The organism is Burkholderiales bacterium, assembly GCA_015075645.1.
Taxonomy (GTDB): domain Bacteria; phylum Pseudomonadota; class Gammaproteobacteria; order Burkholderiales; family Casimicrobiaceae; genus VBCG01.
Map to the genome: position 1 here is coordinate 114330 of JABTUF010000001.1, position 57671 is coordinate 172000.

The window sequence follows — 57671 nt, forward strand, 5'->3', positions numbered from 1 at the left end:
TCTGCGCGGGGCTCTTCCTCGCGTGCATGTTCTGTCACGGCGAACTCGTGCGGCTCAAGCCCGCTGCCCGCTGGCTCACCCGCTTCTACCTGACGGTCTCGTTCGGCGGCGCGCTCGGGGCGGTCGTCGTGGGGATCATCGCGCCGCTCGTCGTGCCCGCGTACTTCGAGCTCGGCGCGGCGCTCGTGCTGTGCGCGGCGTTGCTGCTGTGGCAGGTGCGCCGCGATCACAAGGTGTTCGGAGCGCTGGCGATAGCGTCGCTCGTCGTCACCGTCGGCTGCGCGGTGTGGTACGTCCGCGAGTTCTACGACCAGACGGTCGTCGCGACCCGCAACTTCTACGGCGTGCTGCGCGTCTGGGAAACCGGCAGCGACGACAGTCGCAAGCGCACGCTGATCCACGGCACGATCATGCACGGCACCCAGTACTTCGACCCGCTCCTGCGCCGGCAGCCGACGACCTACTACACCGCGACTTCCGGCGTCGGCCGGGCGATCGAGTCGCTGCATCCGCGACTCGAACCGGTGCGCGTCGGCGTGATCGGGCTCGGCACGGGCACGATCGCGGCGTGGGGGGCGAAGGGCGACGTCTACCGCTTCTACGAGATCAATCCCTCGGTGGTCGAGATCGCGAAGCGCGACTTCAGCTACCTGGGGGACAGCGAGGCCAGGGTCGAAACGGCGCTCGGCGACGCACGCCTGGTGCTCGAGCGTGAGCCGCCACAGCGCTTCGACGTCCTCGCGATCGACGCGTTCTCGAGCGACGCGATCCCGGTGCACCTGATCACCTCCGAAGCGCTCGAGATCTACCTGCGGCACCTGACGCCCTCCGGCATCCTCGCGTTCCACGTGACCAACCGTTTCCTCGACCTCGTGCCGGTCGTCGAGGCGCTCGCGCACGCGCACGGGCTCGCCGCCGTGCTCGTCGCGGACGAAGGCAGCGGCACGGGCGCGAGCACCAGCGACTGGGTGCTGCTTTCGTGCGATCCCGCGGCGCTCGACAAGCCCTTGATCGCGGACGCGACGACCGCGATCGCGCCGCGCCGGGATTGGCGAGTGTGGACCGACGACTTCAACAACCTGGTGCAGGTGCTGAAGTAGCCGCGATCGCAGCGCGCAGCCGGCGGCCCGGCGATTCCGCCGTCGCGCGGCGATACAATCGGCGCATGCGGCACGGCGAACCCTTCGACCCGGCGACCATGGCCGACCCTGCCGCGTACCAGGCGCTGCGGCACCCGCCCGGCGCGCACCACGTCGTGGCGCTCGACCAGCGCGCGTTGCCGCACGCGATCGTCCCGGTGCGCCTCGGCGACGCCGAGGCCGCCGCGGTGGCCATCCGCGACATGTGGATCCGCGGCGCGCCGCTGATCGGCGCGGTCGGCGCCTACGGGCTCGCGATGGCGCTCGACCGCGACGCCACCGACGGCGCGCTCGACCGCGCCCACGCCATGCTCGACGCGACGCGACCCACGGCGGTCAATCTCCGCTGGGCGCTCGACCGGGTCCACCGTCGCGTCGCGCCGCTCGCACGCGACGAGCGCGCCGACGCCGCGTGGGCGGAAGCCGACGCGATTGCGGTCGAGGACGTCGCGATCAACCGGGCGATCGGCGAGCACGGCCTGCGGTTGATCGAGCGCCTCGGCGCGCCGGGCGACGGGCCGGTCAACGTGATGACCCACTGCAACGCCGGGGCGCTCGCCACCTGCGGCTGGGGCACCGCGACCGCGCCGGTGTTCCTCGCGCACGCGCGCGGTGTGGCGGTTCACGTGTGGGTGAGCGAGACGCGCCCGCGCCTGCAGGGCGCCAACCTGACCGCGTGGGAGTTCGCGCAGCGGGGCATCCCGCACACGCTCGTCGTCGACGGCGCCTGCGCGTCGCTGATGCGGCTCCGCGAGGTCGACGTGGTGTTCGTCGGCGCGGACCGCGTCGCGCGCAACGGCGACGTCTGCAACAAGATCGGCACCTACGACAAGGCGATCGCCGCGAAGGAGAACGGCGTGCCGTTCTACGTCGCGCTGCCGTCACCGACCTTCGACGCGTCGCTTCCCGACGGCGATGCGATACCGATCGAAGCGCGCTCGCCCGACGAGGTCCTCCGCGTGCCCGGCCGCGACGAGCGCGAAGGGGACGTGCGCGCGGGCATCGCGCCGGCGGGCACGCGCGCGCACAATCCGGCGTTCGACGTGACCCCGGCGCGCTACGTGACCGGACTCGTCACCGAGCGTGGCGTGGCGGCGGCGTCCGAGGCCGGCCTGTCCGCGCTCTTCCCCGAGCGAATCGCATGAGGGCGCGACCAGGTGCCGACCGCGCGCTGCGCGCGCGCGTGATCGCGGCGGCGCTCGGCATGAACGCATCGGGCATCAACCGCGCCAAGGCGGGCAACGTCAGCGTTCGCCACCGCGCGCGCGGCTTCGACGGCTTCCTGATCACGCCGACCGGCGTGCCGTACGACGTGCTCGCTCCCGCCGACATCGTCGCGGTCGGACTGGACGGACGCGCGCGAGGGCGTCTCGCGCCGTCGTCCGAATGGCCGTTCCACCGCGACATCTATCGCTCGCGCGAAGACGCGGGCGCCATCGTGCACGCCCACTCGCCGTTCTGCACGACGCTCGCGTGCCTGCGGCGCGGCATTCCCCCGTTCCACTACATGGTGGCGGTGGCGGGCGGCCGCGACATCCGCTGCGCCTCCTACGCGACGTTCGGGACCCAGGCGCTCGCCGACGCGGCGGTGCGCGCGCTCGACGGGCGCCGCGCGTGCCTGCTCGCGAACCACGGGATGATCGCGTTCGCCTCCGACCCCGAGCGCGCGCTGCGACTCGCGATCGAGGTGGAGTCGCTCGCCGAGATGTACTGGCGCGCGCTTCAGGTCGGCGAGCCCACGCTCCTCGACGACGACGAGATGGCTCGCGTCATCGAGCTGTTCGCGAGCTACGGCCAACCCGCGCCGCGAGCGCGGGCACCCACCCGGGGTCGCCGGTCCACTAAGGTTTGACGGTCTCGGACTCCACCACGAGGTCGAGCACGTAGACGTACGACGAGGCGTCGGCCGGCACCGGAGCGCGCACGAACCGCTTCACGCGCAGCACGTTGCGCACTCCCTCCTGGTGCGTGTAGCCCTCGATCGTGCCGTGGAACGCGCGCCAGGGTCCGGGGGATCCGGCCGGCAGCCCCTGCGCGTCGAACGCACGGTCGCGCACCTGCAGGCAGGTCGCGTCGCGGATCAGCGGATGGTTGCAGGGGACACGGCGCGGCGCGACTTCGAGGAACGCGATCGTCGGTGCGCCGTAGCGCGCTTCGGGCGTGAGTTCGCCAACGAAGACGAGTTGGTCGTTCGCGGGCGTCGCCAGGCGCAGGCGCGGCGGTTCGGCTGTCGTGAGCGCCGCGCCCATCGGCTCGGCCAGGAGCTTTCCGAGCGCCGCGTCCGCGTGCATGAGCGGGCCGTCGCAGGCGCGCATCGTCGCCGCCATCCGGCCGAACGCGAGCTTGCCCACGGACGGAATCAGGAAACCGCCGCGCATCGAGTTGCAGCCGCCGTCGATCACGACCTGGTTGCCCGAGAACGCGAAGACGAAGGCGCGCGCGCCCGACGGCGACACCGCGCCGATGCGCGCACCTCGTGTGTCGGTCGCGGACTCGAGTCGCCATCGGTAGCGCTCCAGCGTCCGCTCGGCACCCGAGGCGATCGGCGCCCACCCGTCGGGCGCGGGGGTCTGCACCGGCGCGGTCGTGCATGCGGCCACACCGAGCGCCGCGACGATGGCGATCGACGCGACGCGACGAGTCGCGTTGCGGAGCCGCCCGGTGGAATGGGCCGTCGCGACGCCGGGAGTCCGGCCGCGCGGCGCACCCGCTCCCGGAGATCGAGCCATGAAATTCGTGTACCTCGCGCTGATCGTCGTTTTCACCGTCGTCGTCCTGTCGTTCAAGATCCAGAATCTGGAGATGGTAACGGTCACGCTGTTCTCTGCGTCGATGACGCTTCCGGTGTCGACGCTCGTCGTCGGAGTCTACGTGCTGGGCATGCTCACCGGCGGGATGCTCTGGTCGCTCCTCAAGAGCTGGGTGCGGGGCGCTCGGGGCAGCGAGTGACTGTCCCGGCGATGGCCGGCGTGGATGTGCCGCGGCGACGCAACAGGATTCGGTGGCTTCGGGGCGAAGTTGCGCGGCGGCAACCGCGCGTCGCGGCGATTGTGGCATCGTAGCGGGATCGGCGGGCACCACAGGGGTGCTGCAGAACAGGGGAATTGCTATGTACTTGAAGCATTTCAGCTCGCGCCTCGCGCTCGCGGCCGTCGTTGCCGGCGCGTCGATCGGCACTGCGCTTGCGCAACCCCGTTCGATCGCGGACTGCCATCGCATCGCGTCGAGTGCCGAGCGGCTCGCGTGCTACGACTCGGCCACTGGGCGCGCGGCGCCGGCCACCCCCGCGGCTCCGACGCAGGGCACCGATTTCGTCCCCCAGGACGCGATGGCGCGCGCGGTCGCGCTGGAAGCGCCCTCCGCGAAGTTGTCGATCCTCGACACGGCCTGGGGATTCGATCCGTCGGCGCCGAAGTACGACGTCCGTTTCTATCGCTCGAACTACTTCCTGGTCGGGCGCTACACCGACAAGGCCAACGTCGCGCCGTACGTTCCGCTCTTCGAAGCGGCCGGCGAGCCGGTCCACCTCGACAAGACCGAGGCGAAGTTCCAGCTGAGCTTCAAGGCCCGCTTCTGGGCGAGCGAGGATCGTCGCTGGGGACTCTGGGCGGCGTACACGCAGCAGAACCAGTGGCAGGTCTACAACGACGAGATTTCGCGTCCGTTCCGCGAGACGAACTACGAGCCGGAGATCTTCGCCGCGTGGCACCCCGGCATGGACCTCGGCGCGGGATTCAAGTGGAACCTTCTCACCGGGGGCTTCAATCACCAGTCGAACGGGCGCACCGACGTTCTTTCGAGGAGCTGGAACCGCCTGTTCCTCGAAGGCGCCGTCGAGCGCGAGAACCTCGTCCTGTCGGCGCGCGTCTGGTACCGCATTCCGGAGAGCGATGAGGACGACGACAACCCGGACATCACCGACTACCTCGGCCACGGCCAGATCGGGGCGCTGTATCGCTGGAAGGGAAATTCGTTCTCGGGCGCGCTCCGCGGCAACGTGAAGACCGGCAAGGGCGCCTTCCAGGCCGGCTGGTATTCACCGCCGTTCCTCGGCCCGTTCCGCGCGTACGTGCAGGTGTTCAGCGGCTACGGCGAGAGCATGATCGACTACAACTGGAAACAGACGACGATCGGCGCGGGTGTCGCGCTGTCCGACGGGCTCTGACGCGTTCCGCCGGAGTCCCGCAGCGACCAGCGGGGTTGGTGCGGGTTCACGAAAGGAGGAGCGAGGCATGAATGCAAGAAGGGTTCTGGGGATCGCGTTCTTCGCGGCGGGCACCGTGCTCGCCCCGCTGTCGTTGCATGCGCAGGCGCCGGAGATTCCGCTGGTGACCGGCGAACACTGGGTCGCATCGACGGAAGCCGTCAAGAAGGCATATCTGGTTGGATTGGCGAACCTGGTCCAGGTGGAAACCGCCTTCTACGCGTCCAACCCGCCTTCCGATGCGCAGAACTTCGTGCCGCGCCTCGCGCGGGGACTCAAGGGCCAGTCGCTCGACTCCGTCCGGCAGGCGCTCGACAAGTGGTATGGCGCCAACCCCAATCGCCTGAACCGTCCGGTGGTCGAGACGATCTGGTTCGAGTTGGCCGTACCCGGCCTCAGGAAGTGACGAGGAGACTGACGATGAAGATCGGTGGAGTTGCAATGGTCGTCGTGCTGGCCGCGGCGACCGCGGGCTGCACGAACATGTCGGCGCAGCAGCAGGGAACCATGAGCGGTGCGGCGATCGGCGCAGCCGCGGGTGCGGGGATTGCGGCGATCGCCGGCGGCAGCGGATGGACCGGCGCCGCCATCGGTGCCGTGGCAGGCGGCGTGGCCGGCAACATCCACGGCAGTCGGCAATAGTCAGGAGACAGAGGACAGAAGTCAGAGGTCAGAGGCGGCAGCGTCTTCGGTGGCGGCGCGTCGAGCGCCGTTGCGAGGTTCTCGTGGGGGTCGCCCCTGGTGGGTGTCGCGATCTGCTGTGGGTCAGGCTTCAGCCTGACGTCTTTCGCTTCGATTCGGCGAACCCCGTCAGCCTGAAGGCTGACCCACACGATCAACGGAGGCCCAAAGCAGAACGCCCCGGTCGTCGACCGGGGCGCTGTGCTTTGTGGGTGCCTGACAATGACCTACTTTCGCGCGCGCAATGCGCACTATCATCGGCGTGCTGCCGTTTCACGGTCCTGTTCGGGATGGGAAGGAGTGGGACCGGCAGGCTGTGGTCGTCAGGCGTAGGGGGCGGTTGTCAGTTGTCAGTTGTCAGTAACTGCGCGCCGCAGCCGATGCGATCGGCGTGGCGGTGACGCGCCTTGACTGACAACTGTCAACTGCCAACTGTCAACTGGAAGGCAAGGATTGGGTCGAGCTGCATCGATCCAGGCTGTCAACTGACAACTGACTCCTGAACACGAGCGCAAGGTTATGGGATCAAGCCGCACGGGCGATTAGTACCGGTCAGCTCAACGCGTTGCCGCGCTTCCACCTCCGGCCTATCAACGTGGTGGTCTGCCACGACCCTTCAGGGGGGTCTAGCCCCCGGGAGATCTCATCTTCAGGCGTGTTTCCCGCTTAGATGCTTTCAGCGGTTATCACTTCCGCACATAGCTACCCGGCGATGCGACTGGCGTCACAACCGGTACACCAGCGGTGCGTCCACTCCGGTCCTCTCGTACTAGGAGCAGCTCCCGTCAAATCTCCAGCGCCCACGGCAGATAGGGACCAAACTGTCTCACGACGTTTTGAACCCAGCTCACGTACCACTTTAAATGGCGAACAGCCATACCCTTGGGACCGGCTACAGCCCCAGGATGTGATGAGCCGACATCGAGGTGCCAAACACCGCCGTCGATATGAACTCTTGGGCGGTATCAGCCTGTTATCCCCGGCGTACCTTTTGTCCGTTGAGCGATGGCCCTTCCATTCAGAACCACCGGATCACTAGGTCCTGCTTTCGCACCTGCTCGACTTGTCAGTCTCGCAGTCAAGCTCGCTTGTGCCCTTACACATTGAAGCGCGATGTCCGACCGCGCTAAGCGAACCTTCGAGCTCCTCCGTTACGCTTTGGGAGGAGACCGCCCCAGTCAAACTGCCTGCCATGCACGGTCCCCGAGCCGGATAACGGCCCAAGGTTAGAACCGCAATGACGTCAGGCTGGTATTTCAACGTTGGCTCCATGAGAGCTGGCGCCCCCACTTCAAAGCCTCCCAGCTATCCTACACAAACCTCATCACAGTCCAATGCAAAGCTACAGTAAAGGTGCACGGGGTCTTTCCGTCTTGCCGCGGGGAGATTGCATCTTCACAAACACTTCAACTTCGCTGAGTCTCAGGAGGAGACAGTGTGGCCATCGTTACGCCATTCGTGCAGGTCGGAACTTACCCGACAAGGAATTTCGCTACCTTAGGACCGTTATAGTTACGGCCGCCGTTTACCGGGGCTTCGATCAAGAGCTTGCACCCCATCACTTAACCTTCCGGCACCGGGCAGGCGTCACACCCTATACGTCGACTCTCGTCTTTGCAGAGTGCTGTGTTTTTGTTAAACAGTCGCAGCCACCGATTCTCTGCGGCCCCCTTCGGCTCCCCCTGTACGGGTTCACCTACCGAGGGCACACCTTATCCCGAAGTTACGGTGTCAATTTGCCGAGTTCCTTCTCCTGAGTTCTCTCAAGCGCCTGAGCATATTCAGCTCGCCCACCTGTGTCGGTTTGCGGTACGGTCGTCGTGGAACTGAAGCTTAGAGGCTTTTCCCGGGAGCCTGGTATCACCCGCTTCGGACCGGCAAGCCGGCCCTCGACGTCGCGCCTCGACTAAGCCCGACGGATTTGCCGATCGGGCACGCCTACACGCTTGAACCGGGACGTCCAACACCCGGCCTGGTTAACCTTCTCCGTCCCCCCATCGCATTCCACGTCGGTGCGGGAATATTGACCCGCTTCCCATCAGCTACGACTCTCGTCCTCACCTTAGGGGCCGACTCACCCTGCGCCGATGAACGTGGCGCAGGAAACCTTGGGCTTACGGCGAGCAGGCCTTTCACCTGCTTTATCGCTACTCATGTCAGCATTCGCACTTCCGATACCTCCAGCAGCCGTCTCCAGCCGCCTTCACAGGCCTACGGAACGCTCTCCTACCGTCCAGGAGCCAGTTGACAGTTGGCAGTTGCCAGTAGAAGCGCCTACTCCCGTCGCACGCTTCTAATCAGCCCCTGCAGCATCTTCGCGATCTCTTCGTACTCGTCGCGCCATGCTTGCCAACTCGACTCGGAGATGTACCCCAAGTCCAGACAGTAACGTAGCCACACCCGCATCTCGTCGGCCGACCCGACCGCCATCGACAGGAACCTCTGCAGTTCCGCCTTCGAGCGAGTGGATTTGCCGAACCCTTCGGCGATGTTGGCGCAGATGCCCTTGCTGCTGCGCCGGACCTGATCGGCCAGCGCGTACTGCTCCAAGGACGGAAACGTCAAGCTCGCACGGTGGATGTCGAGCGACACCCGGTACGCACGCTTGAATACCTCCAACTCCTCGAAGCGCATCAGCGCCATTGGCTGTTACTGTCAACTGTCAACTGACAACTGACTCCTGAACCCCTAGCTTCGGTGCACGATTTGAGCCCCGTTACATCTTCCGCGCAGGACGACTCGACCAGTGAGCTATTACGCTTTCTTTGAATGATGGCTGCTTCTAAGCCAACATCCTGGCTGTCTGTGCCTTCCCACCTCGTTTCCCACTTAACCGTGTCTTGGGGACCTTAGCTGAGGGTCTGGGTTGTTTCCCTCTCGACGATGAACGTTAGCACCCACCGTCTGTCTCCCGTGCTCGCACTCTTCGGTATTCGGAGTTTGCAATGGCGTGGTAGAGCGCGATGCTCCCCACTACCATGACAGTGCTCTACCCCCGAAGGTGATACACGAGGCGCTACCTCAATAGCTTTCGGAGAGAACCAGCTATCTCCGGATTTGTTTAGCCTTTCGCCCCTAGCCACAGCTCATCCCCTACCTTTTCAACGGTAGTGGGTTCGGCCCTCCACGAGGTGTTACCCCCGCTTCAGCCTGGCCATGGCTAGATCATCCGGTTTCGGGTCTACGCCCTGCTACTCAAGCGCCCTGTTCGGACTCGCTTTCGCTGCGCCTTCCCTATGCGGTTAAGCTCGCAACAGAACGTAAGTCGCTGACCCATTATACAAAAGGTACGCCGTCACTCCGTGCTTCAACGGCTCTGCCGTTGAAGCAGTTGTCAGTTGTCAGCTGTCAGTTGTCAGTAAAGGCATGTCGAGTCGATGCGCAGCGCATCGGCACGACGTGAAGTTACTGACAACTGACAACTGTCAACTGACAACTGCGGAGTGCGTCAACCGCAAAGCGGTTGAAGCACGGAGCTCCGACTGTTTGTATGCATGCGGTTTCAGGATCTGTTTCACTCCCCTTCCGGGGTTCTTTTCGCCTTTCCCTCACGGTACTGGTTCACTATCGGTCGATCACGAGTATTTAGCCTTGGAGGATGGTCCCCCCGTCTTCAGACAGGATTTCACGTGTCCCGCCCTACTTGTCGTCACCTTAGTTCCACCGACATCCCTTCGTGTACGGGGCTATCACCCACTGCGGCCGCCCTTTCCAGAGCGTTCCACTGAGTCGTCGGCTAAAAATGACTGGCTGTTCCGCGTTCGCTCGCCACTACTGGCGGAATCTCGGTTGATTTCTCTTCCTCCGGCTACTGAGATGTTTCAGTTCACCGGGTTCGCTCTGCCCTGCCTATGTATTCAGCAGGGAGTGACCCTTGCGGGCCGGGTTTCCCCATTCGGACATCTCCGGATCAATGCTCATTTGCCAGCTCCCCGGAGCTTTTCGCAGGCTGTCACGTCCTTCATCGCCTGTGATCGCCAAGGCATCCACCACATGCACTTAGTCGCTTGACCCCATAACGTTGCGCTCATTCAGTTGACAGTTGGCAGTTGACGGTTGGCAGCAACACCAACCCCTTCCACCCACCGCACCGCGAGCACACCGTCCTGGCGTGTTTGCGCTCCTCGCCCCCGCCTTTTGTGTCGGGAACGAAGAATCGATACAAACTCAACCCAAACATCCGCGGACCCTCATCGAGTCCACGAATGCCTTGCCTTCCGAATTGTTAAAGAGCAGTGCAGCTTCTCGAGCCTGGCCCCTTCCGGGAGCCACGATCGAAACGCCGCCGCAGCACGCAATCGACAGGTACCACCTGCTACCCCACCCCACCGCCACGCCCGCGCTTCATGCGCGGCCACCGGAGACTCGCCGCCTCTGACCCCTGACCTCTGTCTCCTGACTCCTGAATGGTGGAGCTGGACGGGATCGAACCGACGGCCTCCTGCTTGCAAAGCAGGCGCTCTCCCAACTGAGCTACAGCCCCGCAGGCAGTTGTCAGTTGTCAGTCGTCAGTTGTCAGTAAATGCATGCCCGAGCGATGCGGGGAGCACTGGCTGCGGCCCGTCCTTACTGACAACTGTCAACTGACAACTGCCAACTGAATGGTGGGTCTGGATGGATTCGAACCATCGACCCCCGCCTTATCAAGACGGTGCTCTAACCAACTGAGCTACAAACCCGGGTCGGCTGTGCGCTTGTCGCGAACCACCTGCTGGCTCGCTGCAACCGATAGGTTGTGGGCACCGGAAGGCTTGGATGTCCGGCGGCGCCGCAGTCGCCATCACTGACAACCGTCAACTGCCAACTGACATCTGATTCCGAGAAAGGAGGTGATCCAGCCGCACCTTCCGATACGGCTACCTTGTTACGACTTCACCCCAGTCATGAAACGCACCGTGGCAGGCGGCCTCCTCGCGGTTAGCCTACCTGCTTCTGGTACATCCCACTCCCATGGTGTGACGGGCGGTGTGTACAAGACCCGGGAACGTATTCACCGCGGCATGCTGATCCGCGATTACTAGCGATTCCGACTTCATGCAGTCGAGTTGCAGACTGCAATCCGGACTACGATCGGCTTTCTGGGATTGGCTCCACCTCGCGGCTTGGCAACCCTCTGTACCGACCATTGTATGACGTGTGAAGCCCTACCCATAAGGGCCATGAGGACTTGACGTCATCCCCACCTTCCTCCGGTTTGTCACCGGCAGTCTCCCTAGAGTGCCCTTGCGTAGCAACTAGGGACAAGGGTTGCGCTCGTTGCGGGACTTAACCCAACATCTCACGACACGAGCTGACGACAGCCATGCAGCACCTGTGTTCGCGTTCCCTTTCGGGCACCCCCGGCTCTCACCGGGATTCGCGACATGTCAAGGGTAGGTAAGGTTGTTCGCGTTGCATCGAATTAATCCACATCATCCACCGCTTGTGCGGGTCCCCGTCAATTCCTTTGAGTTTTAATCTTGCGACCGTACTCCCCAGGCGGATCACTTCACGCGTTAGCTACGGTACCCAGAGATCGCTCCCCGAACACCCAGTGATCATCGTTTAGGGCGTGGACTACCAGGGTATCTAATCCTGTTTGCTCCCCACGCTTTCGTGCCTGAGCGTCAGTGTCAGCCCAGGGGGCTGCCTTCGCCATCGGTGTTCCTCCGCATCTCTACGCATTTCACTGCTACACGCGGAATTCCACCCCCCTCTGCCACACTCCAGCCCGCCAGTATCCAATGCCATTCCCAGGTTGAGCCCGGGGCTTTCACATCAGACTTAACGAACCGCCTGCGCACGCTTTACGCCCAGTAATTCCGATTAACGCTCGCACCCTACGTATTACCGCGGCTGCTGGCACGTAGTTAGCCGGTGCTTATTCCGCCGGTACCGTCAAGAACGCGGAGTATTCGCCCGCGCCTTTTCTTCCCGGCTAAAAGCGGTTTACAACCCGAAGGCCTTCTTCCCGCACGCGGCATGGCTGGATCAGGGTTGCCCCCATTGTCCAAAATTCCCCACTGCTGCCTCCCGTAGGAGTCTGGGCCGTGTCTCAGTCCCAGTGTGGCTGATCATCCTCTCAGACCAGCTACCGATCGTCGCCTTGGTAAGCCATTACCCCACCAACTAGCTAATCGGGCATCGGCCGCTCCGAAAGCGTGAGGCCTTGCGGTCCCCCACTTTCCTCCACAGAGAATATGCGGTATTAGCCCGCCTTTCGGCGGGTTATCCCCCACTTCCGGACACGTTCCGATGCATTACTCACCCGTTCGCCGCTCGCCGCCAGGGTTGCCCCCGCGCTGCCGCTCGACTTGCATGTGTAAAGCATGCCGCCAGCGTTCAATCTGAGCCAGGATCAAACTCTTCAGTTGATCTCAGCTATTACTTTCAGTCCAAGACTCACTCGAACGCCCGCCCCGAAGGACGGACACGAGCCAGCCAGGCCACAAGCCCGACCAGCCCGCACATAGCGTCGTGTGAGCACCAGCTTCATGAACCCCCCGCAAGACCCGTCCGAAAACGAGACCCGCAGGCACCCGCCGGCACCCACACCTATCGATTGCGAATTGTCAAAGAGCGCGCCATTCGAATCCGCGAACGCTGCCCGGGGTCGTTCGACACTTCCGGGAGGGCCCTGCGTCTTGGAACAGCGAAGAGGAAAGATTGTAGCGTGTTTCGCGGGTTCGCGCAAGCCTCGAATCAAGTCGCGCGCGGCTTCTTCCGCACCCGCACCGCGGAGTCCGCGTCCGCGGGCTTCGGGTACTTCCACTTCCTGTGGATCCACAGCCAATCGGCGGGCGACTCCAGGATCGTGGCCTCGAGGCGCCGGGCGTAGGACTCGACGATGCGAATGCCGGCATCCGCGCCGTAGGGCGGTTCGGCGACGACCGATACGTGCGCTTCGTAGTAGCCGCGCTTCACGCGCTTCATCGCGACGTAGACGACCGTCGCGTCGAGGTAGCGCGCGATGCGCTCGGGACCGAGGAAGAACGCGGTGTCGCGGTTGAGGAATCGCACCCAGTGCTTCGGCATGCGCTCGAGCGGCGTCTGGTCGGCCAGCAACGCATAGGCTCGGGGCTCCTCGCCGTGCCGCATCACCTCGTAGAGGAACGAGCGGTGCGGAATCGGGTTCGCGCCGAAACGACGACGCGCGTCGAGCACGTAGCGGTCGACGTCGGCGAGGCGCAGCGGCTTGTACACGACGTCGATCGGTATGCCGAGGTGCGCGCCCGCCGCGAGCAGCAGCCACTCCCAGTTGCACACGTGCCCCGCCAGCAAGATCACCGGCCGGCCTTCCGCCTTGCACCGATCGACGATTTCCGGATTGAGGATCTTCACCCGGCGCCGGAGTTCGTCGGCGCTCGCGCCGTAGCCCCAGATCGCCTCCATCAGCGTGGCGCCGAGATTGCGGTAACAGTCGCGCAGGATGCGCCGGCGCTCCGCCAGCGGGAGGTCGGGTAGCGAAGCGTCGAGGTTGGCGCGAGCGAGCGGCACGCGCCAGCGCACGACGAAAAACGCCACGACGTACAGGCACCAGCCGAGCGCGTAGAGCACCGGCAACGGAAATGCGGCGAGAATGCGCAGCAGGATCGCCATGACCGAAGCGACCGCGCCCCGGACCGGCCGGGGCGCGAAAACGGGCAACCGATGAGCGTAATCGATTTCCAAACCGGTGGCAACGCGACGAGACCGCCGCGCAACCTGCCCTCACCCGAACACGACCTGACCCTCTGGTGGTGTCCGCTCGACACCGCGGACGACGACGTGCCGGCCCTTCGCGCGATCCTGTCGCAGGAGGAACTCGCGCGCGCGAATCGTTTCGGCACCGAGGCCCTGCGTCGCCGATACATCGCCGGTCGCGCCGCGCTACGCAAGACCCTCGCCGTCGCACTCGGCATCGGCGCCGCCTCGGTGCCGATCCAGCGCGGTCCTCGCGGGCGACCGATGCTCTTGCCGTCGCACACGCTCGACTTCAACGTGACGCACACCGAAGGCGTCGCGATCATCGCGCACCTCGCGCGGCCCGGATGGCGGGTGGGCGTCGATGTCGAAAGTCTCGGGCGCGATGTCTCGCACGATGCCCTTGCACGCAAATTCCTCACCGAGCGCGAACGGTCGGCCGTGGCATCGCTCGACGACGATGCGCGGCGCATCGCATTCCTGCGCCGCTGGACCTGCAAGGAGGCGATGAGCAAGGCGACCGGCGACGGCCTCTCCGCCCCGTTCCGTGACATCGGCATCGACGTCGTCCGCGGGCTCGCGCCGATGGAAGGCAGCGGCGACTACGATCCGTCGCGATGGTCGCTCCGCTCGGTCGCGGTCGGGAGGCGTCTCATGGCGACGGTCGCGCTCTGGTCGTCCGGACCCTGACCGACACGATGTCGGACGACGGCCGACTTGCGGCGCCAACGGCGCACGCGTAGCATCTTCTATGACGTTGTCATGGCCGGCCAGGCCCAGGCCCCGGAGGTTTGCGATGCTCAATTTCAACCGGAACGAACGAACCGGCGATCCCAAGGCCGCTGACAAGAACGCCCTGCGACCGTCGATGACGCTCAGCCCTCAGCCGGGAAGCGGCTCCGCGGTCGGGCGCTACGCGCCGACGGTCGGCACGGGGGCTGCCACGGCGGCACCGCCCGCGAGTCCGCCGGCGGCGCCCGCGCATGCGCCGGCAACGCAATCCGAACCCTCGGCATCGTCGGCGACTGCACCTCCAGCCGCAGCGACGGGGACCGGCGGCAGCAAGCTGATCGTCGGGCGCAACGTGAAGCTGAAGGGGGTCGAGATCTCCGACTGCGAACTCGTCGTGGTCGAGGGCCAGGTCGAAGCGAGCGTCGCGAGCAAGGGCATGCAGATCGCGAAGCCGGGCGCGTTGAAGGGTACCGCGACGATCGACGTCGCGGAGATCGACGGGGATTTCACCGGCGAATTGACGGTGCGTCAGAAGCTCGTCATCAACGGGACGGGGCGCGTGTCGGGCACGATACGCTACGGCAGCCTGATCGTCGCCGAAGGCGGCGAGGTCACCGGCGACGTCCGGCGAATCGACGATGCCGGCACGCCGACGCTCACCGTTCCGGTGGACGCACGAACTCCTGGCGTGCGCGAGCGCACGAACTGACCGGTCGCCTCTCCCCCGCAATGCGTGGTCGCGGGTCCGGGCGGCGGACCGCGATCGCGCCTTTCATGCGGCTCGACGGAACGCCAGCCGCATCGATCACGGTTCGGCCCCCATGGGCCCGCATTGCCTCTGCATCCCGAGGTCGGTGAGGCGCGCAAAGCGCGGATTCGAAAGCATCGCCTGCTCGAACTCGGCGGTCGCCGGACGCGGATTCCATCTGCCGCAGCGTCGACGTCATCCCGAGCATCGACTTGCACGCCGCCACCGACATCGGCGGATTGGGGAGCGACGCGAGTGCGTCGCAGGCGGCTTGCGCTTCCGCGAGTTCCGCGGGCGACAGCTTCGGCAGGTCGGACATGCCCTGGGCCTGGCACGCGAACGCCGCGATGGACGCGGCGACGACCGCAACCAGGCGCACGGGCATCACGAGCCGGGACCCGGATGCTGCGCTCCATCGGGCGCCGTACCACGGGCCCGGGCGGTGCTCATCCCGACCCATCGCGCCCCGCGCTGGCGCGCATGCGGGAATCGTCCGCGTAGGCCTGATTCGCCCGCGTGACGAGACTCACCAGCACGCCGGTGGTCCATCCGAACGCGAACACGCCGGACATCGCCATCAACGGGGCGACCAGGCGCCACTGCATCGGCAGCTTGGTCTCCTCGTAGCCGAGCGTCGTGTAGGTGACCGACGCGAAATAGAAGGCCTCGCGAAACCCGTCGACGGCGCCGATCGCGGTCAACGCGGCGGCCCAGAGGCCCATCTGCGCGAGGTGCGTCGCCAGCATCATCGCGATCAGCCCTCCGAAGAGCAGTTGACGGCGGACGCGCGCATCCGGCTCATGCGGCCAGGCGAGAAGGAATGTGTGCTGCACGGCCCACATGCCGATCCCGTGCAGCAGGACCGATGCGACGAGGAGGCCGCCCCCGAGCCCGAGTTCCCAGATCGGCTGTGGATCGGCGACCACGCTGCTCTTCTACAGGATGCCCTTGGCGTTGGCAACGGAACGCAGGGCTGGCCGCATCGTCAAGGGAACCGTCCAGCGGAACTCCGATTCGCCTTCCGGCGGCAGGCGGCGGCTGACGTCCTTCAGGCGAGCGCGCCGAGGATCGCCGCGCTCGACGACGTGCCGATGCGGTTCGCCCCCGCATCGATCATCGCGAGCGTGTCGGCGAGCGAACGTATGCCGCCCGAGGCCTTGACGCCGATCGACGGCCCCACCGCGTCGCGCATCAGGCGAACGTCGGCGAGGCTCGCACCGCCTGCCGGATGGAAGCCGGTCGAGGTCTTGACGAAGGCCGCGCCGGCTTCGACGCACTGGCGACACGCGAGCCGCTTCTCGTCGTCGGTGAGCGCGGCCGCTTCGATGATCACCTTCACCGGCGCTCCCGACGCGGCACGCACCACCGCTGCCACGTCGTCCGCGACGAGGCGCGTGTCGCCGCTGCGCAATGCGCCGAGGTTCATCACCATGTCGATCTCGCGCGCGCCCTCGCCGACCGCGAGCCTCGTCGCGAGCACCTTGGTGTCGGTCCGCTCGCAGCCGTGCGGAAAGCCCACCACGCTCGCGACGACCGCATCGGCGTCGCCGAGCGCGTCCACGGCGGCCGGCACGAGCCAGGGCTGCACGCAGTAGCAGCCGATCGCCCAGGTACGCACGACCTCGGCGCCCGCGCGCACGTCGTCCACTGTCGCCTCGGGCTTCAGCACCGAATGGTCGAGGAGCCGGGCGAGCTCGGCGCGGGTCATGGCCGCTTCGCGCCGCCCGCGCGCAGTCGGGCGATCGTGGCGTCGAGCCAGGCGTCGAGCTTCGCGTCGTCGGCGAACTCGGGCGTCGTGTCCGGCACGCCGAGGAAATAGACGACGAGCGACGGATGTCCGGATTTCGCGGCGCGCTCGGACGGGTAGAACATCCATTCGGTGCTCGGCGTGTCGGCGAACTGGCTGCGCGGGATGCGCACGTCGAGCCAATGGCCGACGGGCTTCGCGAGCGCGATGCCCTGCTCCTGCTTCGTGAATGGATCGACGCCGCCGACCGCGAGCCACGGGTAGGACGCGTCGGTGACCACGCGCACGACCACCGACGTCGTCGCTTCGTTCGCGCCGCGCCGCACCGCCCAGGCCATCGCGACGCCCGGCGCCGCGTACGCATCCGCGCTTCCGTGCACCCTCGCCGGCGGCGCTTGTGCGAATGCGAGCGCCGTCGCGAGCGCGGCGACAGCGGCGAACGTGGCAACGACGATTCTCATGGCGGACTCCCGGGAAGCAACGCCAGCGCGTCCTCGGCGAACCTGAGGGCGACGCGCGCGCCATCGGGCATCACCTCGCCGGGACCGGCGTTGTAGCGCACTGCGTTGAGCGACGTGCCCGCGCAGCGGAGGTCGTATTCGATCTTCTCGCCCAGAAACACGTGAGCGACAATTTCGGCCGGCGGGCCTCCGTCCGCCTCGCGCGCGAGCCCGATCGCCTCGGGCCGGATCACGACGCGCACCGCATCGCCCCGGGCGACGCCGTTCTGCGGGGCGCGCACCCGGACCGTCGCACCGAGCACGGAGACCACCGCGACGCCGTCGGCCAGGTCGACCACCCGCCCCGGCACGAGGTTCACCCGCCCGACGAAGGTGGCGACGAACTCGTTCGCCGGTCGATGGTAGAGATCCTGCGCGGTGCCTTCCTGCACGACGCGCCCCTGGTTCATCACGGCGATGCGGTCGGAGACCGCCATCGCCTCCTCCTGGTCGTGGGTCACGTAGATCGTGGTGATGCCGAGGCTTCGCTGCAGCGCGCGGATCTCGGTGCGCATCTGCACGCGCAACTTCGCGTCGAGGTTCGACAGCGGTTCGTCGAACAGGAGCACCCGAGGACGGATCACGATCGCCCGCGCGAGCGCGACGCGCTGCTGCTCGCCGCCGGAGAGCTGGCTCGGGAACTGGTGCTCGTAGCCGGCGAGCCCGACCATCCGCAGGACCTCCGACACGCGGCTGGCGACTTCCGCCGCCGGGACGCGCCGCACTTCGAGGCCGTAGGCGACGTTGTCGCCGACCGGCAGGTGCGGGAACAGCGCGTAGTTCTGGAACACGAAGCCGATGCCGCGCTCGTTCGCGGGCAGCGTCGTCACGTCCTCCCCGCCGAAGCGGATCGCGCCCTCGTCGGGCTTCTCGAAGCCCGCGACCATCCGCAGCGTGGTCGTCTTGCCGCAGCCCGAAGGGCCGAGCAAGGTCAGGAACTCGCCGGGCGCGACGTCCAGGCGCACGTCGCGCGCCGCGTAGACCTCGCCCTTCACGCGGTGGCTGAAGCGCTTGGACACGCCGTCGACGTGCACGCCGATGGTGGCGTCGGCCATGTTCCTCACCCTCCGAGGAGACTCGTGACGCGCGAGGCGCCGGGAGCGCGGAACGCCCGCAGCACCAGGCCGATCAGCGCGATCACCACGAACACGATGACGACGACGAGCACCGAGTACGCCGCCGCGGGCCCCAGCGACAGCTCGGTGATGTTCTCGAGGATCTTCACCGTGATGAGCGTCCAGGAGACCGACACCAGGAAGATCGTCGCGCTGATCGCGGTCATCGAGCGGATGAACACGACCCCGAGTCCGGCGAAGAACGCCGGCAGGATCAACGGCAGCGTCACGCGGCGAAACGTGGTGCCGCTGCCGGCCCCGAGCCCCTGCGAGGCCTCCTCGAGGCTGCGGTCGATCTGCTGCAGGAGCGCGATCGTCGCGCGGATGCCGGTCGGGCCGTAGCGGAACACGTAGCACGCGATGATCAGGAGCGCGGTGCCCGCGAGTTCGATCGGCGGCTCGTTGAACGCGATCAGGTAGGCGATGCCCACGATCGTGCCGGGCAGCGCGTAGTTGACCATCGACACCGCCTCCATCGTCTGGCGGCCCGGGAACGACTTGCGGGTCACGAGGTAGCCCAGCAGGATGCCGTAGAGGCCTCCCGCAGGCATCGCGAACGCCGCGATGATCAGCGTGTCGCGGATCACCCGCAGCCCCTCGGTGAAGATCACCCGGTAGTGCGCGAGCGTGAACGTGTGGTTGGCGCCGAGCGCCACGACGAGCGAAGCGTAGAGGAGCAGCGCGTAGAACCAGACGATGGCGACCGTCACCAACGCGCATGCCGCGAGCAGCACGCCGCGCACGGCCGGCGTGACGCTGTCGTGCGGCGCCTGTCCCGCGCCCTTGCCGGTCACGGTCACGTAGTAGCGCCGGCTCACCCAGTAGCGCTGCAGCAGGAACACCGCGAGCGCCGGCACGAGCAGCACGAGCGACAGCGCCGCGCCGCCGCGCAGGTCGAACATGCCGGTGATCTGCAGGAACGCCTGCGTCGGCAGCACCGGGAACTGGTTGCCCGCGAGGATCAGCGGCGTCGCGAAGTCGGCGAGCGAGGCGGCGAACAGCAGCAGGAACGCGTTGGCGAGCCCCGGCACGCACAGCGGCAGCGTCACGGTGCGGAACACGCGCCAGCGCGAGGCCCCGAGCGAGCGCGCCATTCCTTCGATGTTGGAGTCGATGGCGGCGATGAGCGGCCGCAGCGTCAGGTAGGCGATCGGAAAGAACGTCAGGATCTCGGAGGCGAGCGTGCTCGTGAGACCGTAGGCGGTGACGCCCTTCAGTCCCAGCAGCTCATAGGTGATGAGGCCGCGCGGCCCGAACGAGAAGATGATCGCGATCGCCGTGGTGAACGGCGGCGAGACGAGCGGGAGCAGCACCGCGGCGTCGACGACGGTCAGGAGCCAGCCCGGAAGCCGCGCGCGCGCGGCCGTGAACGCGAACAGGAAGCCGATGAGCGTGCCGCCGAGGCCCACGAGGACCCCGAGCAGCATGCTGTTCCAGAACGCCCGGACCTGGTGGCGGTCGGTCAGCACCGCGATGAATCCCGCCGCGCTGAACGTCCCCTGGTCGAAGAAGATGCGTGCGAGGAGCATCGCCATCGGAAAGGCGACGAACAGCGCGAGCAGCAGCCACAGGACGAGGACCGACAGCGCGACCGCGGGGTCGCGTCGCAGGGACGAGGCGCCGGTCACGTCGTCTCGGCGGCGATGCGCGGGCGCCCCCGGGACCCGGTCGGGCGCCCGGCGCGGCCGGGATCAGGGATTGAGGACCTCGGCGATCCAGCGGTCGACGATGCGCTTGCGGTTCTTGCCCGCGAACTCGGCATCGATCGGGAAGATGTTCGCCCCTTTGAGCACCGCAGCGAGCGAGGGTTCGAGCGCCACGTCGGGATGCGCCGGCACGAAGTTGATCTTGTACTTCGCGAACTGGCCCTGCATCGCGGGCGAGGTCGCCCAGTCGATGAGCTTCTTGCCGAGTTCCGGGTTCTTCGCGCCCTTGATGAGCGCGATCGCCTCCGCCGACGTGCCTATCCCCTCCTTCGGGAAGCTGATCTGCACGTCGTAGCCCTTCGCCTTGGTGTCGAGCGCATCGACGATGAAGAAGATGCCGCCGCCCGCCTGGCCCAGCCCGACCGGCAACGTGCCGCCACCGCCGCTCTTGGTGAAGAGCTGGACGTTGGGCCGCAGCTTCTTCATGTAGGCGAACGCCTTGTCCTCGTCGCGGTTGTTCACCTCGAGGATCGAGAAGATGCGCGTGACCGCGGTCCCCGAGGTCCGCGCGTCGGCCATCTGGAGCATGTTCTTGTAGGCCGGGGCGAGGAGATCGTTCCACGACGCCGGCGCCTTCAGGTTGTGCTCGGCGAGGAACTTGCTGTTGGTCATGAACACCAGCGGATCGTCGGCGATCGCGGTCCATTGGCCGTCCTGATGCCGCATGCGCGCGGGGAGCTTCGCGAACGACGGCGACTTGTAGGGCTCGAACAGGCCCTCGGCGATGCCCGCGGCGAAGGTCTCGACCGGTCCGCCGAACAGCACGTCGATGCGCGGGTTGCCCTTCTCGGCGGTCACGCGCGCGAGCGCTTCGCCGGAACTGAAGCGCACGAAGTTCACCTTGATGCCGGTGGCCTTCTCGAACTCCTCGAACATCGGCCGTGCCCAGTTCTCCGGCCAGATCGAGTACACGTTGACGGTGCCTTGCGCCTGTGCGCCGAACGCGGCGGCCGCCAGGGCGAACGCGCAGAACGCGCGTGCGAATGCGTGCTTGAGACGTGCGGAGATCATCATGGGGCTCCTCGGGGGGATCGTCGCCGCCGGCCGTTCGGGCCGCGCGCGCAGGACATCCGGCGACGGTACCGGAGAGGCGCCTCGCGCGTCAAATCGGGCCCGCCTCGGGCCGGCTCAGGCGGCCTCGACGATGCCGGCGATCGTCTCCGCCGCGGACTCGCACTGCGCGCGCGTGACGTCGAGGTGCGTCACCGCGCGCACCGTGCGCGGCCCGAAGGCGAAGAGCAGCACCCCTTGCGCGCGCGCCGCCGCCACGACCGCGGCGCCGTCCGGTGCGCCGTCGCGCAGGCCGAACACGACGATGTTGGTCTGCACCGTGGCGAGGTCGAGCGCGATGCGCGGGGACTTCGCCAGGCGTTCGGCGAATCGTCTCGCGTTCGCATGGTCGTCGGCGAGGCGTGCCATGTGGTGGTCGAGCGCATGGACGCCGGCCGCCGCGTAGATGCCCGCCTGCCGCATCGCGCCGCCGAACATCCGCCGGTAGCGGACCGCGAGGTCGATCGTCGCGCGCGAACCGGCGAGGAGCGAGCCGCCCGGCGCGCCGAGCCCCTTCGACAGCGCGACCGCGACCAGGTCGAACGGCGCCGCGAGATCCGCGAGCCCGATCCCCGAGGCCACGGCCGCGTTCCACAGCCGTGCGCCGTCGAGGAAGCTCGCCAAGCCGTGCTCGCGCGCGACCGCGCAGACGCGCTCGCAGGCATCCTGCGGCACGACGATGCCGCCCGAGCGGTTGTGCGTGTTCTCGATCTCGACCAACGTCGTCGGCGGATAGATCACGTGGCCGCGCGGCTTGCGCGCCGCGAGCACGTCGGCCGCGTCGAAGGCACCGCGTGCGCCGATCTCGGTGAACTGCACGCCGGCGTTCGCCGCCGAGCCGCCCATCTCGTGCCAGACCGCGTGGCTCTCCCGGCTGACGAGGACATCGTCGCCCGGCCGGGTCAGCGTGCGCAGCGCGACCTGGTTCGCCATCGTGCCCGACGGCAGGAAGATCGCCGCCTCCTTGCCGAGGAGCGAGGCGACGCGGTCCTGCAGCGCATTGACCGTCGGGTCCTCGCCGTACTGGTCGTCGCCGACCGGCGCCGCCGCCATGGCGGCGCGCATCGCAGCCGTCGGGCGCGTCACGGTGTCGGAACGAAGGTCGATGGCCACGATCGCTCGATTGTAGCGCCAGCGCGGCAGGATCCGCCGTTCGTCGGCCGGCGGACCGAGGACAGGCCGGTCGCGCGCCTTCTGGCACAGCGGTTGCTGGATCGGGGGCAACTCCGAAGATTCAGGAACCGTTCACCATGCGCCGCCTCATCGTCCGATCCGCGCTCGCCGCCGTCGCCTGCCTCGCGGTCGTGCCCGCGTCGGCGGAACTCGTCCGCTGCGTCGCCCCCGACGGTACGGTGAGCTTCCAGGCGAAACCCTGCGCGGCCTCCGCGTACGGCGGAACCAAGCTCGCGGCGAGCGCGGAGGACGTCGAGCGCGCCGTGACCGACCGCGAGAACGCGCAGCGGCGCGACCGCTGCCGCAGCGCGAAGGCGATCGCCGACCGGCAACGCGCGTTGCTCGCATCGGGTGGCGCCCCCGATCGCAAGGCGGCGAGCGACGAACTGGCGATCCAGGAGCGCCGGATGCGCCAGGACAACTGCGGCACGATGTAGCGCAGCAGCACCCTCGCCCGATCCGCCGTCTCGCGCCCGCGCGCCGTCAGGCGGCGCGTGCCTCGCGCCCTCTCGCGCGCTCGTCCTCGCACTCGCCCACGAATCCGGCGACGAGCGCGTTGACGTCGGCCGCATCGGTGACCGGACCCAGGTGCCCGGCATCGACCCACGCACTGCGCGCGTTCGGCAGTCGGTGCGCGAGCGAGGCGACGATACGCTGTGCGAGCACCGGGCTCCTGCGACCCGCGATCAGGAACGCCGGCGCGTCGATCGCGCGAAGCTCGTCCGGATCGTCCGGCCACGCGAGCGCCGCGCGGAAGTCGAGCGCGACCTTGCCGATGCGGCGCGCGATCGAAGCGCGCGATGGGAGCGGCATCGACGCGAACGCGCCGTCTCCGCTCCAGAAGTCCACGAAGACCTGGGAGGCGAGATGACGGTGGCCCTGATGCACCGACGTCGTGACCACTCCGGCGAGCCGCCGCAATGCCGCCAGCGACTCATCGTGCTCCGGCAGCGCGCGGAAGGCGACCGGCTCGTAGAGCGCGAGGCTCGCGATGCGCTCCGGATGGAGCCGTGCGTAGCGCATGGCGACGAAGCCGCCGTACGAGTGGCCGACGAGGTGGAAGCGCGTGCGCGGCGCAACGAGGCCGTCGAGGCGCTCTTCCAGCGCGAGGACGTCGTCGTCGGCGCCGGATGACATCCCGAGCCCCGCGGGCGGCAAGTCGCCGTAGCCGCGGAGATCGAGCGCGATCGCGCGAAAGCGCGGGGCCATCGCCGCGACGAGCGGCGACCACTGCGCCTTCGAGCCCAGCGACGCATGCAGCATGACCACGGCAGTACCGCACCCGGCGATGAGGCTGCCGTAGCCGGCGCCGATGCCGGCGCCGGACGCGGCCCGGCTGGTCACGGTGAGCGAAGAATGGGTGGCCTGGACGGGCATGACGCGACTCCGGACATTCGGTGGGGACCGCCGGGAGTCTGGGCATCGCGTATTTCAGGCCGATGTGCGCGTGAGGCCCGTCGTGTTTCGTTTGTCGCGTCCGCTCCGCCCGACCCGGGGGCCGCTTCAGTCCGCCGGCGTCGATCCGCCGGCCGCGGAGAGTTCGGCCACCACGCGCCGCACCTCGCCCGGCAGGAACGGCTTTTCGATCACCGGCCGGCCGGTCGACCTGACGAAGTCGCGCAGCGACGTCGCGAGCGTGTCGCCGGTGACGAACACCACGCGTTCGGCGCGGCCGGGCCAGCGCCGCACGATCTCCTCGTAGAGATCGCGTCCGTCGCGGTCGGGCATCCGAACGTCGGTCAGGATCGCGTCGAAGGATTCCTCGGCGAGACGGTCGAGCGCCTCGCTGCCCGACGCTGCGGTAACGACGCGACCCCGGGCACCGCCCAGGATCTCGGCGAGCGCGTCACGAATGTCGGGCTCGTCGTCGACGATCAGGATCGAGCGCTTCGCGGCACTCGCCTTCGGTGCGGGCCCGGCCGCCCGCTCCGCGGCTACGACGTCGCCCGCTGGCAGCGACACCGTGAACTCGGCGCCGCCCTCGGGCGACGCGTCCACCGTCAGCGTGCCGCCGTGCGCCTCGACGATGCCGAGGCTCACCGCGAGTCCGACGCCGGTGCCCACGCCGGTCGGCTTGGTCGTGAAGAACGGCTCGAACACCCGTGCGCGGAGCGATGAGGGGACGCCCGGGCCGTTGTCCGAAACCGTGACCGCCAGCACGCGCCGGCCCACGTCGAAGCGCCCGGCGACGCGGATCCTGCGCGGCAGCGGACGGTCCTGCAGCGCCTGCTGCGCGTTGATCAGCAGGTTGAGCATCACCTGATGGAGCTGGTCGGCATCCGCGAGCACGCGCGGCAGGTCGGATGGACAGTCGACCTCGACCTCGACCCCGCTCGTGCGGAGCGCATACGCCGCGATGTCGAGCGCGGCGTCGACGACCTCGCGGATGTCGACCGGTCCCCGCTCCGGCCGCTGCTGGCGCGCCATCGCGAGGAACGTGCGCACGATGCGGGCGCAACGCTCGGCCGCGGTACGGATCTTGACCGCCGCCGCCTGCGTGGCCGGCTCGCCGTGCTCCTCGAGCAGCACGGCGCGCGCGACGACGACCGACAGCGGGTTGTTGAGCTCGTGCGAGACGCCCGCGAGCAGCGAGCCCAGCGCGGCGAGCTTCTCGCGCTGGTAGATCGACTCGCGCTGGCGCGCGAGTTCCTCGGCGGAGCGTTTGCGTTCGGTGACGTCGGTCGAGATGCCGCAGACCGCGTAGGCGCGCCCGCCCGCGTCGTGCAGCGGGAACTTGATCGAGATGTAGGTGTGCGTCCCGTCGTCGAGGCGCGCCGTCTCCTCGAATTCCATCGGCGCGTTCGCGTCGAGCACGAGGCGGTCGTTCGCGTGGTGCGGCCGCGCGACGTCCTGCGGCAGGCACTCCTCCTCGGTCCTTCCGACGACGTCCGCCTGACGGAGACGGAAGACGCGCTCCCACTCACGGTTGACGAACAGGAAGCGGCCCTCGGTGTCCTTGACCGACACCACCGCGGTCGCGTTGTCGAGGATCTGCTGGAGGCGCGCCTCGCTGTTCTCGAGTTCGCGCTGGATGCGCACGCGCGCCTCGAGGTCCTGCCGCAGCCGGCGATTCGTCTCGGCGACCTCGAGCGCCATCGCGTCGAAGGCGCGGCCGAGCCGGCCGAGTTCGTCGGGCCCGCGGAGCCCGCTCCTCGCGGCGTGGTTGCCCGCCGCGATCTCCTCCGCCGCGTGCACGAGTCGCGCGGTGCGCCGCGTGAGCAGGAAGTGCAGCACGAGCCACATCACGAGCGCGACCGCGGTGACCCAGCCGGCCCAGATGAGCGACTGCTGGAGCACGAGCGCGCGGGCCTCGGCCTTGTTCGCCTTGAGGTCGTAGGCGAGGAACACGGCGCCGTGGCGCGACGGCTTGAGCTCCGAGCGCTCGCTGCCCATCAGGACCCGCGTGTGGCCCAGAAGGCCGGTGTCGGTCGCTTCGATCCCCAAGCCTGGCCGGTACTCGCGGTAGCCCTCGAGGCGGGCCGCGGGCAGCACATCGGCGATCGGGCGGCCGAGCCACGCGCGCCGGGTCGAGGCGATCACGTCGCCCTGGTCGTCGGCCAGCGCCGCGAAGGCCACGTCGTGGTTGTGCGAGAGCACGGCCACTTCGTGCTGGGCGGTCGCGGTGTCGCCCTTGAGCAGCAGGTACTCGAGCGTGCTCTGCAGGCGGGACATCTCCTGCGCCATGCGTTCGCGGCCGGCGAGCTCGACCGCGAACTCGGCGCGCGGCGCGTGGTAGAGCAGGTTGACCGCCGACAGCGTCGCCGCCAGCCCGAGGAGCACGAGCGGGATCGTGACCTTGAGCGAGGCGCGCGACCCGAGGCTCATCGCTTCAGATGCGAGAGCGGTCCGGGCTCGAGCAGCGCGGGAATCGCGACCTCGTCGTGCAGAAGCTTCGCTTCGAGCATCAACGCCATCAGGCGCTTGCCGGTGACGGCGAGTTCGGGGGCCGGGCCTCCGAGCATCTTCAAGTTCTCCTCGCGCGACGGGATGCGCAGGCCGGAGAGCGCCGCGAGGAACTGCTCGCCCGAGATCTGCTGGCGGATGCCCATGCGCCGCGCGGCGTCCTTCGGATCGCGGTGCAGGTAGTCGATCGCGTCGAACCAGCCGTTGAGCAGCGCCGCGATCGCGTGCGGCTGCCTCTCGATCGCGGTGGGCCGGACGGCCAGGAGGTCGACGATCTCGCCCGGGATCTTGGTGCTGTCGAACAGGATCGCCGCCCCCGCCTTCAGGAACTGCGCGCGATAGGGGTCGAAGGTGACCGCGCCGTCGACCTGCCCCTTCGCGAACGCGCCCGGCTGCTCGTTCGACTCCATGTGGACCACCTCGACATCCGAGGCGCTCATGCCCGAGAGCGCGAGCGCGCGGGCGAGCACGAACGCTCCCAGCGCGCTGCTCTCGACGGCAACGCGGTGTCCCCTTAGGTCACGCATCGAATTCATGTCGGCGCGCCCGACGACGACGTCCGCGCCGTGCGACACGTCGGCGACCAGCACGATCTTCGGCCGGAAGTCGTCGGCCGCGAGCCCGAACAGCTCGTCGAGGCTCACGACCATGCCGTCGATCGCCTGGTTGCGGAACGCGCGCAGCACCTCGCTCGCCGACGGGTACTCGACGAGTTGCACGACCGACGGGTCGAGCTTGCCGAGTTCGCGCGCGAGGTACAGGGGCTCGCTGCCGATCCACACGTTGGTGCCGATCCGCAGCGGCGGCTCCGGCTGCCGGTCGCAGCCGGCCGTGGCCGAGCCGAGGAGCGCGAGGACTCCCGCGAGGAACCCGCGGCGAGACAGTCCGAAATGCCCGTTCATCGCGTCAGTTCCCGTCGGGCACGAACAGGTAGCCTTCGTTGCGCACCGTGCGGATGTAGCGGGGATGCTCGGGATCGGGTTCCACTTTCTTGCGCAGCCGCATGATGCGCAGGTCGACGCTGCGGTCGAACGGGTCCCAGTCGCGCCGGTTGAGGTTCAGGATGCGCTCGCGCGAGAGCGCCTGGTTCGGATGCTCGGCGAGCGCCTTCAGGAGATCGAACTCGAGCGACGACATCGGCACGTCGTTCCCCTCCTCATCGGTCAGCCGGTGCGCGGCGAGGTCGAGCACGCAGCGCCCGATGCGCACGCGCTCGGCGCCGAGTTCCGCGCGGTTCGCGGCCGACATCCGGCGCAGCACGCTTCGCACGCGCGCGAGCACCTCGCGCGGATCGAAGGGCTTCGAGATGTAGTCGTCCCCGCCCATCTCGAGGCCGACGATCCGGTCGACGACGGTCGACGCGGAGGTCACGAACACGACCGCGACCGACGCGTGACGCTCGCGCAGGTGGCGGGCGAGCGCGAGGCCGTCCTCGCCGGGCATCGTGACGTCGACCAGCGCGAGGTCGATCGCGGCCTTCGCGACGACCGCCTTAGCCGCATCGGCGTTCGCCGCGCCCATCGTCGCGTAGCCGTGCTTCGCGAGGTACTCCTCGAGGACCTCGCGCACGTCGGGCTCGTCGTCGACCACGAGGATCGTGGCTTTCGCGTTCAATGTCGCCTCCCGCTTCCGGGCGATCGCCTCGGCGTCGCCGCTCGCCCTCGCCGGCAGCGCGAATCCTACCGCCGTGACGGTGCGCCGTGGTGGCCGGTCCGACCGCTCCGGGCCGCCCCGTGCCACGTCCGTCGCCTCGTTCCCGCTCCTCATCGTCGTTCGCCTCGAGGCGTGCGGGATCGCCGCCGCCGCTCCGCCCGGTCCGGGCGAGGGTCGAAGCATAGACGGCGGTCCGGCGGACGGCACCGGGTCCGTACGCCGTTGATACAAACGAAACAAAACCGGCGCGATGGCGTTGCGCCGATGCCGCTTCCGCGCGCCACGGCGCCGAGTCCTGCGATCGGGCGAAATACCGGAAACAAATCGGGCCGCACGCTGAAATCGTCCCGCGACGAACGCTCCGCAGAATGCGAACGTTCAAGCAGAGAGGAGCGAACCAGATGTCGTCATCGAACCCAACGTCGCCTCAGGTCGCAACCCACTGGACCCGCCTGTTCTACCGCGACCTCGACGCGCCCTGGCGCGAAGCGAGCGAGGACGGCGAATCGACCGCCGAACCGCGTTTGCGCACGGGCGCGGGGGGAGCAGCCTTCGACGCGCGCACGCTGACCGTCGCGGCCGCGGTGCTGCTCGGCGCCTTCGCGTCACTCGCCCTGGGCGTGTCGGGTCTCGATCGCCTGTTCGCGCACGACGGAGACGCGCAGGCGCAGCCCGCCTGCGTTCGTTCCGGCGGTCCCGAAACCGGCACCGCATCGCGCAGGGCGCCATTGCCGCCCTCGCCCACCTTCGCCTGACCGAAACCGAACAGGAGAACCGCCATGCCTCATGTCGAACGCGAACTGCACTCGCCGGTCGGAACCGCGCCCCCCTTCGCGCCCTCGCGCATCAGCGAGTCGCGCACCGCCGCGCTGGTGCGCGCGCACGCCGCCAACGATCCGGCTTGCGTCGACGCGGAAGCGATCGACAGCTCTCCGGCGCCGACCGAACCCGCCGCTCCCGCGGAGGCCGTTCGTCGCCCCTGGAGCGTCGGTCTGCACCGCCGCGTCTCGCGGCTGCGCTCGCGGCTCATCGGAAGCGCGATCCTCGCGGGCATCGGCGCGATCGCCGGCGTCGTGCGCCGCGCGCGCGACGCCTGGCGCGCCCGCAGCCTGGCCGCGTCGATCTGCACGAGCCTCGACGAACTCGACGATCGCACGTTGCGCGACCTCGGTCTCGACCGCAGCGAGGTCTCGTCGCTCGCCACGGAACTGGCCGGCCGCGCCGCCACGACGCGCATGCACGCGATGCTCGCGCTGCGGGGGCGCTTCCGCTGACCGCGCGCGAACCCGCTCCCCGCCACGCGCGGCGGGGACGCGTCACGCCGCGCTCGACACCGACGACGGTGGGCCACCGCTGCGTCCGGACGCTGATGCGGCCTCGACGCGGCGAACGAGCGCCTGCAGCTTGCCGACGTCGACGCCGAGCGCGCCCTGGAAACCCTGTTCCGCCGACGTCGGGCAGAACAGGATGCCATGCACGAGGTCGAGCTTCGCCGAGATCAGCCAGAAGAACGGACGGAATTCGATCGACGGCATGAACTCGATGACCCGGGTGCCGGCCGCGCAGAACAGGAGGTTCGCGAGGCCTGCGCCGTGCGGGCCCACGATGAACGCGGCTCCGCGGAAGAGCCGGATCTGCTCCGCCACGTCCATGCCTTCGAGGTAGACGGTCTCGAAGCCGAGGCGCTCCAGCGTTTCCTGGACCTGCGCGTGGTTGGCGATCGTCCGCGTCGGTCCCCGTCGCGCGATGAACAGGCGTCGGTCGCGGCGCATTCCGGGGACATCGTGGCGCATCGCGACGCCGCACCGGAAGTCCTCGAGGTAGGGCGCGGGCATCGTCTGGACGAGGTCGCTGTCGACCCAGACGGCCTCCCGGACGTGCACGAGATCCGCGGAGACTTCCTCGACGCCTCGGTCCAGCCCGACCGCGGCGAGCGCGCGCCGATGGTCGAACGCCGCCGCCACGTCCATCGACTTCGGCAACAGGATCCGGCGCCCGGCGTCGGGCCCGAGCGCCCGCGTCATGAGATCGAGACCGAGCAGCCCTTCGGCGACCCAGTGGTAGTAGTTGTGCAGGTTGCCGTTGTAGAAGACGAGGCACGACGCGTCGTGATGCGGCGCCGCCGCCAGCGCAGCGCGGTCGATCCGCAGACCGTCGCTCTCGACGGTGAGCCAGGGCGCCGATCCCGGCGGGGCACCCCGCAGGTAGCCCATCGCGCGCCACACGCCGCTGCGATCGAAGATCGCGCCCTCGGAGAATCGCGCCATCGACACGTACACGTCGCTGCGGCGCACGAGCCGGATCCGGTCGTGGCCGACCGGACCGACGTGCGAGCCTTTCGCGCATCCGGCGACGAACACCCGCAAGTCCGCGTCGTCCGCGACGATCGGCGGGTCGAGCCGCGGCGAGGCTTCCGACGGCCACCAGGTATCGCCCGAATGCAGGAAAGCGCCGAACGACGCGGCCCGGTTCCGGTCGTCCATCGACACGGAGGTGGTCAGCCGAAGGTCGTCGCGCGTCGAAGCTTCGGCAACCTCCTCACGATCTGCTTCGAGCGCAACGCCTGCGCGCGGATCACCGACCGGCCACCGCCGCGCGGCCATGACATCGCCGGCGTCGACCGCACGACCCGGCTCGAACAACATCAAGCCCCGCAGCGTCCATGAAGCACCGGGCGACGTACCTTCGCGCTGCGTTGTCGAGAGCCGCAGGTCGACGACCTGGTCCGCGCCGATCCGGCAAGCAAGCACACCGACCGTTTCGCCACCGGGCTCGAGGTCCACGTCGGTCCGCGCGCCGTCCTGCGACCGGATCGCGAGGCGCCATGCGCCAGCGCCTGCGGCGAGCCGCAGGACCACGACGACATCGGCATTCGGCGGCGCCGTCGTCCTGAATCGTAGCGAGGCTTCTTCCCCGGCGGCGCGTACTCCGCCGGCACCGGGCATGCTCCAGCCCGAGACGCAGGCGAGGTCGGCGGAGAGCGACCCGTCGATGGCGTCGCCGCGAAGCAATTCCGCATCGCTCGAGATCGGCAGGTAGCGGTCCATCGGGAGGCGCAGGACGGGAGCCCGTCGGGGGGACCGCGCCTGGCGCGCCAGCGCCAGCGTCGAGGCATGCAGCGCTTCCGCCACCGCACTCCACGACCTCGGCTCGAAGAGTTCGACGATTTCCCGTTCGCGGCGCCGGCGCAACTCCGGATCGTCGAGAAAGCGCGTGAGACGTTCGAGCCCGTCGCGCGCGTTGTACGGATCGAGATAGTCCGCCGCCGCGCCGCCGGCTTCGGGAATGCCTCCGGTCGCCGAGCACAGGCAGATCTTGCCGTGCGCGAGACTCTCGCCCACCGGCAGCCCCCAGCCTTCGGCGAAGCTCGGGAACATCGTCAGCAGGCAATGCCGGTAGAGTGCATCGAGCTCGACGTCCGAGACATCGTGCAACAGCACGATCCTGCCGTCGAGGCCGCGGCTCGATTCGAGCTGCTCCAGGAAGTCGCGCACGAGCCAGCCCTTGCGGCCGACGAACACGAGCGTCGGAATGTCGCTGCGGCCGGATGCCGCCATCAGCTTCCACACCTGGAACAGGTAGGAGGGGTTCTTTCGCACCTCGATCGTGCCGACGCACAGCACGAAGCGCGTGCCGAGGATCGCCGCCACCCGCGGCGACAAGTCCGGTCCCGCCGGCGCGTTCGCGGCCCGCTCGCGCGCGAGCGGCAACAGGTGGACGGGCATGCAGTCGAAGCCGCCGGCGGACATGAAGCGCACGAGCGAGTTCCGGTTGTACTCGGTCGTCGTGAAGGCGAAATCGGCGAACGTGACCGCCTCCACGACGCTCTTCACGAATGTCCGTATCGACCCCGGCGCGAAGTACTCGGGCGCGTCGACCGGCAGCAAGTCGTGGATCAGCACGCCGATGGTCGCGCCCGCCTCCTTGAGCGCACGCGCCAGCCTGCCCGCCCGCCGATCGGTCCAGAACGCGCCGAGCGCGATGAAGACGTCGGGCGGTCCGGCGGCGATCGGGACAGAGCGCTCGACGAGTTCGTCGATCCGGGACCGCGCGTCGGCCGGCGCCGCGGGTCCCGTGCCGAGCCCGTCGAGGAGTGCGACGAACCGGGTCGCGTCGATGACCGTGAGCCGATCGCGGCCATCGAGCGCGACGAGGCGGATCGGCGGTCGGTGCGCGAGCGCGAGCAGATACCGCACGAGTTCGGCGTGGACGCGCTGGATGCCGGTCGGCGTCGTGTGATCGCCGAGGTAGCGCATCAGGTCGGTCACGTCGATCAGGATCGACGGCGCACCTACCTGCGCGTCGGTTCGGCGCGCGACCATCGCCGCCATCGGACGCGGTGTCGAGCGATGCGGCGGCTCCGCCTCGCCGTTCGCGGCGAAGCGTTCCCAGAACGCCGGGTCGATCCAGGGCTCGTAGGGCAGGAAGCGCCGTTCGCGCATCGACGGCAACCAGCAACGCTGTTCGTCGCGCGCGAGCATCGCGGCCATCCGGGGGTAGCTGCTGTTGGACAGCGCCAGATGGTCGGCCCGCCGCAACACCTCGAAGTCGCGCACATGCTCCGGCAGCGCCGCGGCCGGCTCGTCGAACTCCGCTGCCACCGACTCGAACTCGCGGAAGGCCGGACCGACCGCATCGGGCTCGTCGGTCGCGACGAACAGAAGCGGATCGCGCAGCGTCGGCCAGATCGAGTGCAGCCACTCGACGTACCAGGCTTCGGGCACCAGGCGGAAATACGGCAACTGGTGCTGAAGCCGGCGATAGTCGCCGCGGCGCACGTGCACCGCGACGAGCGTCCTCCGGCCGTCGTCGGTCACGCGTCGCCGCCACGCGTCGATGGCCTCATGACGGCGGCCCGCGAGCCGGAACATCCGCCGCAGTAGCGGACGATGCTGCCGCCAGCACGCGGGCGTTTCCTGGAAGTAGCCTTCCAGATCCAGGTCCGCCGGCGGGTTCGCCCAATCCCAGAGCTTGCGATCGTCGTCGCTGAAGCCGGCGAAACTCCAGCGCTCGAGCGGCTCGCCCGTGCAGCGGGGATCATCGAGCGCGTAGAGTGCTTCGCCCTCCCACGCCGGGAACGCCGCCGCCAGACCGTGGCGCAGCGCGTAGAGCTTCGCGTACGCGTACTGGAAGAGCTGGTTCGCGAAGCGCCCGTTGATCCCGAGCGTCGAGACCGTGACGCGGCCGCGCGCAAGCCCGCCCTGCCCGCGCAGCGTCCCCACCGACGCCGAGGCGAGAAAGCCGTGGGCGACACCGCCCGGAATCGCGCACGACGCGGTCCACACGAGGCCGAGATCGAAGAGGTCGCGCCGCAACCGGTCGATGTCGCTCACGTCCCGCTGCGACGGCGCGGACGCGAGAAGCACGACAGCGGAGAACGCGAAGCCGTCATCGACCTCCGCCAACATCGCCTGCAGCGATGCGGGAGAGGTCAGCAGCACGTCGATGGCTGCCGCGCCGGACGCAGGCACGACCGCGCCCGCGTCCGCCCATGTCGGCGTGACGCCCCGTGCGACGACGGACCGAATCGTCAGCGCAGGATCGAGGAAGGGTCCAAGCAGCCGATGGGCGAGGTCCATGTCCGACCGCGGGAGGGCGGCGAGGAGCGAAGCCTACGCGAATCCCGCGCGCGCGCAATCGCGCTGCGCCAGGTTAGTCCTCCCGGCGATCGCCGGCCGGGTATGCGTTCAGCGCACGACGTTGCGCGACCCCGCCGCGATGCAGCCGTTGCCGCCTTCGGCGCACACCACGAGATAGGTCGAGCGCTGGCCGCAGCCGGACACGCCGACCGTGTACTCGGCTCGCTGAGGGGGTGCGAAGCGCGGGTTCATGATCGGCGACTGAATCATCTCCTTGCTCAGCACCTCGGCCTTCGCGGCCGGGCAATTCAACTCGAACGCACCGCGCCGCTGTGCGGTGTGGACGGCGTCGGCCTGCATCTCGTCGACGATCTGCTGCTGCGTCTGGCAGCCGGCGAGCGCGAGGCCCGCGGCCGTGGCGAGGATCAACGTGCGGAACGTCTTCATCGGTGTGCTCCTGTCGTGGTTTCGAACGTTCTCATCCGGTGCGGCAATGTTCCTGCGTTGAAGGAACCGGTCCCTCAGCGCAGCGACCAACCGAGCAACAGCAATCCCCCGGCGGCGATCCAGCTGCCGGCGACGCGCCAGGCGATTCGCAACCATCCCGATTTCCAGGCGGCCACCGCCGCGGCGCCCAGGGCGACAAGGACGAAGATCGCCGCCGTGCTGCCGAGCACCCCGCGCATCCCCGCACCGGTCTGGGCCAGCGCAGCGCCGTTCGCGAAGCCGAGCGCGAGGCCGAACACGGCGGCGATCGCCGTCGTCGCGAACGGCGGCAGTCCGAGATCGAGCGCGACGAGGCCTCCCGCGAGCAGAAGCGGCAACCAGGCCAGCGCGTCGGGCACCGCGACTGCGGACACCTCTCCGGCGATGCCCCCGAGCGACCACGCCAGCGGTAACGCGACGAGGGCGAGCCGCGCGTGCATCCTGCCTCGCAGGCCGGCGAGGATCGCGATCGCGAACACCGGGAGCACGAGTTCCGGCGACAGCGCGAAATGCAGGATGCCGTCGTAGACCGGACCCAGGCCGGTCGAAACGAGATGCGCGTGCGCGAGCGATGGAGCGTACGACAGCGCGACGACCGCTGCTCGCCCCGCGGCTCGCCGGGCGCACGCTGTCACGCAACCGCTCTCCAGAGGAAGACGAGGCCGGCGAGACTCACGACACTTCCGGCGACGCGCAACGCGACCTTGCCGGAGGGCCAGCGATGCACGGCGCCGGCGGCGATGCCGATCGCGTGCAGGCAACCGGTCGCCACCACGAACCCGAGGCTGTAGAGGAGCCCGCTCTGGCCGGGAGGAAGCTCGGTGCCATGCGCATGTCCGTGGAAGATCGCGAAGAAGCCGACGAGCGCGGCCGCGGCGAAGAGCGGGATGCGACGCTCAGTCATCACCGCTGCGCCGAGCAGCACCGCGGAGGCCGCGATGCCCAATTCGACACCCGGGATGCCCACGCCGACGAGGCCCAGGAAGCCGCCGAACGCCATCACCAGCGGGAACGTCAGCGGCAGGATCCAGATCGCCGGCGCGCCGAGCTGCGCGCCCCACAGGCCGACGGCGACCATCGCGAGGATGTGGTCGAGCCCGGAGAACGGGTGCGCGAAGCCGGTGAGAAATCCCGACGCCTGACCGGTCTCGGAATGCGCGAATGTCGGCAGCGAGGTGGCCGCGAGCGCGGCGGCAACGACGAGCCTGGCGTGGAACGAAAGTCGCATGTCTCTCTCCAATCATCCGGCGCGGCGCGGCATGGAACCACGGCCCGCCTGCCGAAAGGTGAACGTTAGCATCATCCGCCCTCGATCATCATCACGACGCGCTGGATCGTCCAGAATGCGCCGAACGTCCCGACGACGTAGCCAGGCGCGAGTTGCATCGCCTTCGACCAGTGCAGCTCGAGTACCTTGAACGCGCGCACCGTGAGCAGGATCAGCGCGACGAACGCGAGCTGCCCGATCTCGACGCCCACGTTGAACGCGAAGAGCGCGAGCGGAATGTCGCCCTGCGGCAGGCCGAGCGCCGTGAGCCCGCTCGCGAACCCGAACCCGTGCAACAGGCCGAACGCGAACGCGACGATCCATGGATGGCGGATCGTGAAGCTCGTCTCGCCGCGCCACACCCGCACGATCTCGGGCCCGAGGAACAGGATCGAGAGCGCGATCGCGGCGTTGAGCGGCGGAGCCGGAATGTGCGCGTAGCCGAGCGTGGCGACGGCCAGCGTGATGCTGTGCGCGACGGTGAACGCGGTGATCGCCTTCACCAGCATCCACGGCGTGCGCACGATCAGCAGCAGGCCGAACACGAACAGCAGGTGATCGATGCCGAGCAGGATGTGCTCGACGCCGTGGCGGACGTAGGTCGCGAACACGGCGAGCGTCCCCTGAGGCGCGGTCACCTCGAGGCGCGGACTCGACGGCTGCACGAGCGTCATCGACATCCTGCCGTCGCGCGTCTGCACGCGTGCGAGCACGTCGGTGATCGTCGCCTGCAGGCCGACGAACTCGACCGACTTGCCTTCCAGGCCGCCGTCGATCTCGATCGTGCGCCGCTCGACGATCGAATCGTTGAAATCGCGCTCGTTGGGTCCGGTCAGGGCGCGCGTCCCCTCGGGGAACCGGACGACGACCGGCAGGCGCATGCCCGAGAGGAGCGGCGTACGCCAGACGACGTCGTAGCGGCCGGGACCGGTCTCGGTGAGCTGCAGGTACGCGGGGCGAGCCTCGTGCGCGTGGGCGAACGGCGCGAACACGACTACGAGCGCCAGAAGCGCCCACCTTGCGGCCGACCGCAACGTTCGCCCGAGGGTCATTTCGCCGCCGGCGAGGACGGCCTGGGAAGCACGACCGTGTAGCGCGCGCGCATCGCCTCGTAGGCTTCGCGCTTCAGGGTCTCGCGCCGCTCGGCGATCCACGCCTGCTTGACCTCGGGCTCGATCTCGTCGAACGGCGGAACCTGCGCCGGCGTCAGCTCGTCGATGAAGACGAGGTGCCAGCCGAAACCGGACTCGATCGGGCCGCGCCAGGCCCCGGGCGTCTGCTCGAAGAGCGCGCGCGCGAAGCCTGGACCAAAGGCCTTGGCCACCTGGTCATAGGAGCGGTCGGGGTAGTAGGCCTGGAACATGAACGGATCGCCCGACGCTGTGGCGTCCACTGCGTCGGCGGGCTTGCCGGCGAGCTTCGCGAGTTCATGCTCGGCGTCCGCGCGCGCCTTTCCATGGCGGTGGTCGGGCGAGAAGTAGATGTGGCGGAACGTGGCGCGCGGCGCCTGCGTGAAGCGGTCGCGATTCGTGTCGTACCACTTCGCGAGTTGGTCGCGCGAAGGCTCGCCGAGCGAGGCCAGGTCCTCGGCGAGGAACTCCATCTTCTGCACCATCCGGCGCTTGACGATGGTGTCGTTCTTCTCGAGGCCGAGGGCGAGCCCTTCGCGATAGAGCACCTCCTCGCGGACCTTGCCCTCGATCAGGCTCGCCATCTCGGCGGGCGTCGGAGGAGGACGCCCCTGCGCGAGCCACACGACGCTGATCTGCTTCAGGTCGTCCTCGGTGATGACGATCCGGTGGTCGTCGGGCGCTTCGAACGCCGACGGGTTGAGCCACGCGTACAGGCCGAAGAGCGCCGCACCCGAAACGAGGAAATGCAACAGCGGCTCGCGAAGGATGCCCCCGCGTCGCGACCGCGGCCCGATCGTACCGCCGTCAGGGGGCGGCGGCGCCTGGACATGAGATTCCACCGCACCTTGCGAAGCCCCGGGAAACGCGGCGCCCGCTCCCTCGCTTTGGCGACGCGCACCTTCGACGCGTACGACTCCCGGTTCGACCTGCGCGTCCGCCCGCGAGACTTCGAGGTGATCCGCCTCGGTCATCGCTCGATGCTCTGCACTTCGTAGTTGGCGTAGCCGAACTCGTTGCTGCGCGCAGCGATGTACTTGCCCCCGGAGCGGTAGACGGTCAGGCCGAACGGCGTCTCCTGCTGGGTCACCACGATGCGCCCGTCCTTGATCTCGTACCTCGCCTTCGGAGTACCCAGGACGTTGCTCGTCGTTCCCTTCGGCAGCGTGACGACCCGCTCCCCGTTCAATCCGAAGAGCACGTACAGGGTGTTGCCGCCGACGGTGTCGCGGAGCTTCACGGTCTTGCCCAGCACGAGCGCCTTGAGCTCCGCATCGGTGAGCGCCGTGGCGCCGCTTCGCTTCAAGTCCGCGACCGTCACGCCCGGCGGGGCCTTCGCGGCCTGCGCCTGGGTGGGCGTGTACCAGATGGGCGAACCCCAGGCGCGCTCCTGGACGGTCGCCGGAACCGTGCTCGGCGGCGGGACGCCGAGCTTCGCCGCATCGAAGGTACTCCAGCGCGGCGTCGGGATCTGCAGGACTCGCGCGTAGTAGAACGCGTGGAGGCTCGGGTCGAAATCGGGGTCGGCCCACGCCGCCTTGAGCTCCACCGCGCCGATGTCGTTGCGGTAGGTGGCCTTCGCGACATCGACGGTGTTGCCGACCGGCGGCAGCTTGCCGGTCGCACGATCGACCTTGCGGTTGCCGGACCACGCCACGTCGTAGATCTTCTCGAAGGTCTGGCCGTTCTTCGTCCAGCCCTTGACGATCTGGATGCGATCGAGGTTGCCGTCCTGGGGATCCTTCGTCGCCCACACGATGAACGTCGGCGCCTTGTTGCCGGCGTGCGCGGGCAGGTCGCCGCCCATCGGCACGCCCTGCTTGTAGGCGGCCTTCGCCCAGTCCTTGCCATCGAGGCTGCGCCGGTCGTAGCCCCAGCCGCCGAACATCCGCACCTGCAGCCGCACGCCGCTGGTCGCGAAGACTTCGCGTCGACGGAAGGCGTCGAAGATCGCCTCGCGCGTGTTCGATTCAGCCCAGACGCCGCCGAGTCCCGACGTGCCGGTTTCGACGACGGTCATGCCGGAGGCCACCTCGCCGGACAGCCGCTTCTCGGGCGTCGAATCGATCAGCCCGTGGTCGCCGAAGAAGTTGGACTGCGAGTAGGCGGTCGCCGTGTTGTGCGAATCCCCGGCCCCGACCACGCCGAGCTTGTACGGATTGAAGCCGCGGGTGGCCTGCAGCGCCAGGCCGTTCAGGTCGGCCTCGCGCACGTAGCTTCCGTGGATCCTCGAGAAACTGTTGTCGAGGCCGATCAGGTAGTTCATGAGCTCGAAGCCTGCGAACTCGTCGTTCGGCGACAGCAGCGGAGTCGTCTCCGAGGCGCCCTTCACCTGCTTGATCTCGTGGATCGGCTCGTTGCGCATCCGCTGCTCGGCCCACGCGGCGTCGATCGGCTTGCCCTTGCTGTCGACGTCGATCGGGAACATCAGCCCGTTCGACAGATTGCCGTTGTGCGAAATGGCGATGAGCGCGTTGCCGGACTTGCGCTGGGCGTCCATCCAGTTCCAGAGATCCTCGGGGTGTTCCGAATCGATCGCGCTGAACGGCGCACCCGGAACATGCGAGCACTCCTTGAAGAGGATGTTGCGATGCATGTTCTGGTTCTTCGGCATCGACGTCCACTCGTACGCGCAGAAGGTCGTGAACTTCCCGGGCTTGTTGTACTTCTCGGCCGCGGCATTGTTCTTCTCCCACACCGACTGGATCAGATCGGGCTGCAGCAGCTCCTTGATCGGCTCGTTCTTGCCGAGGCTGCCGGCGAGCCACTGGAAGATCTTGATCGGCGGGTTCTCCGGTGTCACGCGCAACCGGGCTGCGATCGGCAGCTTGCTGACCGGCGACGACGGGTCGTTGGCCAGCCTGACCATGCCGACGTACTCGGAGTGGTCGGTGACCATCATGAAGTCGAGCGGCGCCTTGATCTTCACGTCGAAGCCGGCCGGATGCTTGATGGGCTCGCCCATCGCGTAGCGGTACGAGTCCTCCGGTCCGGTCAGCGTGTTGCCGAGGATGTAGGCATCAAGCGACCAGCTCGTGTGCTGGTGCGTCTGCCCGAAGTAGGCGTGCCGCTCCTGCGCATGGGCGTGCATCGCGCCGAATGCGAGGGCGATCGAAGCGAACAAGGCGGCATGCGAGTTTCGTGTGGACATCTCGGGCTCCTCAGCGTGGGACAAGCATCTCGATCGGGTCGTCAACGGCTGCCGTACCGGTGTTCAGTTCACTGCCCGCCACCTTGATGCGTCGCCACGGCATGGGACCCGATGGAACGATGGCGCCTGCCCGCGGGGGCAGGTGACCACCGTCATCGGGCGCGACTGACGCATGGGACCTTGAGTCGGGCAGCGTTTAATTGTGCCGCAGCGGGTAGGTGCGCGCGTCAATCTCCGAAGCATGGGCCATGAACATCTCGTTCTGGCCTCAGGGCAGAAGCTCCACGTCCGGCATCACGAACGTCCTGTCCCAGAACGCTTCGGTGCCGCCGTAGATGCGGATGATGGGCATCGGCCGCTTGCCCTGGGTCGGAATCCAGTTCGATTCGAGGCCCGGCGGTGGCTTCGGTCCGAAGTACAGGTCCACGCTGCCGTCGGCGTTCTTCTTCATGTTGGGAACGTCGTAGGAACTCAGGCCGACCCGTTCGAGCGGGCTGTAGATGAACGCCCAGGTCGCCACGTCGTAGACGATCAGCGACCAGAACTGCTTGACGGGCATGTTCGCGGGCACGCGCAACCTGTAGGTCTTTCCGGCCTCGAGCGGACGCCCTTCGCTGTCGGCGAGCGACGCGAGATACACCGTTGCCGGCGCCCTGCCTTCCTTGGCCCACGCCGCGACCTGATCCAGGCGTGGAATGCCGGGCGCGTAGTAGATGCCCCCGTGGTAGTTGTCTGCGCGCTGGGTGTAGAACAATCCGTCCGGCAGGTCGTAGTTCATGCTGTTCTGCGCGTCCGGCAGGAAATAGTAGGACCAGTGGCGATTGGGCCAGTAGAGGTTGTGCGCCTGGACTTCGAAGAAGCGCTGCTGCATGTAGAAGTAGGCGTCCACGACCGCGCGCTCCATCGCCGCCTTGTATTTGAGCGGCGGGCTGAACGGCTTGCCGACTTCGATGCCCAGGGTCTTGAGCATGCCCATCATCGCCTTGTCGCGCGGCCGTACCGGCTCGTCGCTCACGGCACCGTAGATGTCCTGGAAGTAGGTGAAGTCGTAGCGTGGAAGAGTCGCGATCCTTTTCTTGCCCGGATCGACGAAGCGCGTCGGTTTCGGATGGCCGGCATCCGCGAGCGGGTACATCTGCAACTTGTGCGAGTACGCATGGGCCTGCGCATCGGTCATCCCGGGCAACTTGATCGACCGGAAGGCGAACTGGATGCGGTTGCTCGGGCTGTGGACCGCGAGATAGCCGGCCGGCATCTCGCCCTTGTAGCCAGGCGGCAGGAACAGGTACTTGCCGCCCTTGCCGCGATCGAGGCCCGACGGCCCGACGCCGGCGATCGTCTCCTGCCAGGAATCGACCACCTGGCCGTAGAGGACCCCGTCCTTCGACGCGGGTGGAACCTCCAGCACCACCGGCCCGGCGCGCAGATCGGCGTTGGCCATGATGTAGGGCGTCGAATTGTTCGCGGTCAGGAATTCATCCTGTGGCCCGAGCGTGTGTGCCATGGCCATGACGTCGTTGTCCTTGATGCCCAGCGCCTCCGCACCCTTGCGGATCCGGTACACCTCGACGGCCGGTTGGGACCAGATCACCGCTTCGAAGGCGCGCTGGTAGACGACCTGCTCCTCGAGGTCGGGGACCGATGCCTTGCTGCCCGGCGCCGGCTGGCCGCCGAGCGGTTCGGTTTGGGCGGACGCGCCGGCGGCAAGCACCATGAGCAATACGACCGTCGCAAGCAACCCTCTTGCGGTGACGAGCGTGTCAGCGGGGCATCTGCTTTGCATCGCCATTTCTCTATGCAAGGCTAACGGGCGGTGTCTCAGGCGGCACAGGCTGTTGTCGTGCGGCACGACGTTCAGCACCAGCGACGGCGCAAGGCGCCGTCCGCTGCGTGCGGTTGCTGGCTGGCGGAGTCTCGACTCAACCGGCCAACGTGATGTCGCTCGGCCGCCAGCTCTTGTCGAAGAACGACGGCAGCGGGCTGTACAGGCGCAGGATCGTGAACCAGCCCTTGCCGGGCACGGTCTGGATCCAGTTGCCGCGCTTGACGCCGGACGGCTGCGTCGGGCCGAAATAAATTGTCGTGGAGCCGTCGGCGTTCGCTTCGGCCGCGGGCGACGGATAGCTCTGGCTGCCGGCGCGCGGGTAGCGCTGCGGCGTGTCGAGCATCGAGCGCGACTGGTTGTCGTAGACCGTGAACGACCAGAACGCACGCGCCGGAATGCCCTTGGGCAGCGTCACCTTGTAGGTCTTCGCGCCGTCGTAGGGATTGCCGGCCGCGTCGAGGAAGCCCATCAGGTACTGCGAGCCGACGTCGGGAATGCGCATGATCATGCCCGGCGAATCGAGCGTGTACGCGTAGTAGAACGCGGTGCGCGAGTCGAGGGTGCGCGCGCCGGTCGGCGGCAAGGGTTTGAACATGCCGTCCTTGAACAGCGGCGGCGGCGTCTCGAAGTTCGCGCCGCCTTCCCAGAGCATGTTGCCCCACATCGAGCCGGGGTAAACGGTCCATTCGGGATGTGCCGCGACGTAGCGCCAGTTCAGCACGCGGCCCGCGGCGTTGCCCACCGCAGCGGCATCGGCGAGGATCTTCTTCATGCGCGCATCGGGCTTGAACGGCTGGCCCTTGACGATGCCGATCGCGGCGAGCTGCCCGGACAGTTCGACGTCGTAGCTCGTCGCGGGCTCCTGCTGGACGTTCTCGTTGATCATCTCGAAGAAGCCGTAGTCGCTCGGCGGGACCGTGTTGAATACCTTGCCGCTGGCCTCGACGAACTTGGTCTCGGGCACCGGTGGATTGCCGGCGAGCCGGACCTTGCCTTCGAGTGCCGTCGCGATACTCGTGCCGAAGCCGCCCGGCTTGTACGCGTAGATCTTCAGGTGCTTCTTGATGTTCTCGACGGCAGGCCTGGGGTCGTTGTTCACCAGGTTCGCGCGGGTCGCGTAGAGCACGCGGTTGGTGCGCGCCTTGGCGATGAAGTAGCCGCCGTCGGGCAGCGGCCCGTCGTAGCCGGGAGGCACGATCAGGTACTTGCCGCCCTCGCCGCGATCGGGGCCGGGGAAGCCGACGTCGACGACCCAGGAAAACCACATGTCGTTGATCGTGCCGAGCCCCATCGGCGGCTGCTCGATGACCATCGGGCCCTTCGTGAGATCGACCAGCGACATGTAGTAGATCGTGTCCGCGTTCGCCGTCAGGAACAGCGACTTCGAGTCCATCAGCTCGGAGAAGATCACCACCGAGTTGTCTTCGGCGCCGATGCTGCGGAAGCCCTTGCCCAGCGCGTAGGCCGACGCGCCGCGGAAGCTGTTGTTGTAGACCGCGAGCGCGTTGTTGAAGGCGAGTGCGTCGCGCACCTTCCCGGCCGTCGCAACGCTCGGCGCACCATCGTTGAACTCGAGCGTGCCGATGCTGGTCTCGACCCGCGGCGGCGTCGAGATCTCGCGGGGGATCGCGGCGGACTGCGCCGCAGCCAGCAGAGGAAGCGCGAGCAGCGCGATGGATGCAATGGCAGGAGTCGTGCGTCGAATCATCGTCGGACCTTCATGTTTCGGGAGAAACGGTTGCGTGCATCCGCCTACTTGGCGTGCATGTTGAACTGGACCTCGGTCCCGAGCTGCTGTGGCACCGGGATGAACTCGTAGTTCGCGTAGCCGAACTCGTTGCTGCGCGCGGCGTAGTGCTTGCCGCCGAGCTTGTAGATAGTGGTCTCGTACGGCGCGTTGCCGATCATCGACGTGACCTTGCCGCCCTTGATCTGGTAGGCGGCGGACAATCCGAGATAGGCGTTGCGTTCGAGATCCCCCGTCGCGCTCGGCTGCGGTACCTTGGGGTTGATGTACTTGATCTGGCGCTGGCCGTTCGCGTTCCAGGCGACGACGAACTTGTCGCCGGTGACGTTGTTCTGCGCGTAAGTCGACTTGCCGACCAGGAAGGCGCGCAGTTCGGCGTCGTTCAATTTCTTGGCGCCCCGCTTCAGGAGATCCGCGACCTTCGGGCTCTCCTTCGCCGCCTTGCGGGCGTCCGCCGTCGGCGCGAACCAGATCGGCGACGACCACGCGCGCTCCTGCACCGTCGCCGGCACGACCTCCGGCGGTGCGATGCCGAGTTCCTTGGCCTGGATCGTGGTCCAGCGCGGCGTCGGGATCTCCAGCACGCGAGCGTAGTAGAACGCGTCGAGCGACGGGTCGAAGTCGGGGTCGGTCCAGACTGTCTTCAGCTCGACCGCGCCGATCGTGTTGGTGAAGGTCGCGTTCGGGATGTCGACCGTGCTGCCGATCGCGGGGACCTTGCCGGTCTGCGGATCGCGCTTGCGGTCGCCCGCCCAGACGACGTCGTAGACCTTCTCGAAGCTCTGGCCGCTCTTGCTCCAGCCCTTCACGATCTGCACCCGGTCGAGGTTGCCCGAGGTCGGGTCCTTGACGGCCCACACCGCGAACGACGGCGCCTTGCCGCTCGCCGCCGGCAGGTCGGCGCCCATCGGCACGCCCTGCGCGTACGCGGTCTTCACCCACTCGTTGCCGTTCACGAGTTCGGGCGCGTACTGCCAGCCGCCGAAGAAGCGCAGCTTGATGCGCACGCCGCTGGTGCCGAAGGTCTCCTTGCGCGCCATCGCGTCGAACAGCGACGCGCGCGTGTTCTCCTCGGCCCACAGTCCGGTCAACCCGGCCGGGTTCTCATACCGCACGTCCATGCCGGCGAAGACATGGCCCGACATGCGCTCCTTGATGTTGCCGTCGTTCAACGCATGGCCGCCGAAGAAGTTCATCTGGCGGTAGGGTGTGGCCGTGTTGTGCGAATCCGAGCCGCCGACGATGCCGGTCTTGTACGGGTTGTAGCCGCGCGCCTGCTGCATCGCGATGCCGTCCTTCAAGCCCTGGCGCACGTAGCTGCCGCGGATCGTCGGCCAGCGCCCCGGCGGGAAGCCGAGCAGGTAGTTCAGGATCTCGTAGTTCGCGAACTCGTCGTTCGGCGACAGCAGCGGGTGGGTCTCCGACTGTCCCTTGATCTGCTTGATCTCGGTGAGGCGCTCGTTGCGATCGCGCGACGCGGCCCAGGCGGCGTCGATCGGCCGGCCCTTCTGGTCGACGTCGATCGGGAACATGTGGCCGTCGGAGAGATTCGCGTTGTGCGAGATCGCGAGCAGTTCCATCCCGGCCTTGCGCTGCTTGTCCATCCAGGCCCACAGATCGCTCGGGTCGGTCGACTCGAGCGAGCTGAACGGCATCTGCGGCACCTTCGCGCAGTCCTTGAAGAAGACGTTGCGGTGCATGTTGCGGTTGTCCGGTGTCGAGGTCCACTCGTAGGCACAGAACGCGGTGAACTTGCCCGGCTCGTTGGCAGCATCCGCCATCTCGTTGTTGCGCTTCCAGACGGTGCCGGCGACCGCCGGCTGCATCAACTCCTTGAACGGCTTGCCGTCGATCATCGAATTGCCCAGCAGCAGGTAGATGCGCTGGATGTCCTCGGGGCCGTGCACCACGAGCTTCTTGCCGAGCGCGGTCTTGGCGAGCGCCGAGGTCGGGTCGTTGGCCATCTGCACCACGCCCACGTACTCCGAGTGGTCGGTCACGCCCATCCAGTCGAGCGGCGTCGTGATCTTGATCGGATAGCCCATCGGGTGCGGGATCGCGTCGCCCTTGGCGTACTTGTACGAGTCCGCGGGCGTGGTCTTGGTGTTGCCGAAGATGAACGCGTCGAAGGACCAGCTCGTGTGCTGGTGCGTCTCGCCGAAGTACGCCTCGCGCTGCGGATTGGGCGTCTGCGCCCAGGCGGCGCTCGCCGAGGCGAGCGCGAGGGTGAGGCCGATCGAGGACCAGGCGAGCTTGGCGTTCATCGTGTTATTCCCTGTCTGGTTCGCCATCCGCCGGCGCGGCCGGCGACCGTACTTCCCTTCCCGAGCTACCGCGGCGCCGCGGGCTACCAGTGGAACTGCACCGCCACGCCGGGACCGTTGAAGTTCAGATCTTCGACCTTGCTCCCCGACTTGAACTCGTAGTCGAGGTAGCGCCACGCGGCGAAGAGATCCCAGCTCCCGAACGCGTAGCCCAGGCCGCCCATCGCCTGCCAGGTGAGCTTCGACTCGCCGGTGCCGACGTCGAGGTAGTACGGGATGAACCACTTGCGCTCGGCGCCCAGCTTCGCGCGGCCCTTGACGCCGACGATGGCGTCCCAGTACGTGTCGTCCGCCTCCAGCGAGCCCGCGCGTCCGGGCAGCGGAATCGAGTCGATGTTCCCCGTGAGTTCCCAGGTCACCTTGGGCTCGAGCTTCAGCATCCGGGCGCCGCCGAGCACCTGCATCGAGTACTCGGGCCGGTCGATCGCGACGTAGGTCGCCGCGAGCGTCCACGCCCAGCCCTTGAGATCGTAGCTGGCGTTCGCCTGCACGTCCGCCGGGATCTGGTGGCCTCCGAGCACGAAGTCCCGCGTGCCCGACTTGCTGTTGCCGAGGTCCATGTAGATGACATCGGTGAATCCGCCCCAGCGCCCCTTCCGGGCCTCGAACGAACCCATGAACACGAACTTGAGGTCGTCGAGGATCTTGTCGGCATCGATGGTGACGTCGGTACCGTCGGTCGACTGCGGGAACGTCGTCTTGCCTCCCATCGACGGGAAGTACCCGTAGAGCGATCCGGTGAACTGCCACTTGTCGGCCGCCTGCGCCAGCGCCGGGGCGCTGGTGGCGAAGGACAGGCCAGCGATTGCTGCACTCAATGTCAGGCGGCGGATATGCATGGTCGAAGCACCTTGGCGGATGCGTACGTTTGGATGGACGGTTGGCGAACGATGCGAGAAAGCGAAGCCGCTACTCCCGGAAAGCTCATGATTCTGTGCCGAAACGTGGATGAAGTGTTGACGGCGGCGGACCGGGAATTGACAATTTGCGACACCGCCGTCAATTGACGCCCCACCGATGCACTCGCCCCAGCTCCAGCCGCACCCGCCCGCCGTGGTTCCGAACGGAATGGCCCGCGTCGGGCCGGTGATGGGCCTGCCGGCGGTGCTCGCCGAGTACGACGTCGACCCCGAGACGTTCCTCGCGGAGTTCGGTCTCGACGTCGCGTATTTCGAAGAGCCCGAGAACACGCTTCCGATGGCGACCCTCGCGGCGATCGCCGGTCGCGGGGCCGAACGGACCGGCTCCGAGTCGTTCGGCCTGCGGGTCGGACGTCGGGCGACACTCTCGGTGTTCGGCGCCATCGGGTTCCTGATGAAAAGCGCGCCGACGGTCGGGCACGCGATCTCGCTCCTCAACCGCTACTTCGAGCTGCAGAGCCGCGGCGCCGCGGTACGGGCGGAGAGCGACGGCACGTTCGTGACGCTCTCCTACGCGATGTTCGATCACTCGATCGGACACGTGGCGCAGGTCGATTCCGCCGCGCTCGCGGTCGGCGTCAACCTGCTGCGCGAACTGACGATGCCCGATTGGGCGCCGCAAGCGGTGCAGTTCGCGTTCGCGCGGCCGCAGGAGATCGCACCCTGGCGCAGGTTCTTCCGGGTGACCCCCCGATTCGACGCCGACCGCTCGGCGATCGTGTTCCCGGCCCGCCTGCTCGAGCGTGCCGTGCCCACGGCGGACCCGCTGCTCTACCGGTTGATGGAGGATCGTGCCCACGAACTCCTGTCGCGCACGCGCGAAGGCTTCGCCGACTACGTGCGCCGCCAGTTGCAGCAGAGGGCGACGACCACCGAATACTCCGCGGCCCGGACCGCGGAGGCGCTGGGCATGCACGTCCGCACGCTCAATCGCGCGCTCGCGACCGAGGGCACGACCTATCTCCACCTCCGCGACGAGATCCGCTTCGGCGACGCCTGCCGCCTGTTGCGGGACACGCGCATGCGCGTCGGCGAAATCGCCGTGACGCTGGGCTACGCCGATGCGAGCTCGTTCACCCGCGCGTTCCAGCGCTGGTCGGGCGTCGGGCCGTCGCGCTGGCGCTCCCGGCAGGCCGAACTGACCGCGCAAGCCAAGGTCGCGTAGCCGGCGGGGCGCCGTCAACGCCGCGGCGAATGCTCGTCGAGCATCTGGCGCACGAGCCGCACGTGCGATCGGAGCTGGAACAGTTGCGGGGCGAATCGCGCGGGAACGCGCATTGCCGCGACGCTCGCCTCGACGCGGTCGAGTTCCCGACCCAGGGTGCCCGCGTCGCCGTCCTTCGCCGCGATCCGGCGCTCGATCAGGCGCAACGAGGCGTACTGCGCCTCGATGCGGTTGCCCAGCCACGCGCCGATGCCTGACGGAATCCAGCGTAGCGCCGGCAGCGCGATCACCAGGAACGGCAGCGCCAGCGTGAAGATGCGCTGAACGAAATCGGCGAGCCACAGCGGCAGGTAGCTCCGCAGGAAGTTCGGTCCGCTCTGCGCGTAGCGCACCGCCTGCGCAGACATCGGCAACGCGTCGACCCGGTGCAGGTCCGGAAACTCGCCGCGCGTCTCGAACACGCCGTTGCCGCCGTGGACCTCGCGTGCGGCGTCCACCAGCAGGTCGACGATCGTCGGGTGCAGCGAATCGCGCGCGGCGACCATCGCCGTCGTGCCGATCAGCCGGACGGGGCGGTGCGGAAGGTTGCGCTCGAAGTCGAAGGTGCCCGCAGGCAACGACAGCGCATGCAGCCACGGGAAGCGTCGCGCGTACGCCTCGGCGCGCGCGAAGTCCATCAGCCGGATGCCGGGTTGGGCAAGCGCATCGATGAACGCCGGGTGCTGCGGCCCTTCGCCGAGAAACGCGACGTCGACGTCGCCGCGCAGCAGCGCCGCGAGCGCGGCGTCGAATGGCAGGTCGGCGAGCTGGCTCGTCGCCGGCGTGATGCCGTTGGCGGCGAGGAGAGGACCGATGAGGACCGCAACGCCGCTTCCGGGCTCGCCCGTGGCGATCCTGCGCCCCCGGAAGGCGGAAAGATCGCTCACCTCGGCGTCGCCGCGATAGAGCACCCACAGCGGCGCGTAGGCGATGCTGCCGAGATTCTCGAGGACTCGCGCGTCGGCCTCGGTCGCGATTCCGGCGACCAGGAACCCGGCCTCGGCACCCCCGCGCGCTTCGCGGAGCAACTCGAGGTTGTCTCCCACGCCCCGCGTGACCTTGAGGTCGAGCGTCACCCCGTCGCGCGCGAGGATGTCCCGATAGCGAAGCGCGAACTGGTGGAGCGCACCGTGCTCGGGACCGGTGGCGAACGTGATCCGCCGCGGCGGGATCGGCTGGAGGAGTTGCAGCACGAGCCAGATGCCGGCCGCGAGCAGCGCGACGAGGGGAATCACGATCGCGAGCAGCGCGCGCCACGAGATCCCGAGCTGGGCCTCGAGGCGTGACATCGGAGCATCGACAGGGCGGGTCCGGTTGGCCAAGGCCTTCGTCGCGGCGGCGCAGGACGCGAATGCTAGCGCATGAACCCGGTCCCGGACGCGCGTGGGGTGACTCGCGGGCTGGAATGGTCTGGCGGAAAGTGTCGCAAACGGTCAATTCCGTGTCCGGGGCGGCGTAGCGGTCTGCCTGCACCTGCCCGAAAATCCACGCCTGCCCCGAGGACGGGTACCTGCGGTGGAGCGGACGATGCGCGACGAACCTGCCGCCGTATCCCCGCCGCGTCGGTCCTGGGGCCAGGACGGGACGGCGCCGATCGTTCGCCCCGCAACTCCGCCCGACCCAGGTCGGGCCACGAACAGGAAAAGCACGACATGCACGCAACGCTTCGCATTGCAATGATCCTCACGGCCGCGGCGAGTCTCGTCGCCTGCGGCGAGCAGAAGCCCGCCGCCCCGGCAGCCGACACAGCGAAGGCGAAAATGGAAGCCGACGCCAAGGCCGTCGCGTCAGCGGCACGGGAGGTGGAGGCGCGAGAGATCGCGATCGAGGCGTACCAGTACGCCTACCCGCTGGTGACGATGGAGATCACGCGCCGCGTGTCGACCAACGTCGAGAAGCCCGAAGGCTCGAAGGCCCCGATGGGGCAGTTCGCGCGCCTGCGCAGCTATCCGGCCGTCGACGACCACACGGTGACCGCGCCGAACGCGGACACGCTCTACACGATCGTCTGGCTCGATGTGTCGAAGGAGCCGTGGATCGTCAGCATCCCGGACATGAAGGACCGCTACTTCGTGCTTCCGATGCTCGACGGCTGGACCAACGTGTTCCAGGACCCGGGGAAGCGGACGACCGGCACCAAGCCGCAGAAGTACGCGATCACCGGACCGGGCTGGTCGGGCACGCTCCCGGCTGGCGTCACCGAGGTCAAGTCGCCGACCGGGATGGTCTGGGTGCTCGGGCGCATCTATTGCACCGGCACGCCCGAGGACTACAAGGCGGTGCATGCGCTGCAGGACCAGTGGAACGCGGTCCCGCTCTCCGCATGGGGCAAGCCCCACACGCCGGCGCCGGGCAAGGTCGATGCGTCGATCGACATGAAGATGTCGCCGCGCGACCAGGTCAACGCGATGGACGGCGCGAGCTACTTCAGGCTCTTCGCCGAGCTTCTGAAGACCAATCCTCCCGCCGCCGAGGACGCCGCGATGGTGGCGAAGCTCGCGAAGATCGGCATCGTGCCGGGCCAGGACTTCGACGTCTCGAAGCTCGATCCCGCGGTCGCGAAGGGCATCGCGGCGGCCCCGAAGCCCGCGCAGGAAAGGATCAGCGTATATCTCAAAGAGGCGATCGCCACCGGCGACGCCAAGCTCGAGCACGGCTGGCTCTTCTTCACGAAGACCGGGCTCTACGGCACCGGCTTCCGGAACCGCGCGATGATCACCTGGTACGGACTGGGCGCGAACCGCCTGCAAGACGCCGTGTATCCGACCTCCGAGGGTCCCGACCTCCTCCAGAAGTACCACGGCAAGAACAAGTACGTCGTGCACTTCCCCAAGGGCGAGCTGCCGCCGGCCAACGCGTTCTGGTCGATCACGATGTACGACAAGGACTACTTCTTCGTCCCCAATCCGATCAACCGTTACACGGTCAGCTCGCGGAACAATTTCAAGAAGAACGCCGACGGGTCGATCGACCTCTACGTGCAGAACGCGTCGCCGGGCAAGGACAAGGAGCAGAACTGGCTGCCGGCGCCGAAGGACGAGTTCGTGCTCATGATGCGAATGTACTGGCCCTCCGAGAAGGCGCCGTCGCTCCTCGACGGCACCTGGAAGCCCCCCGCGGTCAAGGAAGCGGGCTGAGGATCCCATGGGAATCCCATTCCCCGGAGCGATGCGGACCGGACGCCTGTGCTGTCTGGTCGCCGCATGCGCATGGACCACGACGGCGAACGCGGCGCTCTCGGCCGAGGAACTCGCGAAGCTCGCGCAGAATCCGGTCGGCAACATGATCAGCGTCCCGTTCCAGAACAACACGAACCTCAACTTCGGCCCCGAGAAGGGAACGCAGAACATCCTGAACATCCAGCCGGTGATCCCGGTCTCGGTCAACGCGGACTGGAACATCATCACGCGCACGATCGTGCCCGTGATCTGGAATCCCTCGCTCGGCCCGGGCATCGACGGCAAGAACGGCGTCGGCGACACCGTGTTCACCGCGTTCCTGTCGCCGGCGAAGCCGGGGAAATGGATCTGGGGCGCCGGGCCGGTGGTCCAGATCCCGACCAACTCGGACGCGCAGCTCGGCAACAAGAACTGGGGCCTCGGCCCGTCGGTGGTCGTGTTGCACCTGGAGCACGGCAACCCGTGGGTCTACGGCGCGCTCGTCAACAACGTCTGGTCGCTCACCAGCAACAAGCAGGGCGGCTCCTACAACAACGGACTGATCCAGCCGTTCCTCAACTACAACTTTCCCGGAGGCACGTACCTGACGAGCGCCCCGATCATCACCGTGAACTGGAAGGCGGACAGCGGGCAGCGCTGGACCGTCCCGATCGGGGGCGGCGTCGGCAAGATCTTCCATTTCGGGAAGCTGCCGGTGAACATGCAGCTCTCCGCCTACTACAACGTCGAGCGGCCGGACAACCAGTCGAACTGGCAGATCCGCGCGCAGGTGCAGTTGATGTTCCCGAAATGAGTCATCCCGCAACCGGAGGCAGCCTGATGAAGTCGATGATGTCGAAATTCGCCGCGGCGGCCGCTGCGGCATTGCTCGTCGGATGTGCGGGTCCGGGCGGCGGCATGGGAGGCGGAGCGCCCGCGCCCATCGAGATCCGCTCGGGCGTGGTCGAGCAGATCAACGTCACCGAAGTCAAGAGCACGCACGACCAGGGACTCGGCGCCATCATCGGCGGCGTGGCCGGCGCCGGGCTCGGCAGCCTCATCGGCGGCGGGACCGGGCGCGATGTCGCGATCGCGGCCGGCGCGATCGCCGGCGCGATCGGCGGCAACATCGCGCAGAACCGCTACTTCGACAAGCCGCAGGCCGCGCAGCAGGTCATCGTCCGCTTGACGAGCGGCGTGCTCGTCGCGATCACCCAGCCGCCCAATCCGGCGCTCGCGCGCGGCATGCGCGTCTACATCGAAGGCCAGGGACCGGAGGCGCGGGTGGTGCCGGCGTAGACTGGGCCGCTCGTCAGCGCGCGGCGGTTCTCGATCGGCCGCGAACGCCGGGCCAGCGAGCTCGGAACGGTGCGCCTTCGGGAACGCGCTCCCCTGCTCGTCCGTGTCCTGCGGGCTCGCCCGACGGTCGTTCGAGGTTCGCGCCGACAATCGGACTACGCGACCGGCCGCCGCGAGGCCGGTCGATCGACGAGCGGGTTCCTGACCCTTACCGTGCCGTAGCGCTGGCCATCGGAGAGATCCTCCGAATAGAGGACCTCCGCGCCTGCGGAATGCGCTGCCTGAATCACGAGGACGTCCCGGAACGACACGCGGTACCGAGCCTCGAGATCAAGCGCCTCCAATATCGCGTCGCCCGCGTTGACGACGACATGCCACGCGAAGTAGTCGGACACGATCTCGCGCGTGGCTCGTGCGTCGAGTGGCTTCTTCGCCCTCTTGCGAAGATTGACGGCGAATTCCTGGAGCACTTGGGTACTGACGACGCCCGCCCTCGTCTCCCACAGCTCCTCCACCAGCGCCCTGGCCTTGCGGTGCTTCTCGCCCGCCGTCGAGTCGTGGGCGAAAAGGAGGATGTTCGTGTCGACGAAGTACCTATCGCTCATGGAGTTCGTCGCGCGACTTCGGCGGCGTCCACCGGAGGTCGAGCCCCTCCCCGAGGCGCGCGATCGCGCGCCGGCGCGCCCGGTCGAACGCCTTCCGTTCGCGAACGATCGCCTCCAGCCGATCGGTAAGCATGGCGCTGATCGAGCGACCCTCCTCGGCCGCCACGACGCGCGCCTCGCGCAGCGGGTCGGCGTCGAGCTTGAGCGTGACGTTGGTCTTCATGCTTCACGAGGATGGCACGTCATTCACGTGCAGCACGGCATTGCGTGCGCACCCCTGCGGCGCCCGGGGCTGGAATCGGGCAGGGCCGGGGTGACCCGGCTCCCTGCCCGATCCACCTGCGGGAAACGAAACTGCAGCGCTATCGGGCGTGGTCGGTCCGCGCGACCGGTTCGAGACCGCAGGACGCGAACCGGGCATCGAGCTCCGGGCGGTCGAGCGTTCCTGTCCGCCACAATGCGACCAGTCCGGGCGTTTCGCGGCCCGGCGCGCGTTCGAGGCGCTCGAGGGTCGACCGGCGCCCGACCTGCTGCCAGCAGATCATCGTCGTCGCGTCGCGTCGGTCCGCGTCCGCGGCGATCGCGAGCAGCGCCTTCGCGCGCACGACTGCCTGCGGCAGGGCGTCCACCGCCGCCGCGAAGGCTTGCGCGTCGATCGGCCTCCGCGCGTGCCAGGCACCGGCGGTCCAGCGCGCATCGTGCGTCTCGACCGTATCGATGCCGGACGAGTGTGCCCGTCGGCGCCGACGACGGGCCGCATCGCCCGGCTCGACCCGTGGCATGGCGAGGAGCGCCCCGGGCAGATCGCAGTGCACGGTGCGCACGATTCGCATCCCGGGCAACGCGCCGGCGAGATCGCGCTCGATCGACGCCAGCACCCCGGCCTCGACGAGATCCGACTTGTTCAGCAAGACGAGGTCGGCCGCTGCCGCCTGATCGATCACGCGCTCGCTCTCGGACCAGCCGAGCGCCGGGAAGCCCGCCGCGTCGACGACGCAACACGCCGATTCGAGCACGAAGCGGCGCCCGAGCACGCCCGTCGTGAACGCGCGCAGGACCGCGTTCGCATCCGCCACGCCGCTCGTCTCGACCACGATCGCGTCCGGCGGCGGGACCGCGCGCGAGAGCGCGAGCGCCGCCGCAGCGAGATCGTCGCGCGCGGAGCAGCACAGACAGCCGTTCCCGAGCGCGATCATGTCGTCGGCGACGTCGGCGACGAGCGCTGCGTCGATGGCGAGCGGGCCGAAGTCGTTGACGACCACGGCCAGGCGCCGTCCTCGCGGGTCGGCGAGCAGCCGCCGAAGCAGCGTCGTCTTGCCGGCGCCGAGCGCCCCGGCCAGGAGCACGATCGGTACCGGGCGCGATTCTTTCATCGCTCTGCGCGCTCGCAACCCGACCAGACGCGTCGTCCGCCGACCCAGGTTCCGAGGACCGGAATGTCGAGGATCCGCATCGGGTCGACACCGCGCGGATCCTCGCCCAGCAACGTGAAGTCGGCGAGCTTGCCCGGCGTGATGCTGCCGAGCCGGTCCTCCGCCTGCAGTTGCCAGGCTGCGTCGACGGTCAGGGCGCGCAGCGCCGTTTCGACGTCGACGCGCTCTCCCGGACCGATCGTCGCACCGGCGCGCGAGACACGGTTGACCGCGATGTGCAGGCAGAGCAGCGCGTTGGGCCAGGTCATCGGCGAATCGCAGTGGTACGAGGCGCGGACGCCCAGGCGCGCTGCGCTGCCGTTGGGCGCATAGCGAGCGGCGACCTCGGGGCCGAGCATCTCGTCGCGCACGACCTCGCCCCAGTACCAGAGGTGCGGCAGGAACAGGCTCACCGCGACGCCGAGGTCGCGGGCGCGCTCGAGCTGGTCGTCGCGGATGAGCACGCAGTGTTCGAGGCGAAACGGGCCTCGGGCGCGCGGGAAGTCGCGCAGCGCGTCCTCGAACGCGTCGAGCACCACATCGATCGTCCGGTCGCCCTGCGCGTGAACCGCGACCTGCCATCCGTCCGCCGCTGCCCTGCGCACCTGCGCGGCGAACTCGTCCGGACGCCAGTTCATGTGCCCGGTGCTGTCGCGCGGCAGTCCCATCCGCCCGAGGGTGAGGGAAGTGTTGAGGTAGGGTCGACCGACCCAGATGTTTCCGACGAATGGCGAGCCATCCGCCCACAGCTTGACGCCGATGGTCGCGAACCAGTCGTCGACCGGCGCGTCCGCGCGCGCGACGATCGGCCGGTCGGCGAACAGTCGCTCATAGGCGTAGACGCGGATCGGCGCGCCGCCACCGGACACCCGGTCGGCGTAGTGTGCCGACCAGTCGGGCAGGAGTCCGATCTCGGTGCTCGTCGTATAGCCGGCGCGGGCGAAGCGATCGAGCCAGCCATCGAGCTCCTGCCGAACCTGCCCCGGCCCACCTCGGGCGTAGAACGGCTCTCGGAAGAGCAGCGTCGCCGACTCGGTGAACTTCCATGGTTCGCCGTTCTCGTCGGGCGCGATCGCGCCGGCCCCGGGCGCCGGCGTGCCGCGGTCGATCCCGAACGCCGCGAGCGCGGCGGTATTGACGTAGAGCGCGTGCAGATTCGAGGTCTGAACCACGACGGGATTGTTCGGCGCGAGGCGGTCGAGCTCCGCCTTCGTGGGCTCGCGCAGGCCGCGGTGCAACTGCGGATCCATGCCGATGAACCACAGGACCTCGCCCGGCGCCGCCCTGGCGACGCGACGGCGCATCTTCTCCACTGCGGCGTCCCAGGTCGGGACGTGAATCGCCCGGATGTCGACGACTCCGTCGCCCCAGGCGAGCGCGCTCATGAGCGGATGGCCGTGCGCCTCGATGAATCCCGGCAAGAGCGTGGCGCCGTCGAGCGACTCGACGCGCGTGCGGGCACCGCGCCACTGCGCGACCTCCGCGCGGGTGCCGGCCGCGGCGATCCGCGAGCCGCGCAGCGCGACCGCCTCAACCGATGGACGCGCAGCGTCCATCGTCACGATGGTGCCGCCTTCGAGGATGGCGTCGGCCGGTGCCCCCCTGCCCCCGCCGCTCATGCGCGCACCCGGGCGGAAGCCGGATCGTAGTGGGGCGCGAGTCGCGCGCGCGCGGCGACGAGTCGTCCGGCGACCTCGATCGCGAATCCGTGCGCGTCCAGCTCGGCCTGGGTGACCGGCACCGGCAGCGTGACGTAGCCCATCGCGAGCGACTCGCCTACGCGATGGCCCACCGCTCCAGACGTCACGCGGCCGACGAGCGAGCCGTTGCAGGCGATGGGCTCCTCGCCGTGCACCAGCGCATCGGCCTCCGCGAGCGCGAACTGCACGAGGCGGCGGCGCGGCGGCCCGACATCGCGTCGGCGCAGGAGCGCGTCGCGCCCCGTGAATGCGACGGGCTTGTCCCACGCCACTGCGAAACCGAGGCCGGCCTCGAGCGGCGTGTCGTCGACGCCGATGTCGTGACCCCAGTGGCGGTAGCCCTTCTCGACACGGCAGGAAGTCATGGCCTGGAAGCCGGCGGGGCGCGCGCCGAAGGCGGCGCCCTCGGCGACGAGCGCGTCGAACACGTTGGCCGCGAACTCCGTCGACACGTAGATCTCCCAACCCAGTTCGCCGACATAGGTGATGCGGGCGGCGCGCACCGGAGCGTAGCCGATCTCGCTCGCGATCGCATGTCCGAACGGGCAGCGGTCGTTGCCGAAGCGATCGCCGCTCGCCGCCTCCAGGAGCGCGCGTGAAGCCGGCCCCATGACCCCGATCACCGCCTGCGCCGACGTGACATCGAGCGCGGTACAGCGCGCGTCGGGGGGGATCGCGCGCACGAGCCAGGCGAAGTCGCGCACCTGCGCGCCCGCGCCGGTCACGACGAGAAACGACGATTCCGCCAGCCGGGCGACGGTGAGGTCGGCCTCGATGCCACCGCGCTCGTTCAGCCACTGCGTGTAGACGATCCGGCCGGGCGCCACGTCGACATCGTTCGCGCACAGGCGCTGCAGGATACGGCACGCATCCGATCCGTCGACACGAAACTTGGCGAACGACGTCTGGTCGAACAGCGCGACACGGTCGCGCACCGCCAGGCATTCGTCGCGCGCGGCCCGGTGCCACGCCGGCACACCCCAGCCGTAGTCGAACTCGGCGCGTTCACCGGGCTCGGCGAACCATTGCGCGCGCTCCCAGCCGGCGAACTCCCCCATGCAGGCGCGCATCGCGACCAGCCGGTCATGCAGCGGCGAACGTCGCGCCCCGCGCGCGGTCGTGTACTGGCGGTGCGGCCAGTGGTCGGCGTAGAGCAGGCCGAGCGATTCCACCGTCCGGTCGTGCAGGTAGCGCCGCGTCGCCTGCGCAGGGTGCATGCGGCGGATGTCGACATCGGCGAGGTCGATCGGCTCATGGCCGTCGCGGATCCACTCCGCGAGCACCTTGCCGGCGCCGCCCGAGCTCTGGATGCCGATCGAGTTGAAGCCGGCGGCGACGAACAGGCGGCGCACTTCGGGTGTCTCGCCCAGCAGGTAGCGGTCGTCCGGCGTGAAGCTCTCCGGACCGTTGAACCAGGTGCGGATGCCCGTACGCGCCAGTACCGGCACGCGCGCCGTCGCGCGCTCCAGCACAGGGCCGAAGTGGTCGAGGTCGTCGGGCAGCGCGTCGAAGGCGAAGTTCTCGGGGATGCCCCCCATTCCCCACGGCTTGGCGCGCGCCTCGAACGCGCCGACGAGAAGTTTCCCCGCGTCTTCCTTGACGTATGTCTCCTCGTCGGGAACGCGCAGGACCGGCAGGTCTCGCGGCAGTCCGTCGATCGGCTCGGTGATGGCGTAGAAGTGTTCTGCCGCGTGCAGGGGGACCGCCACGCCGATGTCGCGCGCGAGCGCGTGCGACCACATGCCGCTGGCCAGCACGACCGCGTCGGCGCGGATGTCGCCGTCGTCGAGTCGCACGCCCGTAGCGACCCCGCCGTGCACGAGGATCCGCCGGACGGATGCGCCCTCGACG

At 68.3% G+C, this 57671-nt stretch carries 46 protein-coding genes, 2 tRNA genes and 3 rRNA genes (2 of these 51 cut by a window edge); 16 read left to right on the forward strand and 35 right to left on the reverse strand.

The window, feature by feature from the left end; all coding sequences use genetic code 11:
• The 3 genes from HS109_00515 to HS109_00525 form a co-directional block, all read left to right on the forward strand.
• Positions 1-1100: the 3' portion of a fused MFS/spermidine synthase gene (locus tag HS109_00515; protein MBE7520850.1), read on the forward strand. Its footprint begins 925 nt before the window's first position; the window shows 1100 of its 2025 coding nt (coding positions 926-2025); its start codon lies off the left edge, out of view; it ends in the stop codon at positions 1098-1100.
• 98 nt (positions 1101-1198) lie between these two features.
• A complete protein-coding gene (gene mtnA, locus HS109_00520) occupies positions 1199-2284 on the forward strand; it encodes an S-methyl-5-thioribose-1-phosphate isomerase (GenBank protein MBE7520851.1) in 1086 nt (361 codons plus the stop codon).
• Positions 2281-2991, forward strand: coding sequence for a class II aldolase/adducin family protein (locus HS109_00525; GenBank protein ID MBE7520852.1), 711 nt, complete (start codon positions 2281-2283; stop codon positions 2989-2991). Before mtnA ends, HS109_00525 begins: the two co-directional genes overlap by 4 nt.
• Here the strand turns inward: HS109_00525 and HS109_00530 are convergent.
• Positions 2981-3868 (reverse strand): META and DUF4377 domain-containing protein, encoded by an 888-nt coding sequence (locus tag HS109_00530; protein MBE7520853.1) that lies wholly within the window; start codon positions 3866-3868, stop codon positions 2981-2983. The genes HS109_00525 and HS109_00530 overlap by 11 nt on opposite strands.
• On the opposite strand from HS109_00530, the gene HS109_00535 reads away from it, so the two are divergent.
• From HS109_00535 to HS109_00550, 4 genes are all read left to right on the forward strand, one after another.
• Positions 3867-4088 carry a DUF1049 domain-containing protein gene (locus HS109_00535; GenBank protein ID MBE7520854.1) on the forward strand — a complete coding sequence of 74 codons (222 nt, stop codon included), beginning with the start codon at positions 3867-3869 and terminating at the stop codon, positions 4086-4088. The genes HS109_00530 and HS109_00535 overlap by 2 nt on opposite strands.
• 160 nt (positions 4089-4248) lie before the next feature.
• Positions 4249-5304, forward strand: a complete 1056-nt coding sequence (locus HS109_00540; GenBank protein MBE7520855.1) for a phospholipase A — start codon at positions 4249-4251, stop codon at positions 5302-5304.
• Positions 5305-5431: 127 nt separating this feature from the next.
• The gene (locus HS109_00545) at positions 5432-5749 is read left to right on the forward strand and encodes a hypothetical protein (protein ID MBE7520856.1); all 318 of its coding nucleotides are present in this window, start codon (positions 5432-5434) and stop codon (positions 5747-5749) included.
• 14 nt (positions 5750-5763) lie between these two features.
• Complete coding sequence (locus HS109_00550; GenBank protein ID MBE7520857.1) at positions 5764-5985, forward strand: hypothetical protein; 222 nt, start codon at positions 5764-5766, stop codon at positions 5983-5985.
• Between the two features lie 253 nt (positions 5986-6238).
• Here the strand turns inward: HS109_00550 and rrf are convergent.
• The 6 genes from rrf to HS109_00580 all read right to left on the reverse strand — a co-directional run bounded on the left by rrf (position 6239) and on the right by HS109_00580 (position 13602).
• Positions 6239-6352: ribosomal RNA gene (gene rrf, locus HS109_00555) — 5S ribosomal RNA — on the reverse strand.
• Positions 6353-6534: 182 nt separating this feature from the next.
• A 23S ribosomal RNA gene (locus HS109_00560) occupies positions 6535-10044 on the reverse strand.
• 387 nt (positions 10045-10431) lie between these two features.
• Positions 10432-10507, reverse strand: a tRNA-Ala gene (locus HS109_00565).
• Positions 10508-10626: 119 nt separating this feature from the next.
• Positions 10627-10703 (reverse strand) — tRNA-Ile (locus HS109_00570).
• A gap of 141 nt (positions 10704-10844) precedes the next feature.
• Positions 10845-12376, reverse strand: a 16S ribosomal RNA gene (locus tag HS109_00575).
• Together the 16S, 23S and 5S rRNA genes with 2 tRNA genes alongside form the textbook arrangement of a ribosomal RNA operon.
• Before the next feature lie 329 nt (positions 12377-12705).
• Positions 12706-13602 carry a lysophospholipid acyltransferase family protein gene (locus HS109_00580; protein ID MBE7520858.1) on the reverse strand — a complete coding sequence of 299 codons (897 nt, stop codon included), beginning with the start codon at positions 13600-13602 and terminating at the stop codon, positions 12706-12708.
• 51 nt (positions 13603-13653) lie between these two features.
• Between HS109_00580 and HS109_00585 the strand changes: the two genes are divergently transcribed.
• Together HS109_00585 and HS109_00590 are read left to right on the forward strand one after the other, a co-directional pair.
• Complete coding sequence (locus HS109_00585) at positions 13654-14376, forward strand: 4'-phosphopantetheinyl transferase superfamily protein (protein MBE7520859.1); 723 nt, start codon at positions 13654-13656, stop codon at positions 14374-14376.
• A 376-nt stretch (positions 14377-14752) separates the two neighbouring features.
• Complete coding sequence (locus tag HS109_00590) at positions 14753-15127, forward strand: polymer-forming cytoskeletal protein (GenBank protein ID MBE7520860.1); 375 nt, start codon at positions 14753-14755, stop codon at positions 15125-15127.
• A gap of 485 nt (positions 15128-15612) precedes the next feature.
• On the opposite strand, the gene HS109_00595 is transcribed toward HS109_00590, so the two are convergent.
• The 7 genes from HS109_00595 to HS109_00625 form a co-directional block, all read right to left on the reverse strand.
• Positions 15613-16092, reverse strand: a complete 480-nt coding sequence (locus tag HS109_00595) for a two pore domain potassium channel family protein (protein MBE7520861.1) — start codon at positions 16090-16092, stop codon at positions 15613-15615.
• A gap of 122 nt (positions 16093-16214) precedes the next feature.
• The gene (gene deoC, locus HS109_00600; GenBank protein MBE7520862.1) at positions 16215-16874 is read right to left on the reverse strand and encodes a deoxyribose-phosphate aldolase; all 660 of its coding nucleotides are present in this window, start codon (positions 16872-16874) and stop codon (positions 16215-16217) included.
• Entirely contained in the window at positions 16871-17374 is a 504-nt protein-coding gene (locus tag HS109_00605; GenBank protein ID MBE7520863.1) for a hypothetical protein, read from the reverse strand. The genes deoC and HS109_00605 overlap by 4 nt, the downstream gene beginning before the upstream one ends.
• Positions 17371-18468 carry an ABC transporter ATP-binding protein gene (locus HS109_00610; protein ID MBE7520864.1) on the reverse strand — a complete coding sequence of 366 codons (1098 nt, stop codon included), beginning with the start codon at positions 18466-18468 and terminating at the stop codon, positions 17371-17373. Before HS109_00610 ends, HS109_00605 begins: the two co-directional genes overlap by 4 nt.
• A gap of 5 nt (positions 18469-18473) precedes the next feature.
• Positions 18474-20063: an iron ABC transporter permease gene (locus tag HS109_00615; protein MBE7520865.1), complete on the reverse strand. Its 1590-nt coding sequence runs from the start codon at positions 20061-20063 to the stop codon at positions 18474-18476.
• Positions 20064-20219: 156 nt separating this feature from the next.
• On the reverse strand, positions 20220-21245 hold the full coding sequence (locus HS109_00620) for an ABC transporter substrate-binding protein (protein MBE7520866.1): 1026 nt from the start codon (positions 21243-21245) through the stop codon (positions 20220-20222).
• 117 nt (positions 21246-21362) lie between these two features.
• Complete coding sequence (locus HS109_00625; GenBank protein ID MBE7520867.1) at positions 21363-22400, reverse strand: threonine aldolase family protein; 1038 nt, start codon at positions 22398-22400, stop codon at positions 21363-21365.
• Between the two features lie 134 nt (positions 22401-22534).
• Here HS109_00625 and HS109_00630 point away from each other — a divergent pair, with 134 nt between their 5' ends.
• On the forward strand, positions 22535-22894 hold the full coding sequence (locus HS109_00630) for a hypothetical protein (protein MBE7520868.1): 360 nt from the start codon (positions 22535-22537) through the stop codon (positions 22892-22894).
• A gap of 46 nt (positions 22895-22940) precedes the next feature.
• Here HS109_00630 and HS109_00635 read toward each other — a convergent pair whose 3' ends face one another.
• From HS109_00635 to HS109_00650, 4 genes are all read right to left on the reverse strand, one after another.
• A complete protein-coding gene (locus HS109_00635; GenBank protein ID MBE7520869.1) occupies positions 22941-23834 on the reverse strand; it encodes an alpha/beta hydrolase in 894 nt (297 codons plus the stop codon).
• Positions 23835-23960: 126 nt separating this feature from the next.
• On the reverse strand, positions 23961-26282 hold the full coding sequence (locus HS109_00640) for a PAS domain-containing protein (protein ID MBE7520870.1): 2322 nt from the start codon (positions 26280-26282) through the stop codon (positions 23961-23963).
• On the reverse strand, positions 26279-27262 hold the full coding sequence (locus HS109_00645) for an ABC transporter substrate-binding protein (GenBank protein ID MBE7520871.1): 984 nt from the start codon (positions 27260-27262) through the stop codon (positions 26279-26281). The genes HS109_00640 and HS109_00645 overlap by 4 nt, the downstream gene beginning before the upstream one ends.
• A gap of 4 nt (positions 27263-27266) precedes the next feature.
• Positions 27267-27974, reverse strand: coding sequence for a response regulator (locus HS109_00650; GenBank protein ID MBE7520872.1), 708 nt, complete (start codon positions 27972-27974; stop codon positions 27267-27269).
• A 440-nt stretch (positions 27975-28414) separates the two neighbouring features.
• On the opposite strand from HS109_00650, the gene HS109_00655 reads away from it, so the two are divergent.
• Positions 28415-28768, forward strand: coding sequence for a hypothetical protein (locus tag HS109_00655; protein ID MBE7520873.1), 354 nt, complete (start codon positions 28415-28417; stop codon positions 28766-28768).
• 24 nt (positions 28769-28792) lie between these two features.
• Positions 28793-29287: a hypothetical protein gene (locus tag HS109_00660; GenBank protein MBE7520874.1), complete on the forward strand. Its 495-nt coding sequence runs from the start codon at positions 28793-28795 to the stop codon at positions 29285-29287.
• A 42-nt stretch (positions 29288-29329) separates the two neighbouring features.
• Here HS109_00660 and HS109_00665 read toward each other — a convergent pair whose 3' ends face one another.
• The 11 genes from HS109_00665 to HS109_00715 all read right to left on the reverse strand — a co-directional run bounded on the left by HS109_00665 (position 29330) and on the right by HS109_00715 (position 46361).
• Positions 29330-33592 carry a DUF563 domain-containing protein gene (locus HS109_00665; protein MBE7520875.1) on the reverse strand — a complete coding sequence of 1421 codons (4263 nt, stop codon included), beginning with the start codon at positions 33590-33592 and terminating at the stop codon, positions 29330-29332.
• Positions 33593-33700: 108 nt separating this feature from the next.
• The gene (locus HS109_00670) at positions 33701-34039 is read right to left on the reverse strand and encodes a hypothetical protein (protein MBE7520876.1); all 339 of its coding nucleotides are present in this window, start codon (positions 34037-34039) and stop codon (positions 33701-33703) included.
• A 74-nt stretch (positions 34040-34113) separates the two neighbouring features.
• Entirely contained in the window at positions 34114-34713 is a 600-nt protein-coding gene (locus HS109_00675) for a HupE/UreJ family protein (GenBank protein ID MBE7520877.1), read from the reverse strand.
• Complete coding sequence (locus tag HS109_00680; protein ID MBE7520878.1) at positions 34710-35306, reverse strand: HupE/UreJ family protein; 597 nt, start codon at positions 35304-35306, stop codon at positions 34710-34712. The genes HS109_00675 and HS109_00680 overlap by 4 nt, the downstream gene beginning before the upstream one ends.
• A 71-nt stretch (positions 35307-35377) precedes the next feature.
• Positions 35378-36397 carry a HupE/UreJ family protein gene (locus HS109_00685; GenBank protein MBE7520879.1) on the reverse strand — a complete coding sequence of 340 codons (1020 nt, stop codon included), beginning with the start codon at positions 36395-36397 and terminating at the stop codon, positions 35378-35380.
• Positions 36394-37227 carry a peptidyl-prolyl cis-trans isomerase gene (locus HS109_00690; protein ID MBE7520880.1) on the reverse strand — a complete coding sequence of 278 codons (834 nt, stop codon included), beginning with the start codon at positions 37225-37227 and terminating at the stop codon, positions 36394-36396. The genes HS109_00685 and HS109_00690 overlap by 4 nt, the downstream gene beginning before the upstream one ends.
• Positions 37228-37445: 218 nt before the next feature.
• Positions 37446-39626 (reverse strand): DUF3604 domain-containing protein, encoded by a 2181-nt coding sequence (locus HS109_00695; GenBank protein ID MBE7520881.1) that lies wholly within the window; start codon positions 39624-39626, stop codon positions 37446-37448.
• A gap of 268 nt (positions 39627-39894) precedes the next feature.
• A complete protein-coding gene (locus HS109_00700; protein ID MBE7520882.1) occupies positions 39895-41409 on the reverse strand; it encodes a DUF1254 domain-containing protein in 1515 nt (504 codons plus the stop codon).
• 136 nt (positions 41410-41545) lie between these two features.
• Positions 41546-43159 carry a DUF1254 domain-containing protein gene (locus tag HS109_00705; protein MBE7520883.1) on the reverse strand — a complete coding sequence of 538 codons (1614 nt, stop codon included), beginning with the start codon at positions 43157-43159 and terminating at the stop codon, positions 41546-41548.
• 44 nt (positions 43160-43203) lie between these two features.
• Positions 43204-45462, reverse strand: coding sequence for a DUF3604 domain-containing protein (locus HS109_00710; GenBank protein ID MBE7520884.1), 2259 nt, complete (start codon positions 45460-45462; stop codon positions 43204-43206).
• A gap of 83 nt (positions 45463-45545) precedes the next feature.
• On the reverse strand, positions 45546-46361 hold the full coding sequence (locus HS109_00715; GenBank protein MBE7520885.1) for a hypothetical protein: 816 nt from the start codon (positions 46359-46361) through the stop codon (positions 45546-45548).
• Positions 46362-46575: 214 nt separating this feature from the next.
• Between HS109_00715 and HS109_00720 the strand changes: the two genes are divergently transcribed.
• Complete coding sequence (locus HS109_00720; GenBank protein MBE7520886.1) at positions 46576-47607, forward strand: AraC family transcriptional regulator; 1032 nt, start codon at positions 46576-46578, stop codon at positions 47605-47607.
• A gap of 14 nt (positions 47608-47621) precedes the next feature.
• On the opposite strand, the gene HS109_00725 is transcribed toward HS109_00720, so the two are convergent.
• On the reverse strand, positions 47622-48935 hold the full coding sequence (locus tag HS109_00725) for an ABC transporter substrate-binding protein (protein ID MBE7520887.1): 1314 nt from the start codon (positions 48933-48935) through the stop codon (positions 47622-47624).
• Positions 48936-49298: 363 nt separating this feature from the next.
• On the opposite strand from HS109_00725, the gene HS109_00730 reads away from it, so the two are divergent.
• The 3 genes from HS109_00730 to HS109_00740 are packed head-to-tail and all read left to right on the forward strand — an operon-like array spanning position 49299 to position 52103.
• Positions 49299-50783 (forward strand): DUF1254 domain-containing protein, encoded by a 1485-nt coding sequence (locus tag HS109_00730; protein ID MBE7520888.1) that lies wholly within the window; start codon positions 49299-49301, stop codon positions 50781-50783.
• Between the two features lie 31 nt (positions 50784-50814).
• Positions 50815-51618 carry a neuromedin U gene (locus HS109_00735; GenBank protein ID MBE7520889.1) on the forward strand — a complete coding sequence of 268 codons (804 nt, stop codon included), beginning with the start codon at positions 50815-50817 and terminating at the stop codon, positions 51616-51618.
• Positions 51619-51644: 26 nt separating this feature from the next.
• Positions 51645-52103: a glycine zipper 2TM domain-containing protein gene (locus HS109_00740; protein MBE7520890.1), complete on the forward strand. Its 459-nt coding sequence runs from the start codon at positions 51645-51647 to the stop codon at positions 52101-52103.
• 155 nt (positions 52104-52258) lie between these two features.
• Here HS109_00740 and HS109_00745 read toward each other — a convergent pair whose 3' ends face one another.
• The 5 genes from HS109_00745 to HS109_00765 all read right to left on the reverse strand — a co-directional run.
• Complete coding sequence (locus HS109_00745; GenBank protein MBE7520891.1) at positions 52259-52708, reverse strand: PIN domain-containing protein; 450 nt, start codon at positions 52706-52708, stop codon at positions 52259-52261.
• Positions 52698-52931, reverse strand: a complete 234-nt coding sequence (locus HS109_00750) for a CopG family transcriptional regulator (GenBank protein MBE7520892.1) — start codon at positions 52929-52931, stop codon at positions 52698-52700. The genes HS109_00745 and HS109_00750 overlap by 11 nt, the downstream gene beginning before the upstream one ends.
• 139 nt (positions 52932-53070) lie before the next feature.
• Entirely contained in the window at positions 53071-54081 is a 1011-nt protein-coding gene (locus HS109_00755) for a GTP-binding protein (protein MBE7520893.1), read from the reverse strand.
• Positions 54078-55739, reverse strand: a complete 1662-nt coding sequence (locus HS109_00760) for an amidohydrolase (protein MBE7520894.1) — start codon at positions 55737-55739, stop codon at positions 54078-54080. The genes HS109_00755 and HS109_00760 overlap by 4 nt, the downstream gene beginning before the upstream one ends.
• Positions 55736-57671: the 3' portion of a GcvT family protein gene (locus HS109_00765; GenBank protein ID MBE7520895.1), read on the reverse strand. 515 nt of this gene lie beyond the right edge of the window; 1936 of the gene's 2451 nt are visible here — the last part of the coding sequence; its start codon lies beyond the right edge, outside the window — the gene reads right to left on this strand; its stop codon occupies positions 55736-55738. The genes HS109_00760 and HS109_00765 overlap by 4 nt, the downstream gene beginning before the upstream one ends.

Bases quoted from the DNA above. Each gene is read 5' to 3' on its own strand.
- HS109_00580 (MBE7520858.1), bottom strand. From the start codon at position 13,602: ATGGCGATCCTGCTGCGCATTCTCGCCGCATTTCCGTTGCCGGTGCTC.
- HS109_00635 (MBE7520869.1), bottom strand. From the start codon at position 23,834: ATGCCCGTCCAGGCCACCCATTCTTCGCTCACCGTGACCAGCCGGGCC.
- HS109_00725 (MBE7520887.1), bottom strand. From the start codon at position 48,935: ATGTCACGCCTCGAGGCCCAGCTCGGGATCTCGTGGCGCGCGCTGCTC.
- HS109_00640 (MBE7520870.1), bottom strand. From the start codon at position 26,282: ATGAGCCTCGGGTCGCGCGCCTCGCTCAAGGTCACGATCCCGCTCGTG.
- HS109_00730 (MBE7520888.1), top strand. From the start codon at position 49,299: ATGCACGCAACGCTTCGCATTGCAATGATCCTCACGGCCGCGGCGAGT.
- HS109_00615 (MBE7520865.1), bottom strand. From the start codon at position 20,063: ATGGCGATGCTCCTCGCACGCATCTTCTTCGACCAGGGGACGTTCAGC.
- HS109_00715 (MBE7520885.1), bottom strand. From the start codon at position 46,361: ATGCATATCCGCCGCCTGACATTGAGTGCAGCAATCGCTGGCCTGTCC.
- HS109_00550 (MBE7520857.1), top strand. From the start codon at position 5,764: ATGAAGATCGGTGGAGTTGCAATGGTCGTCGTGCTGGCCGCGGCGACC.
- HS109_00620 (MBE7520866.1), bottom strand. From the start codon at position 21,245: ATGATCTCCGCACGTCTCAAGCACGCATTCGCACGCGCGTTCTGCGCG.
- HS109_00655 (MBE7520873.1), top strand. From the start codon at position 28,415: ATGTCGTCATCGAACCCAACGTCGCCTCAGGTCGCAACCCACTGGACC.
- deoC (MBE7520862.1), bottom strand. From the start codon at position 16,874: ATGACCCGCGCCGAGCTCGCCCGGCTCCTCGACCATTCGGTGCTGAAG.
- HS109_00710 (MBE7520884.1), bottom strand. From the start codon at position 45,462: ATGAACGCCAAGCTCGCCTGGTCCTCGATCGGCCTCACCCTCGCGCTC.
- HS109_00750 (MBE7520892.1), bottom strand. From the start codon at position 52,931: ATGAAGACCAACGTCACGCTCAAGCTCGACGCCGACCCGCTGCGCGAG.
- HS109_00685 (MBE7520879.1), bottom strand. From the start codon at position 36,397: ATGACCCTCGGGCGAACGTTGCGGTCGGCCGCAAGGTGGGCGCTTCTG.
- HS109_00665 (MBE7520875.1), bottom strand. From the start codon at position 33,592: ATGGACCTCGCCCATCGGCTGCTTGGACCCTTCCTCGATCCTGCGCTG.
- HS109_00760 (MBE7520894.1), bottom strand. From the start codon at position 55,739: ATGAGCGGCGGGGGCAGGGGGGCACCGGCCGACGCCATCCTCGAAGGC.
- HS109_00525 (MBE7520852.1), top strand. From the start codon at position 2,281: ATGAGGGCGCGACCAGGTGCCGACCGCGCGCTGCGCGCGCGCGTGATC.
- HS109_00535 (MBE7520854.1), top strand. From the start codon at position 3,867: ATGAAATTCGTGTACCTCGCGCTGATCGTCGTTTTCACCGTCGTCGTC.
- HS109_00670 (MBE7520876.1), bottom strand. From the start codon at position 34,039: ATGAAGACGTTCCGCACGTTGATCCTCGCCACGGCCGCGGGCCTCGCG.
- HS109_00660 (MBE7520874.1), top strand. From the start codon at position 28,793: ATGCCTCATGTCGAACGCGAACTGCACTCGCCGGTCGGAACCGCGCCC.
- HS109_00695 (MBE7520881.1), bottom strand. From the start codon at position 39,626: ATGTCCACACGAAACTCGCATGCCGCCTTGTTCGCTTCGATCGCCCTC.
- HS109_00705 (MBE7520883.1), bottom strand. From the start codon at position 43,159: ATGATTCGACGCACGACTCCTGCCATTGCATCCATCGCGCTGCTCGCG.
- HS109_00630 (MBE7520868.1), top strand. From the start codon at position 22,535: ATGCGCCGCCTCATCGTCCGATCCGCGCTCGCCGCCGTCGCCTGCCTC.
- HS109_00680 (MBE7520878.1), bottom strand. From the start codon at position 35,306: ATGCGACTTTCGTTCCACGCCAGGCTCGTCGTTGCCGCCGCGCTCGCG.
- HS109_00700 (MBE7520882.1), bottom strand. From the start codon at position 41,409: ATGCAAAGCAGATGCCCCGCTGACACGCTCGTCACCGCAAGAGGGTTG.
- HS109_00530 (MBE7520853.1), bottom strand. From the start codon at position 3,868: ATGGCTCGATCTCCGGGAGCGGGTGCGCCGCGCGGCCGGACTCCCGGC.
- HS109_00605 (MBE7520863.1), bottom strand. From the start codon at position 17,374: ATGAGAATCGTCGTTGCCACGTTCGCCGCTGTCGCCGCGCTCGCGACG.
- HS109_00745 (MBE7520891.1), bottom strand. From the start codon at position 52,708: ATGAGCGATAGGTACTTCGTCGACACGAACATCCTCCTTTTCGCCCAC.
- HS109_00735 (MBE7520889.1), top strand. From the start codon at position 50,815: ATGCGGACCGGACGCCTGTGCTGTCTGGTCGCCGCATGCGCATGGACC.
- mtnA (MBE7520851.1), top strand. From the start codon at position 1,199: ATGGCCGACCCTGCCGCGTACCAGGCGCTGCGGCACCCGCCCGGCGCG.
- HS109_00645 (MBE7520871.1), bottom strand. From the start codon at position 27,262: ATGAACGGGCATTTCGGACTGTCTCGCCGCGGGTTCCTCGCGGGAGTC.
- HS109_00740 (MBE7520890.1), top strand. From the start codon at position 51,645: ATGAAGTCGATGATGTCGAAATTCGCCGCGGCGGCCGCTGCGGCATTG.
- HS109_00610 (MBE7520864.1), bottom strand. From the start codon at position 18,468: ATGGCCGACGCCACCATCGGCGTGCACGTCGACGGCGTGTCCAAGCGC.
- HS109_00585 (MBE7520859.1), top strand. From the start codon at position 13,654: ATGAGCGTAATCGATTTCCAAACCGGTGGCAACGCGACGAGACCGCCG.
- HS109_00755 (MBE7520893.1), bottom strand. From the start codon at position 54,081: ATGAAAGAATCGCGCCCGGTACCGATCGTGCTCCTGGCCGGGGCGCTC.
- HS109_00540 (MBE7520855.1), top strand. From the start codon at position 4,249: ATGTACTTGAAGCATTTCAGCTCGCGCCTCGCGCTCGCGGCCGTCGTT.